This is a genomic window from Myroides sp. LJL116, from assembly GCF_054871685.1.
In genome coordinates, this window is sequence record NZ_JBTXLR010000010.1 from 1 (window position 1) to 57,181 (window position 57,181).

Sequence of the window (57,181 nt, forward strand, 5' to 3'; positions counted from 1 at the left end):
TGACAACCGATTTAGGGTGGTTATTGCAGCGGGGCTCACCTCTTCCCATTTCGAACAGAGAAGTTAAGCCCGCTTGCGCAGATGGTACTGCTAACCAGTGGGAGAGTATGACACCGCCCTTCTTTTAAAATCCTCAACATGTTTATGTTGGGGATTTTTTTTTGGAGTAAACTCAAGTAAACCTACTCCATAGTATTGTAAAAATAGCTCTATTACTAGCTTTAGAAACGATGTGTATTTTGTTTTTTGTAGTGTAAAATGTATATAATTCTTTTTTAGTATTATATTTCCGAATTATATTCTTTTTCATTACCTTTGCACTCTGAAATTAAGGTATGGAATATAATTTAGATGAAATCGACTTGAAGATCCTTCGCATGATGCAGGATAATGCCAAAATAAATAACTCAGAGTTAGCTCGTGAAGTTGGTATGGCCCCTTCGGCTGTATTAGAACGAGTAAAGAAGTTAGAGCAAAAGGAAATTATTCTAGAATATAATGCTAAGATTAATCCTAAAGCAATTGATCAAAAAATGCTGTCTTTTATATTTATAAAAGTAGATGAGATTATTGGTGATGAGGAAACGGGTAAATTGCTTGCTCAAATTCCAGAGGTATTAGAAGTGCATGATATTGCGGGAGATGATGGATATATGATAAAGGTGCGTACAAGTGATTCTTTAGCTTTAGTATATTTAATGAGAAACTCATTATCTAAGATACAAGGGATTATTTCTACACGTACTATTATTGTACTACAAACAGTTAAAGAGGACAATAAGCTTATTATACCAACGAATAAATTTTAAATCGTTTTTATTTTACAATAACTATTTTATGAAAACTATCGCTAATAAGACCAATAATAGTACTGTTTTATTTGCCTACATGGTAGTATACTTTGTATGGGGGTCAACTTTCTTTTTTATACATAAAGCACTAAGTGACTTTACGCCTTTTGTCTTGGGGTCGTTGCGTTTCGCTGCGGCTAGTAGTCTTTTATTTTTATTTTGTAAGTTAAAAGGGTTTAAGCTTTTTAATAAACGCGTGGTAATGCAAGCTTGTATTACAGGTTTTTTACTATTGTTCTTAGACATGGGAGCATTAATATGGGCCGAACAATATGTATCTAGTGGGATTGCTGCTATTATGGCTGCTGCTGCTGCTTTATGGTTTATTATCTTAGATAAACCTCAATGGAGAAATAACTTTGGTAGTCGCCCAATTGTAATAGGTTTATTATTAGGGTTTGTTGGGGTTATTATGTTATTTATAGAGCAAATTACTATTGCTGAAGATCAAGATCAAAAATGGTTGAATATCTTTTGTATGGTCCTATTGATTTTAGGCTCTATTGCTTGGACGGCTGGGTCTTTATATTCTAAGTATTCAAAGAATGATAATGCAAGGCAAGGACAAGACTTACACGTAATGGTAAAGACAGCTTGGCAAATGCTTACAGCTGGAGTTTTATTTACCTTTGTAGCTAGTGTAAATGGAGAGATGAGTGATTTTACTCCAAGTACTGTTAGTATAGATGGTTGGTTTTCTCTTGGGTATTTAATTACATTTGGATCTATATTAGCCTTTGGTTCTTATATATGGTTAATTCAGAATCGTCCAATTACAGAAGTGAGTACTTATGCTTATGTTAATCCAGTTGTAGCAGTAGCGCTGAGTTACTTTTTTACTGACGATATAATTACAAGTTTACAAATTGGTGGTTTATTTATAGTGTTACTAAGTGTTGCTATGATGAATTGGAACCTATATAGCCAGAGCAAATGGTTTAGGCGCACTTTCTTAAAGCGCAAAGCTAGAAAGAGATTGTCTAGAGTTTTGCATGCATCGAATTAAATTTTCTTTTTAAATATTATTATTACTTCCCTCAGCTTAGGCTGGGGGTTTCTTTTTTGTAACAATTTTGTAGATAAAGAGTTAAGTAAAAAAAAGTGAAATAAATGTATTGTATGTTTGGAAAATAGTTGTAATTTTGCCAAACTTTTAGATCAAGTCCGTCCCCTAAGAGTATATTTTATTTTACGTAAAATCCTTCTGTTACTTTATAATTGAATATTAGGGACTTATACTTATAACAGAATACAAATTTTTATCAGCTATGTCTGAAAATATTAAAACACAAGAAGAGTTCTTAAACGCTTTTGACTGGGATAACTATGAAAATGGTATCGATGCAGTAGATGATGTACAATTAAAAGAGTTTGAAAACTTAGTAGAAAAAACATTTATCTCTACAGATGACGAAGAAGTTGTAGAAGGAGTTGTTGTAAGAATTACTGACAGAGATGCAATTGTTGATATCAATGCTAAGTCTGAAGGTGTTATTTCATTAAACGAATTCCGTTACAATCCAAACTTACAAGTTGGTGATAAAGTTGAAGTATTAATCGACGTAAGAGAAGATAAATATGGACAATTAGTTTTATCTCACAGAAAAGCTCGTACAATCAAAGCTTGGGATAGAGTTATTGCTGCTCATGAAACTGGTGAAATCGTTAATGGTTTCGTTAAATGTAGAACTAAAGGTGGAATGATCGTTGACGTATTCGGAATCGAAGCATTCTTACCAGGATCTCAAATTGACGTTAAACCTATCCGTGATTACGATCAGTATGTGAACAAAACAATGGAATTCAAAGTAGTTAAAATTAACCACGAATTCAAAAACGTTGTAGTTTCTCATAAAGCTCTTATTGAAGCAGATATTGAAATCCAGAAAAAAGAAATCATCGGTCAATTACAAAAAGGACAAGTGTTAGAAGGTGTTGTTAAAAACATTACTTCTTACGGTGTGTTCATTGACTTAGGTGGAGTTGACGGATTAATCCATATCACTGACTTATCTTGGTCAAGAATTAATCACCCAAGTGAGGTATTAGAATTAGATCAAAAATTGAACGTTGTAATCTTAGACTTTGATGATGAGAAAACAAGAATTCAATTAGGTTTAAAACAACTTTACGCTCACCCATGGGATGCTTTAGACGGAAACTTAAATGTAGGTGATAAAGTTAAAGGTAAAGTAGTTGTTTTAGCTGACTACGGTGCATTTATCGAAGTTGCTGAAGGAGTTGAAGGTTTAATCCACGTTTCTGAAATGTCTTGGTCTACTCACTTAAGATCAGCTCAAGATTTCGTGAAAGTAGGGGATGAAGTAGAGGCAGTTATCTTAACTCTTGATAGAGAAGAAAGAAAAATGTCTTTAGGTATCAAACAATTATCTCAAGACCCTTGGACTGACATCACATCTAAATATCCTGTAGGATCTAAACATGTTGGTATCGTTCGTAACTTTACAAACTTTGGTGTTTTCGTAGAATTAGAAGAAGGAATTGATGGATTAATTTACATCTCTGACTTATCTTGGACTAAGAAAATCAAACACCCATCTGAGTTTGTAAACGTAGGAGACAAATTAGATGTTGTTGTATTAGAATTAGACGTAGAAGGTCGTAAATTATCTTTAGGACACAAACAAACTACTGCTAATCCTTGGGATAAATACGAAGATGCTTACGCTGTTGGAACTGTTCACGCTGGAGAAATCTCTGAATTAGTTGACAAAGGAGCTACTGTATTATTCGAAGATGACGTAATTGCGTTTATTCCAACTCGTCACTTAGAGAAAGAAGATGGTAAGAAATTGAAAAAAGGCGAATCAGCTGATTTCAAAATCATTGAATTCAACAAAGAATTCAAAAGAGTAGTTGCATCTCACACTGCTATTTTCCGTGAGGAAGAAGAAAAAATCGTTAAAACTCAAGAAGCTAGCTCTAACGCTGCTGAGAAAACGACTTTAGGAGATATCGACGCTCTTGCAGAATTAAAAGAAAGAATGGAAAAAGGTAAATAATCTTTATCTATTTTGAATATATTAAAGCCCTGATGTAAATCAGGGCTTTTTTTTTATACCTACTTGCCAGTTTTTTCAATATCTTTAGGACGTAATTTATAGTGATTTTATATGGGATGGTTTACGCATGAGTCTAAAGGATGGGAGATAAAAAATGCCTTAGTTCTTCTTGGTGTAGTAGGGGTAACAAGTATATTATCTTTAGGTGTATTAACCCCTTTAGCAATTCATATTTTTGGTTCTATTGTTCATATGACCCGTTGGACAAAACAGTCTTTATATATAGCTTTATTTTATTTTTTATTTTTATTTGTAGCACTTTTTATTCTTTTGGCTAACCAGGAAGCTTCCTATGTTATTCTATTTAGTATAGTGAGTTTTTATGTTTATACTTTATTTATCTCTTTACATTTAGGGGAGTATCTTCAGCGTTTAGATTTAAAGAAGTATATGAATCTACAAAAGAATCACTCTTATAGCTATGAAGTAACTTATGAGCAAGTTCATCCAACAAAGGAGTTGAAATCTTCAAAGGCTTTATTCAACGAAGCATTAGAAATCTATAAAGCTCAGATAAACAAACAAAGTATTAAGCAAGATATTAGTGAACTTCAAAGACTCGCTTCTTTAATATTACAGGAAGACTCTAGGGAGTCAGAACTATTTTTCGCCAGACATAATTCTGCTATTTTAAATATCCTACAGCAGTATGTAGAATTAGAACAGAGCTATTTGAAAAATTTGGATAATTTAGAGTTAAGTGAGAAGTTAGAAATAGTAATTAGTAAAGCTAAAAGTGCCTTTGAGAATGAATTGTCTAGTATGATTCAAAGAGAGGTATTACAAGTGGATGCAGAGTCAGAGGTTTATATATCGTTATTAAAAGCAAAAGGATTATTATAATGGGATGGTTTACAAAAAGAACTACCAAATGGGAGTTACAGCAAAGTTGGTTATGTATTTTGGCAGTGGTCTTTCCAATCGGAATTCCTTTCATCGCTATGCTATATATGGGCTTTAAGGCTAAAATTAAGACTTTACTACCTAGTAGTTTACTTTACTTAGTTATAGTATCCCTTTTAGCAGTTAAAGTTTTTTTTCAAGGCTTGAGTAGTATGTTCGATGTGGTAAGTATTGTTTTGTGGATTGGTGTACTTTTAACTGGACCTGTTGTTATTAGCATGTATTTACAGAGTTTTCTTCAAAGAGTAGATTTAAAGAGTATAATTAGATTACAGTGGTCTCAATCTTATGATTATGTGGATTTTATGAGACGAAACCAAATTTCTAAAGTTTTGTCCGTATCTTCGTTTGTAGACAGTTTACAGAACTGGCAGCAAATCATTGAAAACAAACAAGTGCAAGGGAATATTTCCGACATGATTGCCTTGACTAAGGAAATTACCAATAATAATAAACACATAAGTGACTTATTTATAGAAAGGCATGCTTATTCGATTGAGAATATTTTAGAGCAATATAGCCAAGTGGAGCGCTCCAAGATTAACAATGAAATCATTGCACAAGCTGAAAGTAAGCTAAAAGAAACTTTGGCTCTTGCCGTTATAGCTTTCAAGGAGGAATTGAGTAATCAAAGAAACTTCCGAAATATGGACATTGAAGTAGATGCCCAGATTTATTTACAAGATTTAAAAAATAAAGGAATATTATAGCAGTACGTTATGGAAAAAGACATTCAAATTACTCAAGATCAGCAAGTGTTGGAACCTCAAATTCAGGTGGATTTTACAACTAGTGAATTACAACAAATTGAATCGTATAAAAATAGTATTAATCTTGATGATACTGCTCAAGTGATTCAATTCGGAGCAGCTAGTCAGGTAAAGGCTAGTGCTTTTGCTTCAGAAATCTTAAAACACGTTCAAACTAAAGATTTGGGAGAAACTACCGATGTTCTAATGGGCTTAAAGGAAGACGTAAAGTCATTTGAATCCATTGCAAACAAAAAGAGTTTATTTCCATTTTTTGATACTTTAAAGAAGAAAATATCTAGGTTGCAAACCCAGTACTCTAAAGTAGAGGACAACATCAATGCAGTGGAGTTACAACTTGAGCGTCATTATAAATTAATGATGAAAGATGTGGCTATGTTTGATAAGCTTTTTGAAGAAAATAAAAACTATTTCAAAGAATTGTCTTTGTATATAGAAGCTGGTGATCAAAAGCTAAAAGAACTAAGAGAAGTTACTCTTCCTGCAATGTTTAAAGAAGTGGAGCATTCTAATGATCAATCCAAAATCCAAGAGTATAAAGATTTCGAACAAAAAGTAGTTCGTTTTGAGAGAAAAGTACATGATTTGAAATTAACCAGAATGGTTATTTTACAGTCTTCTCCTCAAATTAGAATGGTGCAAAACAATAGCTTAATGCTGATGGAGAAATTGCAAAGTAGTATTGTTAATACCTTGCCACTTTGGAAGAATCAAATGGTCCTTACTTTAGGGCTTGCTAGATCATCTCAGGCTCTTGGAGCTCAGCAAGCAGTTAATGATGCTACCAATCAATTGCTTTCTAAGAACAGTGAGATTTTAAAGAATTCTACTATTCAAATTGCCAAGGAGACAGAGCGTGGAATTGTAGATATTGAAACTATTAGAAAAGTAAATACCGATATTATTTCTACTATTGAAGAGATAGTGAAAATTCAACAAGAAGGTAAAGAAAAAAGACATGCGGTTGAAATTGAACTAAAAGATGCTGAACAAGATTTGAAAAAGCACTTATTAGCCAATGCAAAACAAATTAATGCATAAAAAAACACCCCAAAAAGTAATTCTAAACTTTTTGGGGTATTTTTTTATAGTGGTAATAAACCTATTTAAAGTCTTTTCTTTGAGCAGTTAATTCTGCAATCTTCACAATCACTTGGGTTGCTTTAATCATACTCTCTACAGGTACATATTCATACTTTCCATGGAAGTTATGTCCACCAGCGAAAATATTAGGACATGGTAAGCCCATGTAAGATAACTGAGAACCATCTGTTCCACCTCTAATTGCTTTAATTAGTGGTTTGATATCTAATTGCTTCATAGCTTCTTCGGCTATATCTACAATAAATTTAACTGGTTCTACTTTTTGGCGCATATTGAAATATTGGTCTCCCATTTCTAGAGATACAATAGGGCCTGAAAATTTTTGAGCGTATTTCTTATTGAATTTTTTCACTAATTTTTCAATAGATTTTTTTCTCTTTTTATATAGTTTTAAATCGTGGTCTCTAATAATTAATTGAACTACAGATTCTTCTATACTTCCACTTACATTATGCACATGGAAGAAACCTTCATATCCAGTTGTTTTTTCAGGTACTTCCTTTTTAGGTAATTTGCTGATGAATTTATTAGCTAGTAAAATGGAGTTAATCATTTTTCCTTTTGCATAACCAGGGTGTACACTTTTTCCATTAAAAGTAATCTTGGCATATCCTGCATTGAAGTTCTCATATTCTAACTCACCAATTTGGCTACCATCCATTGTGTAAGCCCATTTTGCTCCAAACTTCTCTACATCAAATTTATGAGCTCCTCTTCCAATTTCTTCATCTGGTGTGAATCCTATTCTAATCTCTCCATGTTTAATGTGTGGATTTTGAATAAGGTATTCCATTGCAGTTACTATTTCAGTAATTCCAGCTTTATCATCTGCTCCTAATAAAGTAGTACCATCTGTAGTAATTAAAGTTTGTCCTTTGTATTGTAAAAGGTCTTTAAAGTACGAAGGAGAAAGAATGATGTTTTGTTCTTTATTTAAAACAATATCTCCACCATCATAATTCTTTATAATTTGTGGCTTAACATTAGCTCCACTGAAATCTGGCGAAGTGTCAAAGTGTGCGACAAAACCAATAGTTGGAACTTCATGATCTACATTGCTTGGTAGAGTAGCCATTATATACGCATTCTGGTCAATGGTTACATCTTGTAGGCCAATTTGTTTTAGTTCTTCTACTAATTGATTAGCTAAGTCCCATTGCTTTTCTGTACTAGGACAAGTGGAAGAATTTGGATCTGATTCCGTATCTACAGTTACATAACTGATAAAACGATCAATAATATGTTGCATAAAATAATAGTTTTTGTATCAGACAAAAATAGGAATTAATTGTGTTAATTTTCTATTATTAACACCAGAACTTATTTAGGTGTTCCACTGGGTACTTTTGTTGGTTTTTATATCTTTTTTTATACTTTTAAAGTAAGGGGAAGTCTATAAAATAATTATCTTTAACTCTTTGTCTAAAATGCTAATAGGTTTTTTAAATAGAGAGACATGAGGATACTTTTGACTTTTTTCTTTTTTTTATATACGTTTATTTGCTTTGGTGTAGATCCGGATCGTAAATATATAGATCACCCAATGAATTCAAATATACAAGTAGAATCGGTAGAGATTACTACACCTGATAATTATGTACTCAAATCATGGATCTGCTTTCCAGATGAAAAAGTTAATCAAAATAGAGTTTTGGTTTTAGCTTATGGAGATACTGGTAATATGTCTTATTGGATAAGACAAGTTTTGGAGATGGTAAACAAAGGTTATACAGTTGTTATGTTTGACTATCGCGGCTTTGGGGAAAGTAGCGATTTTGAAATGCAAGCCCAACAATTATATTATGATGAGTTTACAACTGATTTAGTGAGTGTCATTCAATATGCAAAAGAACGCTTTAAGCAACCTGTAGGGGTGTGGGCTTTGTCCATGGGAACCATTTCAGCAGTATTGGCCTACAATATAGAGAACTATCACTATTTGATAGCCGAAGGATTTGTAGCTAGCCCTATTGAAGTTGTAAAAGTAATTGATCAATATCTAGAAAAACAATACACTTTGCCTGAAAGTGCACAGAATTATGATAAGGCTCTTTCTAGGTTGAACCTACCAGTTTTATATTTTACAGGTAATAAAGATGGATTAACACCGCCTCAGGATAGTTACCGAGCAAAATATTTAAATCCTAGGAGCAATGTGGTTTTATTTAAAGGAGGACACCTTCAAGGTTTTCAAGCATTATCCCTAGATTATCATGGGCAAAGGTATATTGAGTACGTCAATAGCTTTTGCGATAATTTATATTAGTAAATATCTAAGGACTTTAAAAATGGTTAATTTTTCGAGTTTCTAAAGTGTTATAAGTACCTTTGTAAGTTATATTCAAATACGAGAATTTCTTTACTATGCATACAAAGCACCGTCACTTTATCCTATATAAGCCACATGGCTATATAAGTCAATTCATCTATGAGAAGAAGAGAAATAAAAAGAAATTGGGAGAGTTATATGATTTTCCCGCAGGTACGATGGCTATAGGGCGATTAGATGAAAATTCAGAAGGATTATTATTCTTAACTACCGACGGGCAAGTTAGTGAGCAAGTAAGAAGTAAAACGGTTGAAAAACAATACTATGTACAATTAGATGGTACTATTTCAAAGGAAGCTTTAGAGCAATTGCGAAAGGGAGTAGTAATTGGTATTAAGGGAGAGCATTACCTTACCAAAGAGTGTGAAGTAGAGTACATAGAGCAATTACCCTCTTGGATAAAAGAAGGTCGTAGAATTAGGGATCCAAGACACGGACCAACTAGTTGGATTAGTATTACCTTAACGGAAGGTAAATTTCGACAAGTACGAAAAATGACCGCTAAGGTTGGTTATCCTACTTTAAGACTCTTAAGAGTGAGAATAGGGGATATAACTATAGAAGACTTAGAGGTTGGTCAAGTTAAAGAAATAGAAACATTTTTATAATAGAATTTATGAGAGCAGTTGCTAGGGAAAATTATCAGTTTCAAAAACTGATAACTCTTGTAGGAGTAGTTTTATTGTTAATAAAAGGTTTAGCTTGGTATTTAACTAACTCTGTTGCTATTTTAACCGATGCTTTGGAGAGTATCGTAAATGTAGTTAGCGGTCTTATAGGGTTATATAGTTTATATCTTTCAGGATTGCCAGCAGATAGAAATCATCCTTATGGACATGGTAAAGTAGAATTAATATCTGCTACTATTGAAGGAGTATTAATTATTGTAGCAGGTTTAATTATTTTGCGTGAAGCAATATATAATTTCTTTGATCCACAGCCACTTGGTAAATTGGATTTTGGTATTTTTTTAATTGCATTTAGTGCCGTTGCTAATTATATTTTAGGAAGATATGCTATTAAAAAGGGACAAAAGAATAAATCTTTAGCCCTTGTTGCTAGTGGGAAACACTTACAATCTGATACTTATTCAACTATAGGTATTGTAATAGGTTTAATCTTAATTTATTTCACCAATTTAGTCTGGATTGACGCTGTGGTTGCCAGCCTTTTTTCTGTGATTATCTCTGTTACTGGTTATAAAATTATACGACAAGCAATTTCTGGTATAATGGATGAAACCGATGAGGCATTATTACAAGAAGTAGTTGATTTTCTACAGCAAAATAGACAACAGAACTGGATTGATATTCATAATTTTAGAATCATAAAATATGGAAGCGTCCTACATTTTGATTGTCATATGACAGTTCCATGGTATTTCAATATCGTAGAAGGACATAAAGAAGTAGAGGCTTTAGAGAGTGCAATTGAAAAACAATTTGGTTCTGATTTAGAACTATTTGTACACATGGATGATTGTAAAAGCTTTTCTTGTGAGATTTGTAGTAAAACAGATTGTCCAGTTAGACGAGCTCCTTTTGAAAGACAAGTTAACTGGAGTGTAGAGAATATATCTTTAAATAAAAGACATCAATTAACTACTAAAGATTAACTAAAAAGCGCTTGTGTTCTTTGTCGAATGCTATGGCTGGGTGATCAAAAAAGTCGTCAAATACATTTTGTTCTATTAAAGAGCAAATGCTATTTTGTGTATTGAAGTTTTCTTTCAATACAATGGCATTATCACTAAATTGTAGGGCCAACTCCATGTCATGAGAGGAGAACAAAATTGCTTTATTTTGTTTTTTGGCTAAGTCTTGTAACAAACTATACAAAGCTACTTTATGATGGAAGTCTAAATGATTGGATGGTTCATCTAGAATAATAATAGGGGTGTCTTGGGCTAGTGCCCTTGCAATTAAAACCCTTTGCATTTGACCGTCGCTCAAAGCGTAAATACTCTTATCTACAAGATGAGTAATTTGTGTCTGCTCAATGGCTCTGTCAATACATTGTTTATCTATTGGCTGTAAAGTAGTTTTCCAAGATAAATGAGGAGTTCTTCCTATTTTTACTAATTCGTATACACTTAGATCCTCTCCAACTATAGATTCGGTTAATACAATACTAATGAGTTTAGAAATTTCTTTTTGATCGTATTTTTCAATTGCTATACCATTAATAAGAATATTCCCTTTTAATTTAGTAAGGCTACCTGTAAGGGTTTTTATTAAAGTAGATTTTCCACTGCCATTAACCCCTAAAAGACTCGTTAGCTCTCCACTTTTAATACAGATATTTATGTTATCTTGAATAGGATTGGGGTTTGCCGATTTTATTTTTTTATATCCGATTGCTACATCTTGGCAAGTAAGTGAAAAAGGGTCCATGTAATTTAAATATAGTTTGAGAGGTAATATATTAAATGCAAATATAATAATAAAAGGATTTATGGATTTATTCGCATTTGAATCATTATTATTAAGCTAAATAAACCCTATATTTGTACAGTAAATAATTTATTATTAAAGATAATGAAACCAAACACACAACAATTAACTGAGTTAACAACCCAAGTAAGAAGGGATATTCTTAGAATGGTTCATGCAGTAAACTCTGGGCACCCTGGAGGATCACTAGGATGTGCGGAATTTTTAGTTGTATTATACCAAAATTTAATGCAAAGAAAACCAGAATTTAACATGGATGGTGATCAAGAAGACATTTTCTTTTTATCTAATGGTCATATTTCTCCTGTATTCTATAGCGTTTTGGCTCGTAGTGGATACTTTCCTGTAAGTGAATTAGCTACTTTTAGAAAAATTAATACACGTTTACAAGGACACCCTACTACGCATGACAACTTACCAGGAATTCGTATGGCTTCTGGTTCATTAGGACAAGGATTATCTGTTGCTCTTGGTGCTGCACAAGCTAAGAAATTAAATAAAGATAACCATTTAGTTTATGTTCTATTAGGTGATGGAGAATTACAAGAAGGACAAAACTGGGAAGCTATTATGTATGCATCTGCTAAAAAAGTAGATAATCTTATAGCTACTGTTGACTTGAATGGTAAACAAATTGATGGAACAACGGACAAAGTTTTAGATTTAGGTTCATTACAAGCTAAATTTGAAGCCTTTGGATGGGATGTAATCCATATTGAAAAAGGAAATGATATTGATTCAATTTTAAAAGGATATCAACAAGCGAAAGAAGCTACCGGAAAACAAAAACCAGTTTGTGTGTTATTGCATACTGAAATGGGTAACGGAGTTGACTTCATGATGGGTACACATGCTTGGCATGGTAAAGCACCTAATGATGCTCAATTGGAGGAAGCTTTAAATCAAAACCCAGAAACATCTTTCGGGGACTACTAATTCTTTATAATCGAATCACACATGAAAAAATATACAAATACAGGAAGTAAAGATACTCGTTCAGGGTTTGGAGCTGGTTTAGCTGAGCTTGGACGTACCAATGAAAATGTTGTTGCTTTATGCGCAGATTTAATTGGTTCATTAAAAATGGATGAATTCATCAAAGAAAATCCAGAGCGTTTTTTCCAAATAGGAATTGCTGAAGCAAACATGATTGGAATTGCAGCTGGTTTAACTATTGGTGGTAAAATTCCTTTTACTGGAACTTTTGCTAACTTCTCTACTGGTAGAGTGTATGATCAAATTCGTCAATCTGTAGCATATTCAGAGAAAAACGTAAAAATTTGTGCATCTCACGCTGGGCTTACTTTAGGAGAGGATGGAGCAACTCACCAAATTCTTGAAGATATTGGACTGATGAAAATGTTACCAGGAATGACAGTAATCAATACTTGTGACTATAACCAAACCAAAGCGGCAACTCTTGCAATTGCAGAATTTGACGGACCGGTTTACCTTCGTTTTGGTCGACCAGTAGTTCCTAACTTTACACCAGCGGATCAAAAATTCGAAATTGGAAAAGCGGTATTATTATCAGAAGGTACAGATGTAACTATTGTAGCAACTGGACATTTAGTTTGGGAGGCATTAGAAGCAGCACAAGAATTAGAACAAAAAGGAATTTCAGCTGAAGTAATCAATATACATACGATTAAACCTTTAGATGAAGAAGCTATCTTAAAATCTGTTGCTAAAACAGGATGTATCGTAACTGCTGAGGAGCATAACTTCCTTGGAGGATTAGGAGAAAGTGTTGCTAGAGTATTATCTTTAAACAACCCTCTACCTCAAGAATTTGTTGCTGTAGAAGATACTTTTGGTGAATCAGGTACTCCAGAGCAATTAATGGATAAATATGGCTTAAATGCAGAAGCAATCGTTTCTAAAGCAGTAAAAGCTGTTTCACGTAAATAATAAGTTTCGTTACTTCTTTATGTAGTAGTAACAAATAAAGGATATAAAAAAGGTTCTAGATTTATAATCTAGAACCTTTTTTTTGTCTTTTATTAAAGGAAATACAGTTTTATAATTAATGTTATATCTAATGTTAAGGCGTATAACACAGCATAAAAATAAGGCCAGTAAAGGCCAGAAATAAAAAAGCCCTAGAATTTTCTAGGGCTTTTAAAGTCTATAAGTCAAACGGGCTATCAGTGGCTTATTATTTTATTTAAACGAGGATTAGTTTCTTGGGTTATTAGGTTTCATATCTAATTTTTCCCAAACCCATAGTCCTTCTTCGTTAATATATGGTCTACATTCTTTATCTAAATAAGTAGGTTTATCACTACATAATATTAGATTTGGATCATCGTATTTATAGTATTTAGATAATCCATATTCATCATAGTAAATCAATTCTGTTCTAGTTGGTACTCCATCATCATCATCATCAAGGTTTAGAAAGTTTGGAGTGTCTTCATAACCAGATGTAGAATAAGAGAAATAGTCCTCCATGCTAAGTTTGGTTCCAATTTTGCTTGGTTCCACTTCATATTTAGAAAGGATTCCATCTAAGTCATGGTCTCTTTCTAAAGTATTTATTACAGTCATATCTACAATAGCAGATTCATATCCTTTTAACTTAGCACTGTTACTTTGGTTAAATAAGTATAATCCCGAAGGAATAAAAGCAATAATTCTACCAGCGGAACCTTCTTCATAGGTTAAACCATCATTTCCAATTTCTAAGTTTGTAGCTGTTTTAGTAAATTGTAATAATTGTCTCTCTCCTGGAGTTAATTGAGGAGTAGAAAACCCACTTTGGTACTCAACAATAGTCTCAGGGAAAGAAGTGAATCTTCCTCTTAGAGGTTGAGTTACTGATTCATTTTTTAAATTGAATACGTTGTTTCTTGTATAAACAGAATCAATTGGTTGTGGTTGAACTCCTTTTCCTTCATTTAAAACAAGGAAATACACCATGTATTTTGTTTTGTCTTTATTCTTAGTGTACTCTAATCTAGTTACCTTATTCTCATAAATACCATAATTTGGATTGAATACTTGAGAAGTAACTGTTTTAATAATGTACTTATCATTAGTAAGTTGAACACTATCTAAACGAGGATCATTTTTAATGGTTGGTTGTTGACGATAATTAGGACTTGTAATACTGTCAAAAGAAATTGTTCCGTCCTTGTTTTCGATCATATAGTTGTTTGCAAGATACTCTGCAATACTTGCCTTATTCTCTTTGTAAACTTCTTCAGGTTCTCGTATAATGACTTCCTCTCCTTTAGATCCTCCGTCATCGCTTTTGCAATTTGTAAGCAGTAAAGTTGTACAGATTAGACTTAAAGCTGCAAATATTCTATTCATTTTTGATTCAATTTAGTAGTGCAAGATACAATTTTACTTTATTTTTGTGTACTTTGTTTATAAAAAATAATATTAAATTATGCGTATTGATAAATTCTTGTGGTGTATTCGTTATTATAAGACCAGAAATATAGCTACAGAAGCTTGTAAGAAGGGGCATGTAACAGTCAATGGTCAGCAAGCTAAAGCTTCACGTGAAGTTTATGCATCGGATAAAATTACCTTACGTAAAGATCAAATTGTTTATCAATTGACTGTCTTGGATGTTCCACAAAATAGAGTAGGGGCTAAATTGGTGGATGTATATAGAAAAGATACTACTCCCGAGGAGGCATTCAAACACATTGAAATGCTAAATTTAGCTAAGAGTCATTATCGAGCAAATGGTACAGGAAGACCTACTAAGAAGGATCTTAGAGAGATTAATGATTTTTTAAATTACGATGAAGAAACAGAAATAGAGGATGAGCAAGACAAACAATAATGCTACTTTATACTGGCAAAATCGCTATGAGCAAAATAATTCACCTTGGAACGCTCAAAAAATAACTACTCCAATCAAGGAGTATATTGATCAATTGCCCGATAAAAATATTAAAATTCTGATTCCAGGTGTTGGTCATGGACATGAATTGCACTACTTACACAAAAGTGGATTTAACCATATTCAAGGATTAGATTTAACCGGTATTGCAGCACAATCTACCTTTGAAGTACATAAAGATTTTCCAATAGACAAAGTAGTAATTGGAGATTTTTTTACTCATATAGGAAAGTATGACTTAATTTTGGAGCAAACTTTCTTTTGCGCTATTCCAAGGGAACAAAGGACCCAGTATGTAGAGAAGATGAAAGAATTACTTACAGACAATGGAAAATTGGTAGGAGTACTTTTTGATACGGAGTTTGACCAGCAAAGTCCACCTTTTGGAGGAGGGTACCAAGAGTATTTTGATTTGTTTGATTCCAAAATGAACATTAAAACCATGGAAAGAGCTTATAACTCCATTCCACCTAGAGCTAATAGAGAATTATTCATTATTATAGAAAATAAATAACATGACGAAAAATATTATTTTAACCAAAGAGCAAATTGATTTTAAAATCAAAAGAATTGCTTATCAAATATATGAGACTTTTGTAGATGAGCAGCAAATTGTAATTGCAGGTATTGCAAATAGTGGATATACTCTAGCGGGTAAGATCGCTGAGCAACTTATTCAGATCTCTGATATTAAAGTAGAGTTATGTGAGGTGAAGATTGACAAACAAAATCCTATCCGTCCTATTGAAACCTCGTTAGAGAGTAAAGACTATCAGAATAAGGCAATTGTTTTAGTAGATGATGTTTTAAATTCTGGGGCAACATTAATTTATGGAGTACGTCACTTTTTAGATGTGCCTATTAAAAAGTTAAAGACAGCTGTACTAGTGGATAGAAACCATAAAAAATATCCCGTTAAAGCGGACTTTAAAGGGATATCTTTATCTACATCTTTATTTGAGCATATACAAGTTGTCTTTGAAGATGACCAGCAGTATGCTTATTTAAGTTAATAAGGCTAGTTCTGCGGCTTGTTCTACTACTTGGTCGATTGATTTATCATCTATGGATAGAACGTGCTTTGCTTTATAGTAGAAGTAGCTTCTATCAAATAAGTGTTTAGCAATATAAGTTTCAAGAGTATCGTCCATTTTTTGATTTAAAAGTGGACGATGCTCTTTTGCTTTTTCTAATCTAGATGCTAAAGTTGCTATAGATCCTTTTAGATAAATAGAAGTGACTTGATCTAGTTTAAGCGCTAAATGATTATTGGCATAACATGGAGTCCCGCCTCCTAGACTTAATACAAAAGGAGTTTTTTGCTCTAGTAAGCTATGAAGTATTTCATGTTCTTTCTTTCTAAAATAGATTTCACCGTGTTCTTTAAAGATATCTGATACGCTTTTTCCCAGCTGTTTTTCAATTTGTTGATCTAAATCGATAAAAGGCAAGTGAAGTTGTTGTGCTAGTTTTTGCCCGATAGTGGATTTACCGGAGCCCATATACCCAAGTAGGATAATTTTTTTCATAAAATAATGTCTTGTTATATAGTGAGTTAGATTATGTGTTGAAATTTATTGCAAAAATAAAACAAATTTGTCGTGGTTTTCTAAAAAAACGTCCTATATTTGCACCCGCAATTAGGAATTGAAATAAAGACTCGATAGCTCAGTTGGTAGAGCACAACACTTTTAATGTTGGGGTCCTGGGTTCGAGCCCCAGTCGGGTCACAAAATCCTTTTTTTAAATATAAGGTTATTCTTTTTAAAAAGAATAAGTTTGCACAAACAAACTTTAAAAAAATTGTAAAGACTCGATAGCTCAGTTGGTAGAGCACAACACTTTTAATGTTGGGGTCCTGGGTTCGAGCCCCAGTCGGGTCACAAAATCCTTTTTAAACAAAGGTTGTTCTTTTAAAGAATAAGTTTGCACAAACAAACTCTAAAAAAATTGTAAAGACTCGATAGCTCAGTTGGTAGAGCACAACACTTTTAATGTTGGGGTCCTGGGTTCGAGCCCCAGTCGGGTCACAAAATCCTTTTTAAACAAAGGTTGTTCTTTTAAAGAATAAGTTTGCACAAACAAACTCTAAAAAAATTGTAAAGACTCGATAGCTCAGTTGGTAGAGCACAACACTTTTAATGTTGGGGTCCTGGGTTCGAGCCCCAGTCGGGTCACAGTTTAGGACAAGTCTATAATTTTAGACTTGTCCTTTTTTTTTGCCTTGTAATTTATGGTTGTCCTAATTCATAAAGACATTGGAAATATCTATCTTCCTATTAGAGTATACTCTATCTAATCCATTGTTTTTCAGTAGAACACATTGTAAATAAATGATTCCTTCCCTTTATGGAGTATTTAAATATTGTTATATCTTTAGCAAATACCACTGTTTTATATGGAAGAAACCAGTTTTTTAGTAGCCTTAGGGATTGCCTTTTGCATAACGATTGCATATTTGTTATTAGTTTGGATATTAAAAAGGCCTTCGGTTTATGATATAGAAGTTTATTATATTTTTGTTCCTGCTTTGGTTTTTATAGGATCGATAATACTCTACTATGTATTTATGTATTTTAAAAAAGCAGAGATATTACCTTGGTTTTATGTATGTTTAGGTCTTCTAGTTATTATGCTCTTATATAAATCAGGATTTGGTCAGATAGATATCCATCTTAAGAATTTACTTAACTCATCTAAAGTACCCAAGTATGACAGTAGCTATCAGGATATTAATCAAGAGCCAGTTGTAGGCAATGGCAACTATCTCCTTACTATGCAATTTAGTAGTGATGAGCCCATCAAGACCTGGTATAACTCTAAAAACGAACTTATTGTTATCACTGAAAAGGTGAAAGGTAATTCTCATTCGGATATTTATCAGGGGAGTGTTTATTGTGCTAAGTTGGATTTGGATGGAAATTTAGCGGATAGTTTATCCTATGTGCGCAACCGTAAAGGGGGATGGGATAGAGATCCTTTTTTTGTTGGTTATCATATAAACTTGGGTGATTTGACTTATCATACATGGGCTTTAGATGGAGACACGAGTAAACGGGGTATTTCTGTGATCAATGAAAATTTGCAAATGACTTTAGAGCAGCAAGAAAAAGAATATATCAACATAGCTAAGAACTATCTGTTTTTCACTGTTTATGGTACAGGTAGAAATAAGTATAGTATACTTGTTTTTATTGATCAAGGGCAGTGTAAAGCTTTCTATTTTGATTTTTATCCCCAAGATGGTTGGTTACAAAGTCGTGGTAATGCAAATAACAATATATTCACTACTTTTTCTAGAGAGAAATTAGAATGGGTACCTATAGAATCTGCTAATGTGCAGTACAAATATTATTACAAAGAAAAGCGTATTGGAGGTACCTCAAACATAGGAGGGAATACTAGAAGTACTAAATGGGAATATTGGGACGGAATTCTTTATACGGACTTATTGGTAGGTAGGGATACCATAAAAATCAAAGAAAAGCTATGGATGAACGATGATGGTTTTATGGATAATGTAACTATAAAAGGGAAGACTTTAGGTCATGTGGTGTTCACACCTTATATTCTATTGCAAGGTCCACAGGTAAACTATCAATTGTTAAATCGTGGTGACATAAATATACATGTCATACAGCCCAAGGCATTAAAAAAATAGAACAGGATAAAGGTATGTTAACTAAAAACAAATTCTGCCGGGATTCTTTTTAATGAAAAATAATGTTGAAGTTCATCCTTACTCTGCCAGTTAGGGTAGTTATAATTTAAAATAAAACTATCTTGTAGATATAAGAAAGGACAGTTTTTTTCATAACAAAAAAGAGTCTTCTAAAAAAAATAGAAGACTCTTTTTTATTATTATCCGTTAGAATAAATATCCAATTGGCTGTGACTGCGATCAGATTCGAACTGACACGTCTTGCGACACCACCCCCTCAAGATGGCGAGTCTACCAATTCCTCCACGCAGCCTTGTTGTTAGCTTTCCAATACATTATTGTTTTACTAATACAAAGGCAAAAGTAATAGAATAAATTTACTATGCAAGTCTGCAAGGTATTTTTTATAAACAGGATAGTGTTCTTTTTTCTAATTATATATATACTACTTTTTAGGTGCTCTCTTTTTCTTCGATTTGTTTATCGGAAGAATCATGAGATATATTATTTTGTTTATCAGATGTTTTACCGCTAGATATAAACAAGATAAGTGCTACCACTAATAATACACAAACGATTACGAATATAAGAATCATTAAAGCGCCATTACTAAAATTGTATAAGGGAATGTTGTTAAGAGCCATAGTATAAATTTTTAAATGAACTCTTACTAAATTAACTAATATTTTTAATATAAATTATGATAATTGTCATTATTATAGGTGATTTTTACATATCGAGACTTTTTTTTTGATATACTATGTGTTTGTGCGTTGTAAAAAAACAACATTATACTTGAAAATAGGGCGTTTTTTCTTTTTTTTATATTTAAATCCTAATTTAGTTTGTATATCAGTTCAAATAGTATAAATTTGCACTATAATAATCCGAAAGGAATTTTGGTAAAGACTCGATAGCTCAGTTGGTAGAGCACAACACTTTTAATGTTGGGGTCCTGGGTTCGAGCCCCAGTCGGGTCACAAAGCAAAGCTTCACAGTTAATGTGGAGCTTTTTTTATTTCTTTATATTGGGTAATACCACAATACAATATCATGAATAGTTTTCATTAGGTATAAATCCATATTTTTCAATCTATTTCCCAACGGCTTCTTGTGCATTCTATAATCGTATTTTATAAGTAAAGAAATCAAAGAAGTAATAGAAACTTAAAAAAACATCGACATAATACAAAATGGATAAAATAAATAAATATCAAACAGCAGTAATTTTAGTTGCCGTGGTTATTGGGCTTTTATTGGGACAAGTTTTTTTCATAGCTCATTATTCAGCAAAACTTATTGTACCACTTTTAATGGTTATGCTTTTTGGATTGTTTCTCACTATCAATATCAGTGAATTGAAAAGCTCGTTTTTAAACTTTAAATTTTCGCTGATAAGTATTGTTATCAATTTTGTTTGGACACCAATTTTTGCCTATCTGCTAGGATATCTTTTTCTTATTAACGATTTGCCAATATGGATAGGTTTTGTGATGCTTATGGTTACTCCCTGTACAGATTGGTATTTGGTATTTACTAGAGTTGCTAATGGGAATGTATCGTTATCAACTTCAATATTACCAGTAAACTTGATTTTGCAAGTTATCTTATTGCCAATATATCTGATGCTTTTTTTTAGAAAGTCAGGAAATGTAGAACTTACTTCCTTGGTAGAAAGTATTGCCTTGGTACTAGTTGTTCCTTTCTTCTTGGCATTTTTTGCCAAAAAAGTAGTTGGGAAGAACCGAAAAATGGATATAAGTCTGCTTGAGTTTTTTGAAAAGTCACAAGTACTTTTTTTAGCCTTGGCAATTGTAGCAATGTTTGCATCTGAGGGAAAAGACCTAATACATAATCCCGAATTAATCTTTAAATTAATTATTCCTGTATTATTGTTTTTTGCTGTCACTTTTATTTTAAGCCAAATAATCAGCCAAGTTTTTAAATTCAATTATGCCGATAAAGTAAGCCTTGTCTTAACTACAATGGCAAGAAACTCACCAATTTCATTAGCTATTGCAGTTTCTGCTTTTTCGGAAGAACCATTGATAGCATTATCATTGGTGATTGGGCCGTTAATAGAACTACCGATTTTGATTTTAGCATCACAAATTCTATTGAAAACAAAAAAGTAAATTCTATTTAGTTAAGGTTCAAAAGTAAGCTCTTCTGTTAAATGTATCCTTTTCAAAACTAAAGCATGTCTTTGTAAAGAATTATTGTTTTTTTAAAGTTTGGAAAAATCACATTTACAATAATCAACTACTCTATTTCGAAGTAGTTATATAAACAAAATTAATATGAATACAATTGCTAAGATTGAACCAAATTCAAAAAGCTAAATTATTGGAAGAATTGGAGGGAATATTTCTTATTGTTTGTAAGAGGACCCCAACCAATAAAGGACTAAAAGTTCTATGCTATATTTTTAAACCCTGAGAATTTATAATAATATTTTTCCATTTTTATTTCAAAGGCTTACGATACAATTTTTTCATGTAAATAGCGGTGAAGATTAAAATACGGACAAACTAACTGAAGTTTTATATTTAGTTATAGAGCTCTGTATTTGTATAAACATAATGAAATAGACAAAGTCATAGTTGGTTTTTGGCAGTATTCTTAAAGGTTGTACTATTATTTTAAGTCCGTTTTACATGTTGCGCTCCAGGACAAGCTTCACTATTACCAATAAGGCCTTAAGAGTTTATTACTAAGTTAAAAGCTACAACTAACCCTTTTTTAGGTATATTATTTTAATGACTGATATTATTGATAGTCGAAAGGAAGATCAGATTGTAATAATTACAGAATTAAATCTTTGATCGGTAAATCCATTTTTTGAATTAAGGTAGAAATATCACTATTGTTTAATTTGCCTTGTATAACAAAAATAATATGTTCTTTGTTAGGCAAGGTTGACTCACTAAATAATAGATAGTCGGAAAATTGTTTATCATTTCCATCTTGGTTTAGGTAAATCGTGATGATTGCCTGTTCACTTTTTTTACTGCTGTGTAGTTTTAGATTTTGTTTTGAAACATATTGATTGACAGCATCTTTCATTTGAGATTTTACAACACTGTCTTTGGTGGAATATACTCTTAGATTGTTGAGGTTTTTAACAACATCATAATAGGCCTTTTCTTTAGTATTAGAAGGGTCAATTTGAACATTCGACATCATATCTAACATTTTTTTGTTTACCAGGTAGCTATTGACTTGCTTACTATTATCGAATTTAGTAAAACTATCTTGAGCCCAACTATCTTGGATAAACAATAAAATAACCAGTAGATTTATATATGTTATAATTTTCTTCATATTTATTTATATAAATGGTTTAAAATGCTTCCTGTGTTTTTTCTTTATGTAATTAGAATCTAACTTATGCTAGTTGACCTTGCACAAGGAATTATTTATATAATGATTTAATACTACTAAATAAGGTACAATACCTTATTTAGTAAAGTAAAAGTAATAAGTTTTTTTTAGATAAGCTATTAATTAACATAGTGGTAGGGTAGAGCCAAGGAGTAAGGATTTTAGTGGAGTATTTGTAAATAAAGGTTATTTTTGTTTTTTATTTAATTCGACCTTATGAAATTTTTACACTATACGCTTGTTGTAAGTGCTCTTGCGTTATTTTTTGTTTCTTGTGAAAAGAAAATTACTGTGCCAACACAGGATAACCATAGCCATGAACAGTTTGAAAACCAAGTACTTTATGCTAAGGGCTTTTCATTGCGTAATTATCCAGAGTTTTCTATTTTAAATGTATCTCAACCATGGCAAGGTGCGAACCAAGATTTTACCTATGTTCTATATAAAGATATAACCAAGATACCAGACTCACTAAAGTCATATACAGGTATTCAAATTCCTATTAAAAATATTGTAGCTACCTCGACTACTCATTTACCAGGTATTGAACTTTTAGGTCAAAGTTCTTCTTTAGTGGGATTTCCAGGATTAGATTATATCTCTTCTGAGAATTTCAGGACCTTAATAGATAACAATAAAATAAAGGAGTTAGGGGCTAATGAAAGTTTAAATACAGAATTGGTTTTAGATTTAAACCCAGATGTTTTAGTAGCCTTTACTATGGACTCAGGTAATAAAGTTTTACAAACAATAAAGCAAAGTGGTATTCCTGTATTATATAATGGGGATTGGGTAGAACAACAAGCCTTAGGTAAAGCAGAATGGATAAAAGTATTTGGTGCCTTATATGATCAACAAGATAAGGCTAGTAGATTATTTAATCAAATAGAAGCTGATTACAAAGAGGTGTTATCCACTTTAAAGGAGGTATCTTCTTATCCAACTGTATTAAGTGGCGCAATGTATCAAGATGTATGGTATTTGCCACAAGGGCAAAGTTGGGCTGCTGAGTTTTTTAAGGATGCTAAGGCAGATTATTTATGGAAAGACTCTGTAGGTAGTGGTAGTTTAGCTTTGGGCTTTGAAGCAGTATTAGATAAAGGTAAGGATGCTGAATTTTGGATTAATCCAGGTGCTTTTGAGACATTAAAGCAAATGCAAGAGGCAAATGGGCATTATGCTAATTTTGCAGCATTTAAAAACGCAAAAGTATATTCTTTTGCTTTAACTAAAGGTAAAAATGGTGGAACCGTTTTTTATGAATTAGGACCAGCTCGTCCAGATTTAGTTCTAAAAGATCTAGCTGCGATTTTCCATCCTGAGTTGTTCCCTGATTATACTCCTATTTTTTATAAACAGCTTCCTTATGAGTAGAAAGAGCGCAAGCATATTATTGGCCTTATTTGTAGTGCTAATACTATGCTTTATTGTAAATATTTCTATTGGTGGAGTGAATATTCCCTTTAAAAGTATTCTTCAAGTTTTTGTAGGAGACCATGATGTGAAGTCTACCTGGAAATATATTATTTTAAATTACCGCTTACCAAAGGCATTTGCAGCAATACTAGTTGGAGTAGCTCTATCTATTAGTGGACTTTTAATGCAAACTTTGTTTCGCAATCCCGTTGCAGAGCCCTATATCTTAGGGGTAAGTTCTGGAGCAAGCTTAGGAGTAGCTTTTTTATTTTTAGGAGCATCCTTTTTGCCAAGTGGTTTACTTGCAATTTTTACCTCTAGTTATGGGGTAGCTTTTATAAGTATACTGGGAAGCTTTTTACTTTTATTATTGGTTCTAATGGTGAGTGCTAAAGTAAAAAATACTGTTACTATCTTAATTGTAGGTTTGATGTTTGGTAGCTTTACAAATGCAATAATAAGCATACTTAGTTATTTCAGTAATGCAGAGGATTTAAAGCGCTTTAGCTTTTGGTCTATGGGAAGCTTAGGAAATCTATCCTATAGTGTGCTGGGTATTTTTTTTGCTGTTGTTTGCATAGGCTTTTTTAGTGCTTTTGGGCTTATTCGAAGTTTAGATGCAATTTTACTTGGCGATAATTATGCAAGTTCCATGGGAATACCCGTTAAAAAACTAAGAAATAGCATTATAATAATCACTGCACTTTTAGCTGGGGCATCTACTGCTTTTGTAGGACCGATTGCCTTTATTGGATTAGCAGTGCCTCATATGGGAAGATTAATTTTTAAGACAAGTAGTCATAAGGTTTTACTATTATCTTGTCTTTTGTTAGGACCTGTTATCTTATTGATTTGTGATAGCCTTACTCAAATTAATAGCGATCGTTTTTCTTTACCTATAAATGCTATTACTTCTTTATTTGGAGCTCCAATTGTAGTTTGGCTTTTATTAGGTAAATCATCTAGAAGATTTTAATAAAGTAGTTTAAAACAATAAAATAAAATAAAAAACTTATGCATCGATAGTTTTGCTTTATCTTTGCTGGTTGTAAATAGTTAATATGAAGTTCGATTTATTACATACCGATGCACAATCTAATGCACGTGCCGGTAAAATTACCTTAGATCATGGTGTAATTGAAACACCTATTTTTATGCCCGTTGGTACGGTAGCTACTGTAAAAGGGGTTCATCAAAAAGAATTAAAAGAAGAAGTAAATCCTGATATTATTTTAGGTAATACCTACCACTTGTATTTACGTCCAAAAATGGAAATTTTAAAACAAGCTGGAGGATTACATAAATTCATGAACTGGGATAGAAATATTCTAACAGATAGTGGAGGCTTCCAAGTGTACTCTCTATCAGCTAATCGTAAGATTAAAGAAGAAGGGGTGAAGTTCAAATCTCATATTGATGGATCTTACCATTTCTTTTCTCCAGAGAGTGTAATGGAAGTGCAAAGAACCATTGGTGCTGATATTATTATGGCATTCGATGAGTGTACACCATATCCATGTGACTATCATTACGCAAGAAGATCGATGCATCGTACTCACCGTTGGTTAGATAGATGTATTAATCATTTAGAGAAAGTGCCAGAGCACTACGGTTATTCTCAGACTTTTTTCCCAATTGTTCAGGGAAGTACTTATAAAGATTTAAGAAAACAATCGGCTGAATATATTGCAAATGCAGGAGCATTAGGAAATGCTATTGGAGGTTTATCTGTAGGGGAACCTGCAGAGGAAATGTACGCAATGACAGAAATTGTTTGTGATATATTACCAAAAGAAAAACCTAGATACTTAATGGGAGTAGGTACTCCTATAAATATCTTAGAAAACATCGCCTTAGGTGTAGATATGTTTGACTGTGTAATGCCAACTCGTAACGCAAGAAACGGAATGCTTTTCACTGCAGAGGGAACAATCAATATTAAAAACAGAAAATGGGCGGATGATTTTTCTCCTATTGATGCTAATGGTTATACTTGGGTAGATACAGAATATTCTAAAGCATATTTACGTCACTTATTTTCTGCGGATGAATCTTTAGGTAAACAAATCGCAACTATCCATAATTTAGGATTCTACATGTGGTTAGTTAGAGAAGCACGTCGCCAGATCATCGCTGGAACTTTCACTATGTGGAAAAATGCAATGGTTCAAAAAATGGGTAGACGTTTATAATAAAAAAAAGAAGATCAAAAGAGTAAGTTATGAAGATTATCGATTGGTATATTCTTAAACGATACTTGGTAAACTTTACAGTAATGCTAATGCTATTTGTGCCCATCGGAATTGTGGTGGATGTCTCAGATAGGATTAATAAAATAATCAACAATAACGTACCTCTTGAGGCGGTATTGTTGTATTATTTAAACTTTACTATCTATTTTGCCAATATGTTATTTCCAATTTTCTTATTTATTTCCATTATTTGGTTTACATCCAAGTTGGCGAATAATTATGAGATTATTGCTATTTTGAGTTCGGGGATATCGTTTAATCGTTTTTTACGCCCTTACTTTATTGGGGCAACCATTGTATCTGTATTTGCTTTAATCATGTCGATTTTTATCGTACCAAGGGCAAGTGCGGGTTATAATGACTTTCGCTATAAATATCTTACTCGAAGTGAGGTAAGGGAATCTCAAAATGTCTACAGGCAAATTAGTGAGAATGAGATTATCTATGTGAGTAGTTTCTCTTTCGCAAGTAAAACAGGCTATGATTTTCTTTTAGAAGAAATGGATGGCAATACTTTAAAGAGTAAAGTTACCGCTAGTAGAATTGTATGGGACCCTGAAACGGGTAGTTATATTCTACATGATTACTTCAAAAGAACGGTAGGTAGTGGTAACCAAGACGATATTTTAGAAAAAGCTCATAAAAAGGAAATTGCTTTAGATTTTGACTTAGATGACTTAACTCCTGTTGTATATGCAGCAGAGACGATGTCTTTAAAGAATTTAAAGGCCTTTATAAAAAAGGAACAATTAAGAGGATCTTCTAACATCAATACTTATTTGATTGTTTTATATAAAAAATACAGCATTCCGGTATCGGCTTTTATTTTAACCATTATTGCTGTTTCTGTTTCCTCTATGCAAAGAAGAGGAGGTATGGGAGCAAATTTAGCAATTGGTATAGCCTTAGCCTTTATCTATGTCTTTTTTGACAAAGTATTTAGTGTACTTGGAGAGGCTTCTAGTATTCCGCCATTATTGGCAGTTTGGATTCCAAATATAGTATTTGGACTTTTGGGTATTTATCTATTAAACAATGCGCGCAGATAAGATTAAAAGTTATATGTATCTCCATATAATCGTTTTTATATGGGGATTTACAGCTATTTTAGGCCACTTAATCAGTTTAAGTGCTTTGCCTTTGGTTTGGTATAGAATTGCTATTGCTATTATCACCCTAGTACTGGTTTTTGTTTTAGGTAAGCGTAGTTTTCTATTACCTAAAAAACGCCTATTACAAATTTTAGCTGCTGGTGGGGTTATTGCACTACACTGGCTGACTTTCTTCTGGGCCATTAAAGTATCTAATATTTCCGTAACTTTAGCCTGTTTATCTACAGGGGCTTTTTTTGCCTCTATCCTTGAACCCATATTTTATAAACGAAAGATAGTTTATTATGAGGTTTTTTTAGGACTTGTAGTTATGGCAGCCCTAGGGCTTATATTTAGCGTTAGTGGACATTTCGTAGAGGGAATAGTATTAGCATTATTTGCTGCTTTTCTTTCTGCATTATTTTCAATTATTAATGCGAAACTAGTAGAACATAGCCCTGCCTATTTAATAACCTTTTATGAAATGGTGGGTGGATTTATTATTTTATCCTTAGTTTTACTTTTTAGCGGAGGTTTTACTTTAGAGTTTTTTGATGTGAGTTACCAAGATTGGTTTTGGTTATTTATATTAGGAGTCTTTTGTACAGCTTTTGCATTTTTGGGATCTGTTTATATATTGAAGGACTTAAGTCCATATACAGTAATGTTAACTATAAACTTAGAACCAATTTATGGTATTTTATTAGCGCTGATTTTATTTAAGGATTCTGAGTCGATGAACTCCACTTTTTATCTTGGAGCGGCTTTAATTCTTAGTACTGTTATAGCTAATGGAATTTTAAAAAATAGAAAAAAGAGAAAACTTGCTGTTAAATAGCTTATCTATTAGCGGAAACTTTTATCTTTGTAAATTGTAATTGAAACTAAAACCTATTCGTAAATGGAATATTTAGATTTTGAACTTCCTATTAAAGAACTTGAGGAGCAGTTAAAAAAATGTACGTTGATTGGTGAAGAGTCTGATGTTGATGTAACAACGACTTGTAAACAAATCGAAACAAAACTTGAAGAAACAAAAAAGAGCATATACAAAAACTTAAGCGCTTGGCAGCGTGTTCAATTGTCTAGACATCCTAATAGACCTTACACAATTGATTATATTAAAGCTTTATGTGGAAATACTTTTTTAGAGTTATTCGGGGATAGAAACGTAAAAGACGATAAAGCAATGATTGGTGGTCTTGGTAAGATCGGAGATCAAAGTTTTATGTTTATTGGACAACAAAAAGGATATAATACCAAAACAAGACAATATCGTAATTTTGGTATGGCTAATCCAGAAGGTTATAGAAAAGCATTGCGTTTAATGCAAATGGCTGAAAAATATAATGTGCCAATTGTTACTTTAATAGATACTCCTGGAGCTTACCCTGGTTTAGAAGCAGAAGAAAGAGGACAAGGAGAAGCTATTGCTCGTAATATCTATGAGATGTTCCGTATTAAAGTGCCTATCATCTGTATTATTATCGGAGAAGGTGCCTCAGGTGGAGCATTGGGAATTGGTGTAGGAGATAGAGTTACTATGTTAGAAAATACTTGGTATTCTGTAATTTCTCCGGAGTCATGTTCTTCTATTTTATGGAGAAGCTGGGAATACAAAGAAACAGCAGCAGACGCTTTAAAACTAACTTCTTATGATATGAAGAAAAACAAGTTAGTAGATGCTATTATTGCTGAGCCTCTTGGAGGAGCACATTCAGATAGAGAAGCAACATTCTTAGCTGTTAAAAATTATATAGTAGACACATATGCTGACCTTAAGAAGTTACCTACAGAAAAGCTTTTAGATAAGCGTATGGAGAAATACTTCGATATGGGAGAATATAAAGAATAAGTATTTATTCTTACTAATGAATAAGAATCCGAGATCTAATCTCGGATTTTTTTTGCTCTAAGTATTTTTATTTTTTACAGTGAATAAAATTAAAAAAAGGCTTATTTTCGCATTATGGAACACGCAAATGAAATACGCCCAATGAAGTCTTTTTCAAAAGAAGTTATTTCTTTTGAAAAAGGAAAACTACCACCTCAAGTTATTGATTTAGAGGAGGCAGTGCTGGGTGCAATGATGATTGATAAAAAAGGAATTGATGAGGTAATAGATATCTTACAACCTGAGGCTTTCTATAAAGAATCTCATAAATATATTTTTGAAGCTATAGATCAGTTATTTGTTGGTAACCAACCAATTGATCTTTTAACAGTATCTTCTCAATTACGTACCAACGGTAAATTAGAGGCTGTAGGAGGGGAGTATTATTTAGTAGGGTTGACACAAAAGATAACCTCTTCTGCTCATATTGAATTCCACTCCCGTATTATTTTACAGAAATTTATTCAACGTAGTTTAATTAGAATTTCTAATGAAATAATTGAAGAAGCATACGATGAGACTAGCGATGTTTTTAATCTTTTAGATAAAGCAGAAGCTAAGTTATATGAAGTTACTCAAGGAAATATTAAGAAGAGTTCAGAAACAGCTCAATCCTTAGTAGCTCAAGCAAAAAAGCGTATTGAAGAAATTAGTACCAAAGAAGGGTTGAGTGGTCTTCCTACAGGATTCCATAAGTTAGATGAATTAACCTCGGGATGGCAGCCAAGTGATTTAATTATTATCGCTGCACGTCCAGGTATGGGTAAGACAGCTTTTGTTTTATCAATGGCTAGAAATATTGCCATTGATGCTGGGCAAGGTGTAGCAGTGTTCTCTTTAGAGATGTCCTCTGTACAGTTAATTACCCGTTTAATATCTTCTGAAACAGGGCTTAGCTCTGAAAAATTACGTACCGGTAAATTAGAGAAACACGAATGGGAGCAACTTAACGTTAAGGTAAAAGACTTAGAACGCGCTCCTTTGTATATTGACGATACGCCATCTTTATCCATTTTTGATTTACGTGCTAAAGCAAGACGTTTAGCTTCTCAACATGGTATTAAACTTATTGTTATTGACTACTTGCAATTAATGACAGCTGGTGGAAATCAAAAAGGAGGAGGGAATCGTGAGCAAGAAATTTCCACTATTTCACGTAACCTTAAAGCATTAGCTAAGGAATTAAATATCCCTGTTATTGCCTTATCTCAGTTATCTCGTGCAGTGGAGACTCGTGGTACTTCTAAAAGGCCATTATTATCGGATTTAAGGGAGTCTGGAGCAATTGAGCAAGATGCGGATATCGTTTCCTTTATCTATCGTCCAGAGTACTATAAAATTGATGAATGGGATGATGAAGAACGCACTCCAACTCAAGGTCAAGCAGAGTTTATTATTGCTAAGCACAGAAACGGTGGATTGGATAATATTCGTTTAAAATTCTTAGGTCAATTTGGTAAGTTCGACAACTTGGAAGATGATATGTTATCCGATGGAGGAATGTATTTTTCTGCAATGAATGAAGAGTCAAGGACTCAAGGAGGCTACAATAATCTTGCAAATAATTTACCGCCAGCAAATCAGGTATTTAATAATGCAAATGACGATGATGTTCCTTTTTAAAAAGAACATAATAAAATAAAGTAAAAAAAAATAAGCTAATGAGAAATCATTAGCTTATTTTTTTATGTATTGTAAGTTGGCATATTGCCAATTTAAATGTTTTAAACATTTTTCTATATATGCTTTACTATCATTAGGGTAGGTCGGCATATAAGCATGTTCCCATAGGTCTATTCCTAAGAGTATTTTTGCTCCACCTATAGTACTAAGTGGGTTTTCATTATTAGGGGTCCAAAGGATCTCTAAAGCGTTATTAGGTCTTTTAATTAACCAAACCCAACCAGAACCTATTTGAGAAAGAGCTGTTTGTTTAAATTGAATATTAAACTGATCAATAGAACCAAAATTGTCGTTTATGGCCATTAGAATCTCTTCTTTAGGAGTAGTTTGATGTATAGGATCAATACTTAACCAGTAGATGTTATGATTGTAATAGGCCCCGCTTAGATTTTTAACTTCGGGGTTATCCTGTTTCACTTTTTTTAGAATATCCACAATACTATCTTTTTCATAAATAGTATTGTGAATAGCTGTATTTAACGCATTTGCATATGCTAAATGATAGTTCTGATAATGAGTAAAGGCAGTCTTTGGATCTACAATCCTAAACTCCTCGAAGTCATAGCTTAGTCCAGGCATATCAAAGGGACCTTGATTGGTTTTGATATTTGCAGGGTCTGTGAATTCAGATTTCTTAATAACAAAGGATTCTCTTTCAGGGATTTCAATCTCTGTTGAGGTTTCTTTGGTATCACAGTTTATTGCAAGCCCACTTAATAATAATAAAACAAAAAAATGTTTTCTATTCATTACTTTGGTTTGGATCTAAGATTTGTTTTGCTAGTTTAATATATTCCTCTTTAGCCTGAGTTGTTGTTAAATGACTTACTTGAGTCCAAGCATTGAATTTAAAAGCTTTTTTCAGATTTCCTGACATATCTTCAAAATCTCTATGACTTAAACCGTTTGTAGCTTGTTTATAAAAAGCATAAATTCTTAACATTACATCTGGAGCAAGATTTACTGCTTCGTTAGAAATGCGAATATATGCTTCATGGAATTCTTTATCTAAAGTGTTCATCACTTATTTATGTACTATTTGTGTTATATTACCAATTGCCTTTTGATTCAATACGACTTCTACATTAGTACCTAAAGGTAAATATAGATCGACTCTTGATCCAAATTTAATAAAACCTGCATCTTGGCCTTGTTCAACTTGTTGTCCTACTTTTGCATAGTTTACAATCCTTCTTGCTAATGCTCCTGCTATTTGACGGTACATTACTTCTCCAAATACAGGGTTATCTATTACAACGGTAGTTCTTTCATTTTCTTCACTTGCTTTTGGATGCCAAGCTACTAAGTATTTACCTGGATGGTATTTACTATATTTTACCTCTCCGCTTAAAGCGTATCTAGTAACGTGAACGTTAATAGGAGACATAAAAATAGAAACCATTAATCGCTTATCCTTAAAGTACTCTGGTTCGAAAACTTCTTCAATAACTACTACCTTTCCATCTACAGGAGCTAATATAGTATTGTTATTAGGTTGTATGGATCTGTTTGGATTTCTAAAAAACTGTAAGACTAAGCATAAGAATACTAATACTATGGATTGAATAGTCATTCTTAGCCAAGGCATATTTATTAAAAAATCTGCTGCAATTATCAATACAACTGCTACTACTAAAGAGTAAAAAATAATTTTAGTTCCTTCTTTGTGAAACATGATTATAATATTTGAAAAATTATATACAAAAATGGGGCTACAAATATAACACTATCTAGACGATCTAAAATACCTCCGTGACCTGGCATAATGTTACCACTGTCCTTTACTTTAGCCATCCTTTTAAAGTGCGATTCCACTAAGTCTCCAATTGTGCCAAAAATTCCCACAAAAATAGCACTACTTATCCATATTGTAATAGAAAAAAAGCTAAAAAATTGACTAAGTATAATTGCGGCTATAATACTGAAGAAAATACCACCTAAAAAGCCCTCAATTGTCTTTTTAGGAGAAATTCTTTCTAGTAGTTTTCTTTTTCCAAAATTCTTACCTACGATATATGCAAAAGTATCATTTGTCCAAATTAGGATAAAGATGCCTATAATGACCTGTGGGGTATAACCCTCTTGGGTAAAAGGTAGGAAAAGTAAACAAAGAAAAGGAGCTATAATATAGCCCAGAAAAATAATAAGTTTAATAGGAAAAGTTCTATTAGGAGTAGCCTTTGAAAATAACTCAGCTACTAAAGCTAGCAGTATTAAGATAGAAACACTTGCTATGGCAAATATGGGTAAAATGGTTTTATCAAAAAAGTAAAGCCCAAGGCTCGCTAGAGTTAGTCCCAGGGAAATAACTTTAGAAAAATGTATTAGTTTTGAAAATTCATATGCTGCTACTAGCATAAAAAAACTAAAAAGTATTTCAAAAGAAATACTTGAAAATAAAGTGGCCCCAATAAGTAATGCTATATAGATAACACCTGATATGGCCCGTGTAAGAGTTTCTGACATTTTATAAATCTTCTAATAGTAATAAGTATAGATTTTTTGGAGTTCTACCGTAACTTAAAAAATCACTCTCTACAGCTGAAGGTTTAAAGCAATTAAAAGCGGTTATATTGCTAGGTAAGCAACTTCCATACTTCTTTTTAATTTCTCTTAAACCATCGCTTTTTGATCTAGTGATTTGACTTGTTTTTGCAATGACCACAATATTGCTAGGTAAGTGATTTGCTTTATTATCTTTTAACTGTCTATCGGAAAATAGAATTGCCCCATCATCTGCGATTAAGCTTTCACAGGAAGCAATAAAAAAGATAGGTTGATTAACATCTTGGAAATTAATATTGTTTTCCTTTAGTAAGGAAAAAATATTATTCTCATAAGTTAATGCCTCTTTTTCAAACCAGTCGTTTTCTACAAGAATGTTAATAAAAGTTTCCTCCAATTCATCGTTGGAGTCACAATACAAAAATTTTCCACCATTACTTTTGAAGTTAATAGTGAAGAGTTCGTCTACAGGTGTTTCTTTCGGAGGGAGGTATTGGCCTCTTTTCTCTTTTTCTGGTTCTGTATCAGATGGTGTATTTTGAAAAACTTTTAATAGCTTCTTAAAAAAACTCATACGAATATGATAGAGATATTTAAATAAAATTCATTTGGTAGTCAAAGATAAAAAAAAACTTAACTTAAAGCATTGTTTTAAGTTAAGTTTTTTCGTTTATCGATTAGTGCATGAATGTTTATTCCTGCACTGGAGTATCGCCTTGAGGTGTAATAGGTTTATCTGTTGGATTTTGTATTACTTCCTGTTCTTGATTCTGAGTTTGTTCAACCTGTTCTTGGTGAACAATGTCTTGAACATTACTAATTTCTTGTTCTACTTCTTTATCAAAAGGTCTTTTTCCAAATATACTTTCTAAATCTTTTTGAAAGATTACTTCTTTTTCACAAAGTAAATCAGCAAGCTGAATTAACTTATCGCGATGCGTAGTTAAGATTTCTTGTGCTCTTTGGTATTGACCTTCAATTAATTTAGAAATCTCTTGATCAATTAATAAAGCAGTATTTTCAGAATATGGTTTTGCAAAATTATATTCACTCTGACCAGAAGAATCATAATAAGTAATATTACCTAACTTTTCATTCAAACCATAAATGGTAACCATTGCCTTGGCTTGTTTAGTTACTTTTTCTAAATCGCTTAAGGCACCAGTTGAAATTTTGTCAAAGACAATTTTTTCTGCTGCACGACCTCCCATAGTTGCACACATTTCGTCCAACATTTGTTCTGTACGTACAATTTGACGTTCTGCAGGTAAATACCAAGCAGCCCCTAAACTTTGTCCTCTAGGCACAATGGTAACCTTTACTAAAGGTGCCGCATGTTCACACATCCAGCTCACTGTAGCATGTCCAGCTTCATGAATAGCAATTGCATACTTTTCCTCTGGAGTAATGATTTTGTTTTTCTTCTCTAAACCTCCGATAATTCTATCTACAGCGTCTAAGAAGTCTTGCATATCTACTTGTGTCTTGTTCTTTCTAGCTGCTGTTAAAGCTGCTTCGTTACAAACGTTAGCAATATCTGCTCCGGAGAATCCTGGAGTTTGTTTAGCTAAAAAGTCAATATCAAGGTTATCTACTTTTTTAATCTTTCTTAAGTGAACATTAAAAATAGCTTCTCTTTCTTTAACATCTGGTAAGTCCACATAGATTTGACGGTCGAATCTTCCAGCACGTAAAAGGGCTTTATCTAGAATTTCAGCTCTATTGGTTGCAGCAAGTACGATAACGTTAGTGTGAGAACCAAAACCATCCATTTCTGTTAATAGTTGGTTTAATGTATTCTCTCTTTCGTCATTCGAACCAGAGAAGTTACTCTTACCTCTTGCTCTACCAACAGCATCAATTTCATCAATGAAAATAATAGCAGGTGATTTTTCCTTAGCTTGTTTAAATAAGTCTCTTACTCTTGAAGCTCCAACCCCTACAAACATTTCTACGAAGTCTGATCCTGATAATGAAAAGAAAGGAACTTTAGCTTCTCCAGCAACTGCTTTAGCTAATAAAGTTTTACCTGTTCCCGGAGGTCCAACTAAAAGTGCTCCTTTAGGAATCTTTCCTCCAATGTTTGTATATTTTTCCGGGTTTTTTAAGAATTCAACGATTTCAACGATTTCTTCTTTTGCACCTTCTAATCCAGCTACATCTTTAAAAGTAACTTTTACATCATTTTTTTCATCGAAAAGTTTAGCTTTAGATTTTCCAATAGAGAAAATCTGACCACCTCCGCCACCGGCACCTCCTCCAGACATACGTCTCATCATAAATAGCCAGAAACCAATTAAGATTACAATTGGTAGGAAGCTAAATAGGATGTCACCCCAATTACTTTCAGGTTCAGAGTTAAATTCTGCCAGTTTGTCATCATTAACCGCTTGGTCTAGCTTTTCTTGTAGGATTTTTGGATCTCCAATGTCAGTAATGAATTGAGGACCATTATTATCTCTACCTAGCATAGATTTCTTTTGAAGTTTTTCAAATTCAGGTAATTGTAAAGCTTCTTTGTTTACATATACCTTAGCTACACTTCTATTAAAGTCTACTTTTTCTATATACCCTTTTTCAAGGTATTCATATAATTTAGACAAGCTTAATTGACGTGAATCGCCTAAGCCACTGCCGTTCGTTAAAAGTTGTATAACCAAAATAATCACAATTACACTTCCGTATAATACCCAAGGATTAAATTTTGACTTATTTGGTTTTGGTTTCATATTTCCTGCCATGAAAAATAGTTTTAATTAGTATTGGCTATCAATTCTGGTGATTTTAGCATCTCCCCATAAGTTTTCTATTTGGTAATAATCACGAATATGTTTTTGGAAAATATGAACAACTACATTCACATAGTCCATCAGTACCCATTCAGAGGTTACCTCTCCTTCAACATGCCATGGTTTATCATGTAATTCTTTCGAAACTACTCTTTGGATAGAATTAGAAATAGAATTTACTTGTGTACTAGAGTTACCTTCACAGATAATAAAATAATCGCAAGGGGTATTATCAATATCTTTTAAATCAATAATTGTAATATTCTCTCCTTTTACTGCTTCAATACCTTTTATAATATTAGCAATTAATTCGTCGTTGTTGATTTGTTTGTCTGCCATCTATTTTTTTCTGCGATTTTACGCGATTAATTATATTTGTTGTCTAATTTTGGCCTCAAATATAGTGAATCGCTTTAGATTTGTCTATAATAATTTTATATGAATATAATCAAACTCGATGCCATAGGTTCAACAAATACTTATTTGAAAGAACTTTTGATGGTCAGTAATTTATCGAATCTCACCGTAGTGACAGCCCAGAGGCAGCTAGAAGGCCGTGGTCAAAGAGGAACAAAATGGGTTTCGCAAGAGGGTAGTAGTCTAAGCTTTAGTGTATTAGTGAAAGATTCATTAAGCGATGTTAGTCAAATATTTGACCTAAATATTCTAGTAGCATTAAGTGTTTTACAAGGTATAAAGAAATGCTGTAATTTATCTTTAGCTATTAAATGGCCTAACGACATTTTGGCAGATAATAAGAAAATAGCTGGTATTTTAATAGAAAATAGTATAAAATCCTCTACAGAAATAGTTAGTATTGTAGGAATTGGTATAAATGTTAATCAGCAAAACTTTGATGATTTACCTCAGGCTAGTTCTTTGAAACTACTTTGTGGAAATCCTTTTGATAAAGAAATAGTGTTGCAAAGTGTATTAGAATGCTTAAGTGAGAATTTAGAGCAGCTAAAAAGTGGTAATGCTGCAGATTTATGGAAGTTATACCATGATTTTTTATATCAAAAGGACAAATTAGCCTATTTTGAGCTACCGGATAAAACCTTGATTCAAGGTTATATTCAAGGTGTTAGTCCAAATGGGTTATTGATAGTGGAATTGCCCCAAGGGAACATAGAGTACTTTGGATTAAAGGAAATAAAAATGATCTATTAAAAAAAAGGCTATATAAGAATTTTCTTATATAGCCTTTTTTTTATTTTTCACTTGGTTGAAATTTTAAAGAAACAGAGTTCATACAATATCTATTACCTGTTGTTTCTATAGGTCCATCTTCAAAGACATGTCCTAAGTGTCCTTTGCAATTAGCGCAAATTACCTCTACACGATTCATACCATGACTGAAGTCTTCTATATACTCTACAGAACCCTCTATGGCTTTATCAAAGGATGGCCAACCACAATGTGCGTCAAATTTAGTTTCAGAGTCAAAAAGTAGTGCATTACATCCTGCACAATGATAAGTACCTTTTTCATATAAATTATTATACTCTCCTGAAAAAGGTGGTTCTGTTCCTTTTTGTCTTAATACGTAAAATTGCTCTGGTGAGAGATCTTTCTTCCATTGCTCTTCTGAAGTGTTTTTATCTTTTTTCATTTGCTGTGAATTTTGAGTAGTACCTTTTTGTTGACATGCTAAACAAGATAGTCCAATTAACAGAAATAGTAAAAGTATTTTGCCTGTATGACTATTCATCTTTTATAAAATCCATTATTTTTTCAATCACTTTTCTGTCCCCAAGTATTTTGCGGTGACCAAGGCCTTCTGTGATTAAAAGTTTAGCGTCTGGTTTTTGTTTCTTAATTTGGTAAGCAGCCTTTACTGGAACATCATAATCATCTGTATCATGAACGATAAGTAAAGGGATGTCGATTTCTTTGGCTTTTAAGTGTACACAATAATCTTGCATTTTTTGATTGAATTGTTTTTCGAACTTATCTTTGATCAATTGTGCAATTTGTGGCTTTAATTCTACTTGTTTGACAAAGTCATCTATTACATCTTCTACTACATCTCCACTTCCAATGATAACTGCTTTTTTGGCTTTTAAGCCTCTTGCTAATGCATTAACTGTTGTCATTCCTCCTAAAGAATGCCCTACTACTAAATCAAAAGGTCCGAATTGTTCTTGAACCTCTAAAGCACTAGCGATAAATTCTGCTAGATTCGTTTTGGTATTAGGACTTTTTCCGTGACCAGGTGCATCGAAAGCTATAACGTCATAGCCTTGTTTGGTTAGCATATTAGCGATGGTAACCATTTGAGTTGCTCGGCCATTCCACCCATGTATAAGTAATGCTTTTTTATTCGCCTTTACATTACTACCATATTGGTAAACATATATATCTTTAGCTATTTCTAATACACTAATACGAGAAATGATACTTTTCTCAAGCATTTCTTTTTCTCTTTTTGGTGCTTTGAATTTAATAGGGGTAATAAAAAGATTTTGCGCAAATTTTGACGCTAACTTTTTAGAGAAAAACTGTATGATCTTTCCTGTCACTATTATGGTCTTAGGAACTTCTAAAGATTGCTTTGGTTTTTGGTTATTCATTAGTTAATTGATGTTTGATGTAAAATTACAAAATTTTATTGCGATGTAGCATTTAATTTTGTTAATGGGGCTTTTAAGTACTGTAAATGCTGAGTTGAGACCTATTTTTTAGAGTTGGTTATAGAGGTTAGTAGGTAGGGGAAAGCTAAGTTAAATGCAAAGGTGCATTTGAAATATAAAATATAAACTCTTTTTACTCATGGCTAAAAAAAGCAGATATGGGTAGTATTTGAACACCAAAGTAAGGGGATAATAGGCAGTCGAAAAATAGCAACTACTAAAGAGAGAAAACAATAAAAAAATGTTATAATTTTGAAAAAAAAGACACAATGAAGAAAATAAGTATTTTACTAGGTAGTATGTTTTTACTAATAGGATGTGCAACTAATCCATTTACAGGGAAGAAGACCATGGCTTTGACGCCGAATTCTTCTTTATTTCCAATGTCTTTCCAACAATACGACGACTTTTTAAAGGAACATAAAACTATAAGCGGTACTAAAGATGCTCAAAGAGTAGAGGAGGTCGGAAAGCGACTAAGTCAAGCAGCAGCTTTGTGGTTAGATGCAAACGGGTATAAAGATTACTTAAAGGACTATCGTTGGGAGTATAAATTAGTACAAGATGATCAAATTAATGCTTGGTGTATGCCAGGAGGAAAAATAGTATTTTTTACTGGTATTTTACCAGTTTGCCAAGATGATGCAGGTATTGCTACTGTTATGGGCCATGAGATTGCCCACGCACTAGCCAATCATGGGCAACAAAGGATGAGTGCGGCAATGCTTCAGCAAGGAGGTGCAGCTGCAGTTGGTTTGTTAACGCAAAACTCTAGTCCTTTGGCTCAACAAGTTTGGTCTACTGTATATGGAACAGGCACACAAGTTGGAGCAATGCTACCTTTTTCAAGAGCAAACGAGACTCAAGCAGATGAAATTGGTCTAACTCTAATGGCTATAGCAGGATATAATCCAAGTGAAGCAGTAGATTTTTGGGCTAGAATGGCAGAAAAAACGGGAGGAGATTCAGGTAGTTCATTTATGAGTACTCACCCAGGGAATCAACAAAGAATAGAAAACTTAAAGCGTCTTGTGCCAAAAGCAAAAGAACAAGCAGCTAAATTTGGAGTGTTTTATACTAAGTAGTCCTCTACCTTAAGTCTTAAAAATGTTTTTATGAAATCGAACTTTGTCAAAGGGGATAAGCGTTTATTGAAAGCTTGGGCTTTTTATGATTGGGCAAATTCTGTTTATTCTTTAGTTATTTCGTCCTCTATTTTTCCCTTGTTTTATGGAGTTTTGTTCAGAGAAATAAACCAAGATAGCCTAACTATATTGGGATATAGTATCAAAAGTGAGTCTGTAATAGGATATACAACTGCTTTGGGGTTTTTAATCATTGCAATATTATCTCCTATACTATCGGGAATTGCCGACTACTTAGGTACAAAGAAATTCTTTATGAAATTCTTTTGCTACTTAGGAAGCATAAGTTGTATGTCTTTGTACTTTTTCAATTTAAGTGATGCTCTACTAAGTCTTTTAGTTTACCTATTAGGATTAGTAGGTTTTTGGGGGAGTTTAGTTTTTTATAACTCCTATTTACCAGAAATAGCCTTTAAAAAACAGCAAGATAGTGTAAGTGCACTTGGGTTTGCTTATGGGTATATTGGAAGTGTTGTTTTACTGCTAATAAATTTGGCGTTAATAATGAACTCAGATGCTTTAGGTATTTCAAGTCCTACCCAAGCAATGCGATATAGTTTTGTATTAACTGGACTTTGGTGGCTGGGCTTTAGTTTTTATACTTTTAGGGTTTTACCTGATTTTAAAAACAATAATAAGCTTTCTTCTAAGATTGTTTTTAATGGTATTTCTGAACTGAAAAATGTTTGGAGACAGTTCTCTAATCAAATTGCGATAAAGAGATTCTTAGTGGCTTTTTTCGTTTATAGTATGGCAGTGCAGACTGTGATGATTATAGCAGCTTATTTTGGAGAAAAGGAAATTGCATGGCAAAGTGAATCCCAAAGAACAAGTGGTTTAATTATAAGTATTTTAGTTATTCAACTTGTGGCTATTGCTGGGGCATTTGTAACTAGTAAAATTTCAACGAAAATTGGCAATATATATACGCTTTGTATTTTAAATGCGTTATGGATAATAGTATGTGGCTATGCTTATACAATAAAGACACCTGATCAGTTTTATATTGCAGCGGCAAGTGTTGGATTAATTATGGGTGGTATTCAAGCCTTATCTAGGTCTACTTATTCAAAATTGCTTCCAACCACTAGTGATACTACTTCTTATTTTAGTTTTTACGATGTAACTGAAAAAATAGGTATTGTAATAGGTATGTTAATGTTTGCACTGATTAGTGACTTGACTGGAAAGATGCAAAATGCTATCCTTTTTTTAATTCTGTTTTTCGCCTTAGGACTTGTTCTACTGTGGAGGGTTCCGGGTAAATCTAAGATAATTTAAAAGGAAATAATTAGTAAATTATAATAATAAAAGATAACTTTAATAAAGTTTAGTAAACAAAAAATATGAACAAAATATATTCCATAGCTAAAGTATTTGTCTTTGCTCTTGTAGCATTAGGGATGAATGCTTGTCAAGATGAACCTGTAGATCCTTATTTAAAAGATAGTGATGTAGTAGGTAAGCCTGTTGTTAAAGTAGTTATAGAAGATACTGAGGAGATATTTCGCGAGGATATATTTGCTACAGTAAATAAAAAAGGAGAGTTTAAGTTAATCGTAAATGATTTAATGCAAAGACAAGATTCTTTACAACTATTTACAAGACTTTTTCAAGTTGGAATCTTTCCTGGAGCAAGTAACCCGTCGCTTTATTGGAACCAAGAATTGGACTTAACTTATAGTTCGGTTGATCCTAAACGTCCTGGTTATGTTACTGGATTTGTCAAAATGGAGTACATCAATAAACGCGCTCATGTAGTTAATGGAGATTTTGATTTAACGATGATTCCAATGGGTAATGAAAATGATTCTATTAATGGTGGAGTAAACCCTTCTATACAAAGTTTCAAAATATCTGGAAGCTTTGTAGATCTACCTTATAAAAGGGCTGAGCCTTATTATTTAGAAGCAGAAATTAATGAGGAGATTTTCAGAAATAACAATGCCAATCTAACTTTGAGCGAAAATAGCTTTATAATAAAAGCTATTGGAGTGGATAATCCAGAGATGGAAATCGAGATTACCCTTCCTTCGGACCAGATTAAACAAGGCCAAGTATATGATTTTTCCCAACCAGGTTTTTCTGCGGTGTATTTCTCTGAAAATGGAGTTGGATATGATTTAGGAAAGACCAATGGTACATTTACTGCTAACTCAAGGATTAGTATTGATTTATTGGAAAATACCCAAGAGGGTAATGGATTCTTAATGGAAGGTAAATTTACTTTAGAACTTCACCCTATAGAACAAGGTAAGGATCCTTTGTTAATAGAGTTTGGAAGATTTAAATTAAGTACACAAGAACAATAGTTTCTTATATGTATTGCATTATAGAAAATCCCTAAAGAAATTATAGGGATTTTTTTGTGGCATAAAGATTGACTTATTACTAAGTGAATAAGAACGGAATAAATGTATAATATTGTCTTTCAGTGTTTTGTGTAAGAATAATGTAAGAGTTATTGCGATAACACAAAGCAAGACTGACAAAATGACGCTAAAATAATTATGGGGAATCAAAAAATAATAACATTGGACAATTTGTCGTTGCAAGATATGGTTGAGGGAGATTCTGAATTTATTCCTCTTTTAAGCCATGAAGATGAACAGGAGATGAGTATGGAGAAATTACCAAAAGAGTTACCTATTTTACCTTTGAGAAACATGGTTTTGTTTCCTGGGGTTGTTATACCTATTACTGCTGGTAGAGATAAATCTATTGAATTGTTACATGCTGCCAATAAAGGAGATAAAACTATTGGGGTTGTAGCTCAAAAGAATGAAGATACAGAAGACCCTTCGATGGATGATATTTATCACGAAGGTACTGTTGCAAAGATATTAAAGCTATTAAAATTACCTGATGGAAACATTACAGTAATCTTACAAGGTAAAAAGAGGTTTAACTTAGAGCAATTAGTTCAAGAAGAACCTTATTTAAAAGCAACAGTTTCTGAGCGAACAGAAGTTAGACCAGAAAAAGAGGAAAAGGAATTTTTAGCTATAGTTGATTCTATTAAAGAAGTAGCTATTGAAATTATCAAGGAAAATCCAAATCTTCCTTCTGAGGCTAGCTTTGCAATCAAAAATATAGAGAGTAATTCTTTTTTAATCAATTTTGTTTCTTCTAATATGAACTTAACGGTAGAGGAAAAACAAAATTTATTGAGAATTAATGACTTGAAGCAACGTGCTTATGAGACTTTAAAACTAATGAATTTAGAGCTTCAAAAGCTAGAGTTAAAAAATACAATCCAAAATAAGGTACGTTTTGATTTAGACCAACAGCAAAAAGAATATTTTCTTCATCAACAAATGAGAACCATTCAAGAAGAATTAGGTGGATTCTCTAATGAAGAGGAGTTCGAAGAAATGAAGGCTAAGGCTAAGAAAAAGAAGTGGAACAAGCAAGTACAGGAAAGATTTGACAAGGAGATGTTGAAGTTCCAACGTATGAATCCACAAGTAGCTGAGTTTGGTATTCAACGTAATTATTTAGAATTAATGTTGGAGCTTCCTTGGGGAGAATATTCTAAGGATAACTTTGATTTAAAGCATGCTCAAAAGATTCTTGATAAGGAGCACTATGGGATAGAAGATGTGAAAAAACGTGTTCTAGAACATATGGCTGTTCTAAAATTAAGAAACGATTTAAAATCGCCTATTTTATGTTTATATGGACCTCCGGGGGTTGGTAAAACTTCTATTGGAAAATCCATTGCAAATGCTTTAGGAAGAGAATATGTTAGAATCTCTTTAGGAGGATTAAGAGACGAGGCGGAAATTAGAGGACATAGAAAAACTTATATTGGGGCAATGCCAGGGCGTATTATCCAAAGTATAAAGAAGGCAAAAACTTCTAATCCAGTTTTCTTATTAGATGAAATCGATAAGTTATCTACAAGTCATAATGGCGATCCTTCTTCTGCTTTATTAGAAGTATTAGATCCAGAACAAAATTCAGATTTCTATGATAACTTCTTAGAAATGGGATATGACTTATCTAAAGTTATGTTCATAGCCACTTCTAATAGTTTATCTACTATACAGCCTGCATTAAGAGACCGTATGGAGATTATTGAGATGAATGGGTATACTATAGAGGAAAAAGTAGAAATTGGTAAACAGCATTTGCTTCCAAAACAAATTGGCTTACATGGTTTAACTACTAAAGAGCTACAAGTTGGAAAAAAACAAATGGAGTTTATTATCAGTAATTATACTAGAGAATCTGGGGTACGTGGTTTAGATAAGCAATTGGCACATGTTGCTAGAGGTATTGCAAAACGTATTGTTATGGAAGAACCTTATAATGTTAAGGTAACCGAGCAAGACATCATTGATATTTTAGGTACTCCTCGTTTTGATCGTGATAAATACGAAAATAACGATGTAGCCGGTGTGGTAACTGGACTTGCTTGGACAAGTGTAGGAGGAGATATTTTATATATTGAATCTCTTGTAAGTAAAGGTAAGAGTGGATTATCCATTACAGGTAACTTAGGTAATGTGATGAAAGAGTCAGCTACTATTGCTTTAGAGTACATCAAAGCACATGCAAAGGAGTTGAATATTTCTCAAGATGTCTTAGATAATTATAAGATCCACATTCACGTTCCTGAAGGAGCAACACCTAAAGATGGACCTAGCGCAGGAATTACTATGTTAACCTCAATGGTTTCTTCTTTTACTCAACGAAAAGTTAGAAAGAACCTTGCAATGACAGGGGAGATTACTTTAAGAGGAAAGGTTTTACCTGTGGGTGGAATAAAAGAGAAGATACTTGCAGCTAAGAGAGCTAATATAAAAGAGATTATTCTTTGCAAGGACAATAAAAAAGATATCGATGAAATCAAAGAAGACTATTTAAAAGGACTTACTTTTCACTTTGTTGAAAAGATGCAAGAAGTTTTAGATATTGCATTATTGGATCAGAAAGTGAAAAATGCAATTGTTTTCGATATACCTAAGAAAGAATCGAATACCAAAAAAAATTAAAACCAAGGTTTTTATAAATAACATTAAACAAGGGATTGTCAGAAATTGACAGTCCCTTTTTTTAATTTACTACTTTTAAAGTAGAAAACCACATCCAAATTTAGTTTTGAGCTATTTTTAGCCGAAATAAGTATAATGGTTTCTTTTTTTAAGTACATATTAGTCTAAAAGTATTCTTAAAAAAGCTTTTTTTATTTGTAAATTCAACCTCTAAATAATTAGTAAATAAGTAGTTAGTTAAAAGTGTATATTAGTTGATTTAATTTTGTAGCAAAAGAATTAGAAAATGTACCTTTGCTAGGTTGTAGAGTTTATAGTGAAAAGTGGTTATAGTGAGAGATATCTTGTTTTGTAATGGGCTTACAAAAAAGGCGCAGGCTTTTTTTTTAAGCAATCAACAAGATTGAAATTCTAAATTACTACAAAATAGAAATCGTTTTTTAAAAAGATTAATTTCACTTGGCTTATCCTCTACAAGGAACAATTTTCTTTCTTTAATTGGAAAGAGAATTATTTTTAACTTTTTAAAATCAATTAGTTTTGAAAAAGATTACAATAGCAATTGATGGATTTTCATCTACTGGAAAAAGTACTCTAGCTAAGTCCCTTGCTAAAACATTAGGGTATGTATATATTGATACAGGTGCCATGTATAGAGCGGTAACTTTATTTGCCATGCGAAAAGGCTTTATTGATGCAAATGGATTTGACCAAAGTAAATTAATAGATGCTTTAGATCAAGTAGAACTTCATTTTGAATACAATCCTGAAAAAGGTTTTGCTGAAATCTATTTAAATAACCAAAACGTAGAGCAAATAATTCGTTCATTAGAAGTATCTGGCTTTGTAAGTCAAATTGCTGCAGTTAGTCAGGTTAGAAAAAAACTAGTAGAACAACAACAGAATTTCGGTACTTCAAAAGGAGTAGTGATGGATGGAAGAGATATAGGAACAGTTGTGTTTCCAGATGCTGAGCTTAAGATATTCATGACTGCCTCACCGGAGATTCGCGCCAAACGTCGCTTTGATGAGTTGATTGAAAAAGACCCTTCTATTACTTATGAACAAGTTTACAATAATGTAGTACAAAGGGACCAAATTGATACAAGTAGAGAGGATTCTCCTTTAGTAAAAGCTAAGGATGCTATTGAAGTAGATAACTCTAATTTGAGTATAGAAGAACAGTTTAACTTAATACTAGATCTTGTAGCTAAATGCCAACAAGATTAAAAAATAACTTTTAAAATTTTATAAACGATATAGTGTAGAAATTTATGGGATCAAGTAAAAATGTAAAAACCAGATTAACTATCATGAGCTTTATGCAGTTTTTTGTATGGGGCGCCTGGTTGATAACAATAGCAAACTATTGGTTCAATACTAAAGGATGGAGTGGAAGCCAGTTTGGATTAATCTTTGCTACTATGGGGATTGCCTCTGTGTTTATGCCTACTATCGCAGGAATTATTGCCGATAAGTGGATTAATACAGAACGATTATATGGAATATTACACATTCTTTATGGTTGTAGTTTATTTTATTTAAGTAGTGTTACTACTCCTGATCAGTTTTTCTGGGTAATGCTTTTTGCAATGTTTTGTTATATGCCTACTATTGCTTTGAGTAACTCTATTTCCTATGATATTTTAAAAAGTAACAATTATGATGTTGTAAAAGATTTCCCTCCAATTAGAGTTTTTGGAACTATTGGTTTTATTGTAGCTATGATTGTTACCAATTTAAGTGGTAATAAAGCAACTGATATTCAGTTTCTTATTGCAGGAGTTGGGGCTATTTTATTAGGAATTTATTCCTTTACTATGCCTGCCTGTAAACCAAAAGGAGAAAGAAAAGGAAATACTTGGTTAGAAATACTTGGACTAGATGCTTTTAAGCTTTTTGCTAATTACAAAATGGCTTTGTTTTTTGGTTTCTCTATGTGTCTTGGTGCAGCTTTACAATTAACTAATGCATATGGAGATGTATTTTTAGATGAGTTTAAATTCTTTCCTAAATATGCGGATTCTTTAATAGTAAAATACTCTACTATTATCCTTGCAGTTTCTCAAGTTTCTGAAACATTATTTATCCTAGCTATTCCTTATTTCTTGAAGCGTTTTGGGATAAAGACTGTAATGCTTATTTCTATGCTTGCATGGGTACTTCGTTTTGCTTTCTTAGGACTAGGTGACCCTGGAACCGGACTTTGGATGATCATCGTTTCTTGTATTGTATACGGTATGGCTTTTGATTTCTTTAATGTCTCTGGATCCTTATTTGTGGAAACTTCCACAGAACCTTCTATGCGTTCTTCTGCCCAAGGATTGTTTATGATGATGACAAATGGTTTTGGAGCAATTTTAGGTAATCTAATCGCAGGTAATCTAATTGATGTATATTTTACCAAGAGCTTTACAAAAATAGGGGATTTAGCCACTTATTTAGATACTACGGCGGATAATCCTACTTTACTTGGGATGATCAGTAGTAAAGGATCTGAATTGCTTGACAATGGTGTTTTAAGTATTCCTATTAATATAAAAGAATGGAATTTTATATGGATGACATTCGCAGGGTATGCTTTAGTGGTAGCAATTTTATTTGCAATTTTCTTTAAGCATAAGCACAAACCAGGTGATGATATTAATTTATAAGATATAATAAATGAAAAATGGGTTTCAATTAATTGAATCCCATTTTTTATTATTCCAACACTACCATAGGATGGCGGTTGTAAGCAAAAAGGCCTTAGGAGTTATCCTAAGGCCTTTTTGTATGTGTTATCTTTCTCCTCTACGCTTTGCAGCTCTTTTTGCTTCTACTGCTCTGTTACGAGGTTTATTCTTACGAGGTGTTCTCTTTCCAGGACCTCCTAAGTTAACTTTTTTGTTTTTATCTTTTTTCTCGTGGAATGCTTCTCCTTTTTCGATTGGCTTTTTAACCTTGGTAAGTTGTTTTGACTTAAGTTTTGACTTCTCAAACTCCATCAATGATTCAGAGATTACTACCTCTGAAGGTATGTCAATCACTCTTAGTTCTTTTTCCATTAAAGTCTCCGCATTAAGAAGTAGTTCTTCTTCTTTAGGGTCAATTAAAGAGATAGCTATACCTTCTTTATCTTGGCGCCCTGTACGTCCAATACGGTGGATATACTGCTCTGGCTCTTCTGTGAATTGTAAGTTGATTACGTGAGAAATATCCGAGATATCTAATCCTCTTGCCATAATATCCGTGGTAAGTAACCCTCTTAATTCACTTGCTTGGAATTCAGCCATAGATCTCATACGGAAGTTTTGGGATTTATTAGAGTGAATAACAGTAAATTCATCTGGGAATTCTTTCTCTAATTTTTCCATTACTACATCAGCTAAACGCTTACTGTTAATGAAAACAAGTACTCTGTTGAAAGTCTCTTTATCCTTTAATAAATGCATTAGAACATTCATTTTAGTATTAAAGTTCGGCACGTGATATACTTGCTGATCAATTTTCTCTAAAGGTGTACCTGAGTTAGCTAAAGAAACTTCTTCAGGAAAATCAAAGTATTCATCTAGAACTTCATCTACTTCTTCGGTCATGGTAGCACTAAACAAAATATTTTGTTTTTTGTTTTTCATCATGGCTAAGATAGAAGTAAGCTGGGTTCTAAATCCAAGATTTAGAATTTCATCAAATTCATCAATGACTAACTTCTGTAGATTATCAAAACGCAATACTCCGTCTAAAGCAAGGTCCATCATTCTTCCAGGAGTCCCTACAAGAATATCTACCCCTTGGTAAACAGCTTTACGTTGTGTATTAATATTTGTACCTCCATATACACCTAAAGTACGAATAGACATATATTGGGTTAATTTCTCTACTTCTTCTACAACTTGCACTACAAGTTCTCTAGTTGGTACAATAATTACCACTCTAGGAGTTTCTGTATTTGCAAATTTCCATTGTTTTAAAATAGGTAGTAAGTAAGCATAGGTTTTACCAGTTCCTGTTTGAGCAATTCCCATTACGTCTCTTCCGGATAAAATCACTGGAAAAGATTTAACTTGAATTGGAGTAGGAGTAGTAATATTTAGCTCATTAAGGGCTTTATCTAAAGCTTTCGGTAGATTAAATTGCTCGAAAGTATTCATAGTATCTAGATTTTGTTCAAATATACGTTTTTATTTTTTTGCTTTTAAATAATGGAGGTAACGATTGTTAAAAAACTCTATATTTATGAAAAATAAGTGTATTTTTTTACTAGTTAGTAAATTTTAAACAATTTTCTTTATAACTCTTAATTTGTGGGTATGTCGACCAGTATCTATGTTATAAATACCGAATTGGTCTAAACGGTCTATCCTAACTTTACCATGGGCATGAATAATATAGTTGTTATCCATAATGATTCCTACATGGGTAATATGACCTTCTTCGTTGTCAAAAAAAGCTAAATCGCCCACTTCACTTTCTTCTATAAAACTAAGAACTTCTCCAACGGTTGCTTGAACAGATGCATCTCTTGGTATTTGGTGTCCATTTATGCGGTAGACCATTTGGGTAAATCCTGAGCAGTCTATCCCAAAAGGTGTCTTTCCTCCCCAAAGATAAGGGGCGTTTAAGTACATAAAAGCAGTCTTTAAGAAAAGGGATTTATCAAATGTGCCTGTTATACAATTGCCCTTATAGCTGAAATTCTCTGTATTAATAGAAGCTATAGAAAGTCCTGTTAAACAACTACCAATAGGAATACTCATTAAATGTTTAGCATCATTGGTAATGAAGTCTACTAATTCACCAGAATAGATAGTAGATTTTGTTTCCAGTAAATTATAATCTGCTTGGGAAATAATTTGAAATTGCTTGTTATCTACCCAACCTTGGTATTTGTCAAGAGCCAATTCTACTTTAGACCATTTTGGGGTTTGTTCTAAAATTGTGAAGTGTTCTCCAAATAGGATTTGTGTTACCATTTCGCTTCTATCGCTTGGTTCAAAACGAACAGGAACTATGGGAAGATTGCAGTATGCAAACATAATGATGATTTGAATTAGGATGCAAAAATAAAGGATGAGTTTGAACTTATCAAACCCATCCTTATAAATATTTATAATTTAGCTAAATTAAGCCTTTTCTATCACTATTGCAGAAGCTCCTCCACCTCCGTTACAAATAGCTGCTGCTCCGATTTTAGAATTTGTCTGTTCTAGTACATTTAATAATGTTACTATAATTCTAGCTCCAGAACAACCAAGAGGGTGACCTAAAGCTACAGCACCTCCATTGATATTAACTTTTTCAGGATCTATTTGAAGAAGTTTAGTATTTGCAATACCAACTACAGAGAAAGCCTCATTGAATTCAAAACAATCTACTTGGTCTAAAGCGATATTTGCTTTTTTAAGTGCTTTTGGAAGCGCTTTAGCAGGAGCTGTAGTAAACCATTCTGGCTCTTGTGCAGCATCTGCATAACCTGCAATATAAGCTAGAGGTTTAATCCCTAATTCTAATGCTTTTTCTTCACTCATTAAAACTAGCGCTGCAGCTCCGTCATTAATAGTAGAAGCATTTGCAGCAGTTACACTACCTTCTTTTGTGAATGCTGGACGTAGAGAAGGAATTCTATCTAGAGAAACATTTGTGAACTCTTGGTCTTTATCTACTATAATAGGATCTCCTTTTCGTTGAGGTACACTTACTGGAACGATTTCATTGTTGAATTTTCCTTCTTCCCAAGCTTTAGCTACTTTAGCATAAGAGTTGATAGCGAAAGCATCTTGCTCTTCTCTAGATATATTATGAGTTGTAGCACATAAGTCCGCTGCTACTCCCATTGCATTATTATCGTATGCATCTACAAGTCCATCTTTTTGCAGTCCATCGATTAAGGTAGCTGGTCCGAACTTAGTTCCTTCGCGCATATAAACATAGTGTGGAATCTGGCTCATGTTCTCCATTCCTCCAGCAACTACAATTTGAGCATCTCCAGCAAGGATAGCTTGTGCACCGAACATTACTGTTTTCATTCCTGAAGCACATACTTTATTAACTGTTGTACAAGGAACTTCTTTAGATAAACCTGCTTTTAATGCAGCTTGTCTAGCAGGAGCTTGTCCTTCGCCAGCTTGAACTACATTCCCCATATATACTTCATCTACTAAATTTGGGTCTAAATTTATCTTTTCAAGAGCACCTTTAATTGCTGTTGCTCCTAATGTTGTTGCAGGTACGCTTGATAATGCTCCTAAGAAGCTTCCGATAGGTGTTCTTGCCGCTGAGACAATAACTACTTTTTTATTCATAATTGTAACTTTAATTAATTTTGTGGTTGATTTAGTAAGATGATTGTTTTTTTAAATAACCTTACCGATGGGGAAATTACATAAAAAATCTTGATTTTACCAAAGTTAAAAATAGGATTGAAAAAAAGTTTAAAATATTATTAATACTAGGGTATTGATAATTAAGTAGTTCCTATTTTTTACGCTTTTTTTTTATTTTTTTTGTTGTAAAAGCTTGCATAGTCTCAAAAGTAGTGCTAAGTTTGCATCGCAATACAGGGGAAATCCCTAAGCAAAAGGAGAGGTGCCGGAGTGGTAACGGAGCAGATTGCTAATCTGTCATCGGGTAACCGATGCCAGGGTTCGAGTCCCTGTCTCTCCGCAACTCGGGGTGTAGCGTAGCCCGGTCATCGCGCCTGGTTTGGGACCAGGAGGTCGCAGGTTCGAATCCTGCCACCCCGACAAAAAAGACCAAAAGTTTTTTCAGGTTAGGTCCAATAGCTCAGCTGGATAGAGCAACTGCCTTCTAAGCAGTAGGTCTCAGGTTCGAATCCTGATTGGATCACAAAAGCTTCAACATTATGTTGAAGCTTTTTTGTTTTATATAACTTTCTAGTGTTGGATTACTTAGTAAAAGCAGTGGTCATCTAAAAGTTAGAAAAAACTTTTCTTTTATTAAAGAGAAAGCTTAAGGAGGATTTGCTCATAAAGTTTTTCTGTTATGATGGGTAAAAAAGATTGAAAGTATAATAGCTACCAGGAAGCTAGTAGCTATCTAAAAAAAAAGACTACGTATAAACATAGTCTTTCTCTTGATTAATGTATGATTGGATATAATACTAAATTTTATAATCTAATAGCTAAAAGTTCTTCACCCAATTGATGAAGTCCTGTCTCTATTTCTTTTGCTCTTTTTTCAGAAATATATACTTCTCTTTTATCCGAAGTATAAGATCTAAATAATGAAGGATTTATATTTAATCTTTTTGCAACTGCAGATTTATTCAAAAACTCATATTTTTTAAATAAATCAGTTAGTTCTGTTTCAAATTCAAATTCAAAACCTTCTCTTAATTGATTGTACACTTGAATGCCTTCTTCATCAGCGATTTCAATAGTTTCTTCAATTGCTTGTGTTAAGTTCTTTTTGAGTTCATCTAAAGAACTACCTTCTGAAACGATTATACCAGGAATATTTATTGTACTTCCCCAGTAGGTGCCATCTTCGGAACGTTCTACTCTTACTCTCAACTTTTTCATCTAAATATTAAATAAGTTAATTGTATTCCCTGATCTACAATTAATGAATGTTATGTTACTTTATCTACTTGTCAATATTGTAATCTAATTAATTTTATTGTATTTATCAAATTTGTTTTTTAACAAAACAAATACATTCTTTATACAGGGTAAAGAATTTTATAATTATATAATGTATCACTTTTTAAAGAAGGGAGTTATAATACCCCGGCCTTCTTTAAAATGCTTTTCACAGTACCTTCTGGGAGATCTTTCTTTGGGGGAGGAACCGTTACAAGGTAATCAACTCCTTCCTTCTTAAATGTGAAATGACTTCCAGCGTTTTTTTTAGGTCTTAGAACCCAACCTTGGGACTCTAAGAATTTAATTAATTTAGTACTATTTCTAAGCTCAGATACATTAATCATTTTATTTGAACTTTAAATTAGTATTGCAAATATATAACAAATATGTTATATAACAAATATGTTATATGTTTTTTTGTATAAGTTTAAATTTTTGTTTTATAGTAGATTAGTATCCATTCTTATAATGTTGGTTGTAATAATTAGAATAGTGTAAGCTTATTTTATTAAAGATTTGCGTTTAGAATACCTCTTGTGAATTTTAGATGTATATTATTAGGTTTTAGCGTTCATATTAATATACTGATTCTAGATCAAATGAGAATTCACTGTTTTTGTGTCAGAAGACCGAATTGGACGTTTATATTATTTGGAATATGACAATACTTCAGTATGCGACACTATTCTGTAGTGTTTAAGTATTAGCTGTTTTATAGTTCTAAAAGAAATGTAGTAACAAGGCTGTATTAAATTATGGTTTTGAATTTTGTTTCCCTAATATTGTTTTTAAATGTAGAAGTATGTTAGATATAATAGAGGATAAGGTTCTTGTTGAAAATCAACAAGTGTATTATAAGCTTTTTAAACCATCAAAAGCCCTTAAAGGGGCTGAAACTATTGTTTTACTACATGATTCGTTAGGCTGTACAGCTCTGTGGAGGGATTTGCCTAAGGAATTAGCTCTAGAGTTAGAATGTAATGTTCTTGTCTATGATAGAATTGGGTATGGTCAATCTCAAGGCTTACAAAGTAGTGTTCGAACAAAGGCTTATTTACAGAATGAAGCTGTTTTTTTAAAACATCTTCTAGAGCAATTAACTATTGATAAAGTCAGTTTAGTAGGTTATAGTGACGGAGGTTCAATAGCTTTGTTATTTGGTGCGTTATTCCAAGAAAATTGCGAATCACTTGTGTGTATTGCAGGGCATATTTATGTAGAAGAGATTACCTTAGAGGGGATTGAAAAAATGAAGCAATACTTTTATAATAGTACTTTGAGTGAGCGCTTAGAAAAATACCATGGAGATAAAGTAGAAACTTTGTTTAAGGCTTGGGTAGATACTTGGACTAGCCCAGGGTATAGAGATTGGAGTATTGAGCACTTGATGCAAGATATAGTTTGTCCAGTTCTGTTTATGCAAGGAGATAAAGACGAGTATGGGTCTCTTGAGCAATTAACTAGAACTTTGGATAAAGTAAAAGGAATTAGTCAATCAAAAATACTAAAAGGAGCGTCTCACGCAGTTTTCAAGGAAGAACCGGAACTAGCAAAAGAAAATATTGTTTCTTTTTTACAAAAATACAAGCATTAGAATAGCTATTAAAGCTGTATTAATTGCTCTATTTTATCTTTGAATAAAGTGTTTAATCTTGGGTCTTTAGTAGATAAGTATGCTTTTTCTAAGCTTCTTAGATATAGTTCTAAATCCGTTACAGTACTACCTTGATCAAGAGAGAAGGGAACTTGTAAGTTTTTATTTTTTATTTGTTCTATTGCGTTAGATATAAATAGTTGTTTTTCCATAAAAGCCAGACTTTATTTAGGTTTATTATTGAGTGAATAGTAACACAGGTGAGTTTACTAAAGCAAACTCACCTGTGTTAGTATATTATACAGGGATATTTATTTGATAGGTTTTCCCATTAGGTTTGAACGATGTGTTTACAAGCCAAGGGTTGTAAAGTTTTAATAATTTATAATTAATACCTTGTTGTTTTGCCCAGTAAGCAAGGTCGTCAATTGGATAATCTACCTCTATTTGTTTTAGTTTTACAGGTTGATATTTAGAGCTATAAGGGATGGTAAAACCATATTTATCTGTGTTGCTCATAATTTCTTTTAACGCTAGAATTCTAAATACATATCTAGATGTTTCTTGATTTAAGAAAAGATCGTAATAATTATCTACTTGTTGGGCATCCATTGCTCTAGTAATTCCTGCCATTCCACGATTATAAGCTGCTGCTACAAGAGTCCATGAACCAAACTTAGCTTTAGCATCTTTAAAATATTCACAGGCCTTGTGGGTTGCTTTTTCTAAATCATAACGCTCATCTACAGTATCATCAACCACTAAGCCATAATCTTTAGCTGTACCTTTCATAAATTGCCAAAAACCACTTGCTCCAGCTGATGAAACAGCGTTGCTTAAGCTACTTTCAATTACACAAAGGTATTTGAAGTCATCTGGTATACCATGCTGCTTTAATATAGGCTCAATCACTGGGAAATAGCGCTCGGCTCTTTTTATTATTAAAATAGTTGAACCATGTAAGTTGGTATTGGAAATCATTTCTCTGTCAAACCTTTCCTTTACATCTAAAATATCTAAAGGTACCTCTTCTTTTGCAAAATTAGCTGAAGTGGGTGTTGGGTGGAAGTGAGGACTCTGTTGTATTTTTAAATTCTCTAGTAATTCCGTGTCTGGATCATTGTGTAAAGGTGTACTACTTGAATAGATTAAAGTAGAAGAAATAGCTACTATAGCAATAATAGAAAGCAGGGTTTTAATATTTTGTTTCATCTTTTTTATTTGAGATTAAAAGGGGGATGTTTTTATTGAACCATTTGTGTTTGGTTAAAATCATTGCATGTGTCCCACCTGGTAAAATTATAGCATTTTTTATATTTTTGATAGGGAACAGCTCGTCTTTTTCACCGTGAATATGAATTATATTTTCTAAAGTTTGTATTTGTTGCCAATTGATGATTTTATCAATGGACCAATCTAAATACAAAGGATCTAAGATGGTTAAGTATCTTTCATATAGAACTTTTCTTTTTGCGTTTTTATTGCCTAACCAACGAGTATATGCTCCAAGTATTTTACTAGCTAGTGAAGTAGGTAGTAGTTTATATAGTTTGGTTTGTCTGGCAAACTTATATAAATACGGATATTCTAAAGTATTCTTAACACTAGATATAATAATAGTGGTTTCTACTTTTATTTTTTTTGCTAGTTCTTGCGCAATTATTCCACCAAAAGAAACACCTATTAATACAGGAGTAGATTTGTTTATTTGTTTTTCGAATAAATCCACATATTTATCCAAAGACATTGTTTTGTCCACTTGTGGCCATGTTAAAAAATGAGATTCATACTTAGTAGGGTCTAATTTTATATGCTCAAAAATTAGAGGGTTCGATGCCATGCCTGGAATGAAATAAACTGGTATTTTACTCATTACAAATAAATTAACTAATAAAATGATGGGGTTTTGAAAAAAAATCACGAACTTTGCTAAAGTTAGTTCTTTTCATGAGAAACTAAAATAATACTACGTTAAAGTTTAATTAATGTAAACCAAAGGTCAAAAACTCCCTTGATCAAGTAAAAATATACCTAAACCAACAACTAAAATAAGAATAATGGAAATTAAAGACAATGAACTACTTCGTCAGTTTGAAATAGAGACGGACAAAGGACTTCTAAGCGTGGAGTATTCTTTACAAGAAAGAAGAATTTTTTTAACGCGTTTAAACAATGAACAAGAAATCACCCAAATTGACAGTAATGATTTTATAAAAGGGATCTTAGAAATGGTTCGCGAAAGAAAATTAAGAGTCGTACCTACTCATCCTAAGATTGTTTCTTTTTTTAGAAAAAACCCTAGTTACAAAGAGATGTTGCCTCCGGGGATTCGCATCTAATTGTAAAGAGCTTTACAACATTAATTAGTTTAAAATGTAGGTGGAATTTATTCTATTGTACATTATAAAGCTGCAAAAAAAAACAACGCTTGTAAATAGATTTTAAAATCTTTTACAAGCGTTGTTTTTTTATAGACTTACTTTGTAAGTCCTTTTATCTTCTAGGCTTTATTTTATAAGAAATTAAAGCGAACTATACCATCTTGGTCAATAGTGGTTAATTCTACCTTGTGTAGTGTATTGACAAGTTCTGGGTTCCAAGGTGTTTTTACTTTAACGTAGTTTTCAGTAAATCCATGAATATACCCTTGTTTGTTTTCACTTTCAAATAAAACAGTTTTTACTTTACCAAGCTGACTTTCGTAAAAGGCTCTACGTTTTTTCACTGAAAGACCTCTTAGCATTTTACTTCTTTTATTTCTAACCTCTGGAGCAACTACCATGGGCATATCTACTGCTTCTGTATTGTCTCTTTCTGAATAAGTGAAAACATGTAAATAAGAGATGTCCATTTGGCTTAAAAAGTTATATGTTTCTAAGAACGTTTCATCGGTCTCTCCTGGGAATCCAACAATTACATCTACTCCAATACAACAATCAGGCATGATTGACTTAATCTTACTTACTCTCTCTGTATAAAGATCCGTTAAGTAACGACGTTTCATTTTCTTTAAAATGTCATCGCTTCCCGATTGTAGAGGAATGTGAAAGTGAGGAACAAAAGTTCTACTTTGTGCCACAAAATCAATAGTTTCATTTTTAAGTAAGTTAGGCTCAATAGAGGAAATTCGAAGTCTTTCAATACCTGGAACTTCATCTAAAGCTTTTACTAACTCTAAAAAAGTATGTTCGTG

Annotated in this window: 55 protein-coding genes, 9 tRNA genes and 1 rRNA gene (1 of these 65 cut by a window edge); 41 read left to right on the forward strand and 24 right to left on the reverse strand. The window is 32.7% G+C overall.

Annotated elements, in window-relative coordinates:
* Positions 1-12 precede the first annotated feature (12 nt).
* The 7 genes from rrf to ACYSNM_RS08710 all read left to right on the forward strand — a co-directional run bounded on the left by rrf (position 13) and on the right by ACYSNM_RS08710 (position 6,648).
* A 5S ribosomal RNA gene (gene rrf / locus ACYSNM_RS08680) occupies positions 13-122 on the forward strand.
* 213 nt (positions 123-335) lie between these two features.
* Positions 336-809: an Lrp/AsnC family transcriptional regulator gene (locus ACYSNM_RS08685; RefSeq protein ID WP_461755043.1), complete on the forward strand. Its 474-nt coding sequence runs from the start codon at positions 336-338 to the stop codon at positions 807-809.
* A 28-nt stretch (positions 810-837) separates the two neighbouring features.
* Positions 838-1,857: an EamA family transporter gene (locus tag ACYSNM_RS08690; RefSeq protein ID WP_461756541.1), complete on the forward strand. Its 1,020-nt coding sequence runs from the start codon at positions 838-840 to the stop codon at positions 1,855-1,857.
* A gap of 262 nt (positions 1,858-2,119) precedes the next feature.
* On the forward strand, positions 2,120-3,874 hold the full coding sequence (gene rpsA, locus ACYSNM_RS08695) for a 30S ribosomal protein S1 (protein WP_461756542.1): 1,755 nt from the start codon (positions 2,120-2,122) through the stop codon (positions 3,872-3,874).
* Between the two features lie 111 nt (positions 3,875-3,985).
* Positions 3,986-4,777, forward strand: a complete 792-nt coding sequence (locus ACYSNM_RS08700; RefSeq protein ID WP_461756543.1) for a hypothetical protein — start codon at positions 3,986-3,988, stop codon at positions 4,775-4,777.
* Positions 4,777-5,547, forward strand: a complete 771-nt coding sequence (locus ACYSNM_RS08705) for a hypothetical protein (RefSeq protein WP_461756544.1) — start codon at positions 4,777-4,779, stop codon at positions 5,545-5,547. Before ACYSNM_RS08700 ends, ACYSNM_RS08705 begins: the two co-directional genes overlap by 1 nt.
* Positions 5,548-5,556: 9 nt before the next feature.
* A complete protein-coding gene (locus tag ACYSNM_RS08710; RefSeq protein WP_461755038.1) occupies positions 5,557-6,648 on the forward strand; it encodes a toxic anion resistance protein in 1,092 nt (363 codons plus the stop codon).
* 61 nt (positions 6,649-6,709) lie between these two features.
* Here the strand turns inward: ACYSNM_RS08710 and pepT are convergent, their stop codons facing one another.
* Positions 6,710-7,960, reverse strand: a complete 1,251-nt coding sequence (gene pepT, locus ACYSNM_RS08715) for a peptidase T (protein WP_461756545.1) — start codon at positions 7,958-7,960, stop codon at positions 6,710-6,712.
* Positions 7,961-8,254: 294 nt separating this feature from the next.
* Between pepT and ACYSNM_RS08720 the strand changes: the two genes are divergently transcribed.
* From ACYSNM_RS08720 to ACYSNM_RS08730, 3 genes are all read left to right on the forward strand, one after another.
* The gene (locus tag ACYSNM_RS08720; protein WP_461756546.1) at positions 8,255-8,977 is read left to right on the forward strand and encodes an alpha/beta hydrolase family protein; all 723 of its coding nucleotides are present in this window, start codon (positions 8,255-8,257) and stop codon (positions 8,975-8,977) included.
* Between the two features lie 98 nt (positions 8,978-9,075).
* Complete coding sequence (locus ACYSNM_RS08725) at positions 9,076-9,648, forward strand: pseudouridine synthase (protein WP_461756547.1); 573 nt, start codon at positions 9,076-9,078, stop codon at positions 9,646-9,648.
* 8 nt (positions 9,649-9,656) lie between these two features.
* Positions 9,657-10,655 (forward strand): cation diffusion facilitator family transporter, encoded by a 999-nt coding sequence (locus tag ACYSNM_RS08730; RefSeq protein ID WP_461756548.1) that lies wholly within the window; start codon positions 9,657-9,659, stop codon positions 10,653-10,655.
* Here the strand turns inward: ACYSNM_RS08730 and ACYSNM_RS08735 are convergent.
* On the reverse strand, positions 10,645-11,433 hold the full coding sequence (locus ACYSNM_RS08735) for an ABC transporter ATP-binding protein (RefSeq protein ID WP_461756549.1): 789 nt from the start codon (positions 11,431-11,433) through the stop codon (positions 10,645-10,647). The genes ACYSNM_RS08730 and ACYSNM_RS08735 overlap by 11 nt on opposite strands.
* 144 nt (positions 11,434-11,577) lie before the next feature.
* On the opposite strand from ACYSNM_RS08735, the gene ACYSNM_RS08740 reads away from it, so the two are divergent.
* On the forward strand, positions 11,578-12,429 hold the full coding sequence (locus tag ACYSNM_RS08740; protein WP_461756550.1) for a transketolase: 852 nt from the start codon (positions 11,578-11,580) through the stop codon (positions 12,427-12,429).
* Positions 12,430-12,450: 21 nt separating this feature from the next.
* A complete protein-coding gene (locus ACYSNM_RS08745) occupies positions 12,451-13,404 on the forward strand; it encodes a transketolase family protein (RefSeq protein ID WP_461754967.1) in 954 nt (317 codons plus the stop codon).
* A gap of 267 nt (positions 13,405-13,671) precedes the next feature.
* On the opposite strand, the gene ACYSNM_RS08750 is transcribed toward ACYSNM_RS08745, so the two are convergent.
* On the reverse strand, positions 13,672-14,811 hold the full coding sequence (locus ACYSNM_RS08750; RefSeq protein WP_461756551.1) for a hypothetical protein: 1,140 nt from the start codon (positions 14,809-14,811) through the stop codon (positions 13,672-13,674).
* Between the two features lie 79 nt (positions 14,812-14,890).
* Here ACYSNM_RS08750 and ACYSNM_RS08755 point away from each other — a divergent pair, with 79 nt between their 5' ends.
* Genes ACYSNM_RS08755 through ACYSNM_RS08765 form a run of 3 tightly spaced genes read left to right on the forward strand, consistent with a single transcriptional unit; the run spans position 14,891 to position 16,368 of the window.
* Positions 14,891-15,295: an RNA-binding S4 domain-containing protein gene (locus tag ACYSNM_RS08755; RefSeq protein WP_461756552.1), complete on the forward strand. Its 405-nt coding sequence runs from the start codon at positions 14,891-14,893 to the stop codon at positions 15,293-15,295.
* A complete protein-coding gene (locus ACYSNM_RS08760) occupies positions 15,276-15,869 on the forward strand; it encodes a class I SAM-dependent methyltransferase (RefSeq protein WP_461756553.1) in 594 nt (197 codons plus the stop codon). The genes ACYSNM_RS08755 and ACYSNM_RS08760 overlap by 20 nt, the downstream gene beginning before the upstream one ends.
* 1 nt (position 15,870) lies before the next feature.
* Positions 15,871-16,368 carry a phosphoribosyltransferase family protein gene (locus tag ACYSNM_RS08765; RefSeq protein ID WP_461756554.1) on the forward strand — a complete coding sequence of 166 codons (498 nt, stop codon included), beginning with the start codon at positions 15,871-15,873 and terminating at the stop codon, positions 16,366-16,368.
* Here the strand turns inward: ACYSNM_RS08765 and ACYSNM_RS08770 are convergent.
* Positions 16,360-16,884 carry a shikimate kinase gene (locus ACYSNM_RS08770; protein WP_461756555.1) on the reverse strand — a complete coding sequence of 175 codons (525 nt, stop codon included), beginning with the start codon at positions 16,882-16,884 and terminating at the stop codon, positions 16,360-16,362. The genes ACYSNM_RS08765 and ACYSNM_RS08770 overlap by 9 nt on opposite strands.
* Positions 16,885-17,012: 128 nt before the next feature.
* Between ACYSNM_RS08770 and ACYSNM_RS08775 the strand changes: the two genes are divergently transcribed.
* The 5 genes from ACYSNM_RS08775 to ACYSNM_RS08795 all read left to right on the forward strand — a co-directional run bounded on the left by ACYSNM_RS08775 (position 17,013) and on the right by ACYSNM_RS08795 (position 19,016).
* Positions 17,013-17,085: transfer RNA gene (locus ACYSNM_RS08775), tRNA-Lys, on the forward strand.
* 80 nt (positions 17,086-17,165) lie between these two features.
* Positions 17,166-17,238 (forward strand) — tRNA-Lys (locus tag ACYSNM_RS08780).
* A gap of 74 nt (positions 17,239-17,312) precedes the next feature.
* A tRNA-Lys gene (locus ACYSNM_RS08785) sits at positions 17,313-17,385 on the forward strand.
* A 74-nt stretch (positions 17,386-17,459) separates the two neighbouring features.
* Positions 17,460-17,532 (forward strand) — tRNA-Lys (locus ACYSNM_RS08790).
* Positions 17,533-17,753: 221 nt separating this feature from the next.
* Positions 17,754-19,016 (forward strand): hypothetical protein, encoded by a 1,263-nt coding sequence (locus tag ACYSNM_RS08795; protein ID WP_461756556.1) that lies wholly within the window; start codon positions 17,754-17,756, stop codon positions 19,014-19,016.
* A gap of 231 nt (positions 19,017-19,247) precedes the next feature.
* Here the strand turns inward: ACYSNM_RS08795 and ACYSNM_RS08800 are convergent.
* A tRNA-Leu gene (locus ACYSNM_RS08800) sits at positions 19,248-19,329 on the reverse strand.
* 594 nt (positions 19,330-19,923) lie between these two features.
* Between ACYSNM_RS08800 and ACYSNM_RS08805 the strand changes: the two genes are divergently transcribed.
* Both ACYSNM_RS08805 and ACYSNM_RS08810 read left to right on the forward strand, forming a co-directional pair.
* Positions 19,924-19,996, forward strand: a tRNA-Lys gene (locus ACYSNM_RS08805).
* A gap of 213 nt (positions 19,997-20,209) precedes the next feature.
* Entirely contained in the window at positions 20,210-21,151 is a 942-nt protein-coding gene (locus ACYSNM_RS08810; protein ID WP_461756557.1) for an arsenic resistance protein, read from the forward strand.
* 670 nt (positions 21,152-21,821) lie between these two features.
* On the opposite strand, the gene ACYSNM_RS08815 is transcribed toward ACYSNM_RS08810, so the two are convergent.
* Complete coding sequence (locus ACYSNM_RS08815) at positions 21,822-22,340, reverse strand: DUF4252 domain-containing protein (RefSeq protein WP_461756558.1); 519 nt, start codon at positions 22,338-22,340, stop codon at positions 21,822-21,824.
* A 276-nt stretch (positions 22,341-22,616) separates the two neighbouring features.
* Between ACYSNM_RS08815 and ACYSNM_RS08820 the strand changes: the two genes are divergently transcribed.
* The 7 genes from ACYSNM_RS08820 (at position 22,617) to dnaB (ending at position 30,676) form a co-directional block, all read left to right on the forward strand.
* Positions 22,617-23,774 (forward strand): ABC transporter substrate-binding protein, encoded by a 1,158-nt coding sequence (locus tag ACYSNM_RS08820; protein WP_461756559.1) that lies wholly within the window; start codon positions 22,617-22,619, stop codon positions 23,772-23,774.
* On the forward strand, positions 23,767-24,792 hold the full coding sequence (locus tag ACYSNM_RS08825) for an iron chelate uptake ABC transporter family permease subunit (RefSeq protein WP_461756560.1): 1,026 nt from the start codon (positions 23,767-23,769) through the stop codon (positions 24,790-24,792). Before ACYSNM_RS08820 ends, ACYSNM_RS08825 begins: the two co-directional genes overlap by 8 nt.
* 85 nt (positions 24,793-24,877) lie before the next feature.
* Positions 24,878-26,008, forward strand: coding sequence for a tRNA guanosine(34) transglycosylase Tgt (gene tgt, locus ACYSNM_RS08830; protein WP_461756561.1), 1,131 nt, complete (start codon positions 24,878-24,880; stop codon positions 26,006-26,008).
* Between the two features lie 29 nt (positions 26,009-26,037).
* Complete coding sequence (locus tag ACYSNM_RS08835) at positions 26,038-27,117, forward strand: LptF/LptG family permease (protein ID WP_461756562.1); 1,080 nt, start codon at positions 26,038-26,040, stop codon at positions 27,115-27,117.
* Positions 27,104-27,997 carry a DMT family transporter gene (locus ACYSNM_RS08840; RefSeq protein ID WP_461756563.1) on the forward strand — a complete coding sequence of 298 codons (894 nt, stop codon included), beginning with the start codon at positions 27,104-27,106 and terminating at the stop codon, positions 27,995-27,997. Before ACYSNM_RS08835 ends, ACYSNM_RS08840 begins: the two co-directional genes overlap by 14 nt.
* Positions 27,998-28,060: 63 nt before the next feature.
* Positions 28,061-29,014 (forward strand): acetyl-CoA carboxylase carboxyltransferase subunit alpha, encoded by a 954-nt coding sequence (locus ACYSNM_RS08845; RefSeq protein ID WP_461753111.1) that lies wholly within the window; start codon positions 28,061-28,063, stop codon positions 29,012-29,014.
* A 114-nt stretch (positions 29,015-29,128) separates the two neighbouring features.
* Entirely contained in the window at positions 29,129-30,676 is a 1,548-nt protein-coding gene (gene dnaB, locus ACYSNM_RS08850) for a replicative DNA helicase (RefSeq protein WP_461756564.1), read from the forward strand.
* 54 nt (positions 30,677-30,730) lie between these two features.
* Here the strand turns inward: dnaB and ACYSNM_RS08855 are convergent, their stop codons facing one another.
* The 7 genes from ACYSNM_RS08855 to rsfS all read right to left on the reverse strand — a co-directional run bounded on the left by ACYSNM_RS08855 (position 30,731) and on the right by rsfS (position 36,369).
* Positions 30,731-31,486, reverse strand: coding sequence for a superoxide dismutase (locus ACYSNM_RS08855; RefSeq protein ID WP_461756565.1), 756 nt, complete (start codon positions 31,484-31,486; stop codon positions 30,731-30,733).
* Positions 31,479-31,757, reverse strand: a complete 279-nt coding sequence (locus ACYSNM_RS08860; RefSeq protein ID WP_461756650.1) for an acyl-CoA-binding protein — start codon at positions 31,755-31,757, stop codon at positions 31,479-31,481. The genes ACYSNM_RS08855 and ACYSNM_RS08860 overlap by 8 nt, the downstream gene beginning before the upstream one ends.
* Before the next feature lie 3 nt (positions 31,758-31,760).
* Positions 31,761-32,411 carry a phosphatidylserine decarboxylase family protein gene (locus tag ACYSNM_RS08865; RefSeq protein WP_461756566.1) on the reverse strand — a complete coding sequence of 217 codons (651 nt, stop codon included), beginning with the start codon at positions 32,409-32,411 and terminating at the stop codon, positions 31,761-31,763.
* A 2-nt stretch (positions 32,412-32,413) separates the two neighbouring features.
* Positions 32,414-33,202, reverse strand: coding sequence for a phosphatidate cytidylyltransferase (locus ACYSNM_RS08870; RefSeq protein WP_461756567.1), 789 nt, complete (start codon positions 33,200-33,202; stop codon positions 32,414-32,416).
* Between the two features lies 1 nt (position 33,203).
* Positions 33,204-33,815, reverse strand: a complete 612-nt coding sequence (locus tag ACYSNM_RS08875) for an LUD domain-containing protein (protein WP_461756568.1) — start codon at positions 33,813-33,815, stop codon at positions 33,204-33,206.
* Positions 33,816-33,933: 118 nt separating this feature from the next.
* Positions 33,934-35,982, reverse strand: a complete 2,049-nt coding sequence (gene ftsH / locus ACYSNM_RS08880; protein WP_461756569.1) for an ATP-dependent zinc metalloprotease FtsH — start codon at positions 35,980-35,982, stop codon at positions 33,934-33,936.
* Between the two features lie 15 nt (positions 35,983-35,997).
* On the reverse strand, positions 35,998-36,369 hold the full coding sequence (gene rsfS, locus ACYSNM_RS08885; RefSeq protein WP_461756570.1) for a ribosome silencing factor: 372 nt from the start codon (positions 36,367-36,369) through the stop codon (positions 35,998-36,000).
* Between the two features lie 99 nt (positions 36,370-36,468).
* Here rsfS and ACYSNM_RS08890 point away from each other — a divergent pair, with 99 nt between their 5' ends.
* Positions 36,469-37,200: a biotin--[acetyl-CoA-carboxylase] ligase gene (locus ACYSNM_RS08890; protein WP_461756571.1), complete on the forward strand. Its 732-nt coding sequence runs from the start codon at positions 36,469-36,471 to the stop codon at positions 37,198-37,200.
* Positions 37,201-37,240: 40 nt separating this feature from the next.
* Here ACYSNM_RS08890 and msrB read toward each other — a convergent pair whose 3' ends face one another.
* Together msrB and ACYSNM_RS08900 are read right to left on the reverse strand one after the other, a co-directional pair.
* The gene (gene msrB / locus ACYSNM_RS08895; RefSeq protein WP_461756572.1) at positions 37,241-37,741 is read right to left on the reverse strand and encodes a peptide-methionine (R)-S-oxide reductase MsrB; all 501 of its coding nucleotides are present in this window, start codon (positions 37,739-37,741) and stop codon (positions 37,241-37,243) included.
* Positions 37,734-38,603 carry an alpha/beta hydrolase gene (locus tag ACYSNM_RS08900; RefSeq protein ID WP_461756573.1) on the reverse strand — a complete coding sequence of 290 codons (870 nt, stop codon included), beginning with the start codon at positions 38,601-38,603 and terminating at the stop codon, positions 37,734-37,736. Before ACYSNM_RS08900 ends, msrB begins: the two co-directional genes overlap by 8 nt.
* 329 nt (positions 38,604-38,932) lie before the next feature.
* On the opposite strand from ACYSNM_RS08900, the gene ACYSNM_RS08905 reads away from it, so the two are divergent.
* From ACYSNM_RS08905 to ACYSNM_RS08930, 6 genes are all read left to right on the forward strand, one after another.
* The gene (locus ACYSNM_RS08905; protein ID WP_461756574.1) at positions 38,933-39,748 is read left to right on the forward strand and encodes a M48 family metallopeptidase; all 816 of its coding nucleotides are present in this window, start codon (positions 38,933-38,935) and stop codon (positions 39,746-39,748) included.
* Positions 39,749-39,778: 30 nt separating this feature from the next.
* Entirely contained in the window at positions 39,779-41,089 is a 1,311-nt protein-coding gene (locus tag ACYSNM_RS08910) for an MFS transporter (protein WP_461756575.1), read from the forward strand.
* Positions 41,090-41,154: 65 nt separating this feature from the next.
* Positions 41,155-42,120 carry a hypothetical protein gene (locus tag ACYSNM_RS08915; protein WP_461756576.1) on the forward strand — a complete coding sequence of 322 codons (966 nt, stop codon included), beginning with the start codon at positions 41,155-41,157 and terminating at the stop codon, positions 42,118-42,120.
* 198 nt (positions 42,121-42,318) lie between these two features.
* A complete protein-coding gene (lon, locus tag ACYSNM_RS08920; RefSeq protein ID WP_461756577.1) occupies positions 42,319-44,808 on the forward strand; it encodes an endopeptidase La in 2,490 nt (829 codons plus the stop codon).
* Between the two features lie 540 nt (positions 44,809-45,348).
* Positions 45,349-46,038, forward strand: coding sequence for a (d)CMP kinase (gene cmk, locus ACYSNM_RS08925; RefSeq protein ID WP_461756578.1), 690 nt, complete (start codon positions 45,349-45,351; stop codon positions 46,036-46,038).
* A gap of 44 nt (positions 46,039-46,082) precedes the next feature.
* Positions 46,083-47,462 (forward strand): nucleoside permease, encoded by a 1,380-nt coding sequence (locus tag ACYSNM_RS08930; RefSeq protein WP_461753094.1) that lies wholly within the window; start codon positions 46,083-46,085, stop codon positions 47,460-47,462.
* 126 nt (positions 47,463-47,588) lie between these two features.
* On the opposite strand, the gene ACYSNM_RS08935 is transcribed toward ACYSNM_RS08930, so the two are convergent.
* The 3 genes from ACYSNM_RS08935 to ACYSNM_RS08945 all read right to left on the reverse strand — a co-directional run bounded on the left by ACYSNM_RS08935 (position 47,589) and on the right by ACYSNM_RS08945 (position 51,092).
* Positions 47,589-48,941, reverse strand: a complete 1,353-nt coding sequence (locus tag ACYSNM_RS08935) for a DEAD/DEAH box helicase (protein ID WP_461756579.1) — start codon at positions 48,939-48,941, stop codon at positions 47,589-47,591.
* A gap of 123 nt (positions 48,942-49,064) precedes the next feature.
* Positions 49,065-49,826, reverse strand: a complete 762-nt coding sequence (locus ACYSNM_RS08940) for a C40 family peptidase (RefSeq protein ID WP_461756580.1) — start codon at positions 49,824-49,826, stop codon at positions 49,065-49,067.
* Between the two features lie 87 nt (positions 49,827-49,913).
* A complete protein-coding gene (locus ACYSNM_RS08945) occupies positions 49,914-51,092 on the reverse strand; it encodes an acetyl-CoA C-acyltransferase (RefSeq protein WP_461756581.1) in 1,179 nt (392 codons plus the stop codon).
* A 277-nt stretch (positions 51,093-51,369) separates the two neighbouring features.
* On the opposite strand from ACYSNM_RS08945, the gene ACYSNM_RS08950 reads away from it, so the two are divergent.
* From ACYSNM_RS08950 to ACYSNM_RS08960, 3 genes are all read left to right on the forward strand, one after another.
* Positions 51,370-51,453: transfer RNA gene (locus tag ACYSNM_RS08950), tRNA-Ser, on the forward strand.
* 5 nt (positions 51,454-51,458) lie between these two features.
* Positions 51,459-51,533, forward strand: a tRNA-Pro gene (locus ACYSNM_RS08955).
* A gap of 29 nt (positions 51,534-51,562) precedes the next feature.
* Positions 51,563-51,636: transfer RNA gene (locus tag ACYSNM_RS08960), tRNA-Arg, on the forward strand.
* A 281-nt stretch (positions 51,637-51,917) separates the two neighbouring features.
* On the opposite strand, the gene ACYSNM_RS08965 is transcribed toward ACYSNM_RS08960, so the two are convergent.
* Positions 51,918-52,331 carry a type II toxin-antitoxin system HicB family antitoxin gene (locus tag ACYSNM_RS08965; RefSeq protein WP_461756582.1) on the reverse strand — a complete coding sequence of 138 codons (414 nt, stop codon included), beginning with the start codon at positions 52,329-52,331 and terminating at the stop codon, positions 51,918-51,920.
* 197 nt (positions 52,332-52,528) lie between these two features.
* Positions 52,529-52,738, reverse strand: coding sequence for a type II toxin-antitoxin system HicA family toxin (locus ACYSNM_RS08970; RefSeq protein WP_461756583.1), 210 nt, complete (start codon positions 52,736-52,738; stop codon positions 52,529-52,531).
* 458 nt (positions 52,739-53,196) lie between these two features.
* On the opposite strand from ACYSNM_RS08970, the gene ACYSNM_RS08975 reads away from it, so the two are divergent.
* Entirely contained in the window at positions 53,197-53,988 is a 792-nt protein-coding gene (locus tag ACYSNM_RS08975) for an alpha/beta fold hydrolase (RefSeq protein ID WP_461756584.1), read from the forward strand.
* An 8-nt stretch (positions 53,989-53,996) separates the two neighbouring features.
* On the opposite strand, the gene ACYSNM_RS08980 is transcribed toward ACYSNM_RS08975, so the two are convergent.
* The 3 genes from ACYSNM_RS08980 to ACYSNM_RS08990 all read right to left on the reverse strand — a co-directional run bounded on the left by ACYSNM_RS08980 (position 53,997) and on the right by ACYSNM_RS08990 (position 55,861).
* Entirely contained in the window at positions 53,997-54,200 is a 204-nt protein-coding gene (locus tag ACYSNM_RS08980; protein WP_461753089.1) for a hypothetical protein, read from the reverse strand.
* A gap of 85 nt (positions 54,201-54,285) precedes the next feature.
* Positions 54,286-55,200, reverse strand: coding sequence for a lytic transglycosylase domain-containing protein (locus tag ACYSNM_RS08985; RefSeq protein ID WP_461753088.1), 915 nt, complete (start codon positions 55,198-55,200; stop codon positions 54,286-54,288).
* On the reverse strand, positions 55,184-55,861 hold the full coding sequence (locus tag ACYSNM_RS08990) for an alpha/beta hydrolase family protein (protein WP_461756585.1): 678 nt from the start codon (positions 55,859-55,861) through the stop codon (positions 55,184-55,186). The genes ACYSNM_RS08985 and ACYSNM_RS08990 overlap by 17 nt, the downstream gene beginning before the upstream one ends.
* Before the next feature lie 184 nt (positions 55,862-56,045).
* Here ACYSNM_RS08990 and ACYSNM_RS08995 point away from each other — a divergent pair, with 184 nt between their 5' ends.
* Entirely contained in the window at positions 56,046-56,327 is a 282-nt protein-coding gene (locus tag ACYSNM_RS08995; RefSeq protein ID WP_461756586.1) for a GNAT family N-acetyltransferase, read from the forward strand.
* Positions 56,328-56,500: 173 nt separating this feature from the next.
* Here the strand turns inward: ACYSNM_RS08995 and mtaB are convergent, their stop codons facing one another.
* Positions 56,501-57,181, reverse strand: partial view of a tRNA (N(6)-L-threonylcarbamoyladenosine(37)-C(2))-methylthiotransferase MtaB gene (gene mtaB, locus ACYSNM_RS09000; protein WP_461756587.1) — the 3' portion only. 636 nt of this gene lie beyond the right edge of the window; only the last 681 of its 1,317 coding nucleotides appear in the window; the start codon falls outside the window, past its right edge; the stop codon is at positions 56,501-56,503.

Coding starts and splice junctions, on each gene's coding strand:
- ftsH (WP_461756569.1), bottom strand. CDS start 35,982: ATGGCAGGAAATATGAAACCAAAACCAAATAAGTCAAAATTTAATCCT.
- ACYSNM_RS08730 (WP_461756548.1), top strand. CDS start 9,657: ATGAGAGCAGTTGCTAGGGAAAATTATCAGTTTCAAAAACTGATAACT.
- ACYSNM_RS08820 (WP_461756559.1), top strand. CDS start 22,617: ATGAAATTTTTACACTATACGCTTGTTGTAAGTGCTCTTGCGTTATTT.
- ACYSNM_RS08875 (WP_461756568.1), bottom strand. CDS start 33,815: ATGAGTTTTTTTAAGAAGCTATTAAAAGTTTTTCAAAATACACCATCT.
- ACYSNM_RS08685 (WP_461755043.1), top strand. CDS start 336: ATGGAATATAATTTAGATGAAATCGACTTGAAGATCCTTCGCATGATG.
- ACYSNM_RS08890 (WP_461756571.1), top strand. CDS start 36,469: ATGAATATAATCAAACTCGATGCCATAGGTTCAACAAATACTTATTTG.
- dnaB (WP_461756564.1), top strand. CDS start 29,129: ATGGAACACGCAAATGAAATACGCCCAATGAAGTCTTTTTCAAAAGAA.
- ACYSNM_RS08910 (WP_461756575.1), top strand. CDS start 39,779: ATGAAATCGAACTTTGTCAAAGGGGATAAGCGTTTATTGAAAGCTTGG.
- rsfS (WP_461756570.1), bottom strand. CDS start 36,369: ATGGCAGACAAACAAATCAACAACGACGAATTAATTGCTAATATTATA.
- ACYSNM_RS08840 (WP_461756563.1), top strand. CDS start 27,104: ATGCGCGCAGATAAGATTAAAAGTTATATGTATCTCCATATAATCGTT.
- ACYSNM_RS08980 (WP_461753089.1), bottom strand. CDS start 54,200: ATGGAAAAACAACTATTTATATCTAACGCAATAGAACAAATAAAAAAT.
- pepT (WP_461756545.1), bottom strand. CDS start 7,960: ATGCAACATATTATTGATCGTTTTATCAGTTATGTAACTGTAGATACG.
- tgt (WP_461756561.1), top strand. CDS start 24,878: ATGAAGTTCGATTTATTACATACCGATGCACAATCTAATGCACGTGCC.
- rpsA (WP_461756542.1), top strand. CDS start 2,120: ATGTCTGAAAATATTAAAACACAAGAAGAGTTCTTAAACGCTTTTGAC.
- ACYSNM_RS08930 (WP_461753094.1), top strand. CDS start 46,083: ATGGGATCAAGTAAAAATGTAAAAACCAGATTAACTATCATGAGCTTT.
- ACYSNM_RS08905 (WP_461756574.1), top strand. CDS start 38,933: ATGAAGAAAATAAGTATTTTACTAGGTAGTATGTTTTTACTAATAGGA.
- ACYSNM_RS08795 (WP_461756556.1), top strand. CDS start 17,754: ATGGAAGAAACCAGTTTTTTAGTAGCCTTAGGGATTGCCTTTTGCATA.
- ACYSNM_RS08705 (WP_461756544.1), top strand. CDS start 4,777: ATGGGATGGTTTACAAAAAGAACTACCAAATGGGAGTTACAGCAAAGT.
- ACYSNM_RS08710 (WP_461755038.1), top strand. CDS start 5,557: ATGGAAAAAGACATTCAAATTACTCAAGATCAGCAAGTGTTGGAACCT.
- ACYSNM_RS08700 (WP_461756543.1), top strand. CDS start 3,986: ATGGGATGGTTTACGCATGAGTCTAAAGGATGGGAGATAAAAAATGCC.
- ACYSNM_RS08740 (WP_461756550.1), top strand. CDS start 11,578: ATGAAACCAAACACACAACAATTAACTGAGTTAACAACCCAAGTAAGA.
- ACYSNM_RS08915 (WP_461756576.1), top strand. CDS start 41,155: ATGAACAAAATATATTCCATAGCTAAAGTATTTGTCTTTGCTCTTGTA.
- ACYSNM_RS08935 (WP_461756579.1), bottom strand. CDS start 48,941: ATGAATACTTTCGAGCAATTTAATCTACCGAAAGCTTTAGATAAAGCC.
- ACYSNM_RS08845 (WP_461753111.1), top strand. CDS start 28,061: ATGGAATATTTAGATTTTGAACTTCCTATTAAAGAACTTGAGGAGCAG.
- ACYSNM_RS08755 (WP_461756552.1), top strand. CDS start 14,891: ATGCGTATTGATAAATTCTTGTGGTGTATTCGTTATTATAAGACCAGA.
- ACYSNM_RS08945 (WP_461756581.1), bottom strand. CDS start 51,092: ATGAATAAAAAAGTAGTTATTGTCTCAGCGGCAAGAACACCTATCGGA.
- ACYSNM_RS08855 (WP_461756565.1), bottom strand. CDS start 31,486: ATGAATAGAAAACATTTTTTTGTTTTATTATTATTAAGTGGGCTTGCA.
- ACYSNM_RS08990 (WP_461756585.1), bottom strand. CDS start 55,861: ATGAGTAAAATACCAGTTTATTTCATTCCAGGCATGGCATCGAACCCT.
- ACYSNM_RS08765 (WP_461756554.1), top strand. CDS start 15,871: ATGACGAAAAATATTATTTTAACCAAAGAGCAAATTGATTTTAAAATC.
- ACYSNM_RS08745 (WP_461754967.1), top strand. CDS start 12,451: ATGAAAAAATATACAAATACAGGAAGTAAAGATACTCGTTCAGGGTTT.
- ACYSNM_RS08900 (WP_461756573.1), bottom strand. CDS start 38,603: ATGAATAACCAAAAACCAAAGCAATCTTTAGAAGTTCCTAAGACCATA.
- ACYSNM_RS08750 (WP_461756551.1), bottom strand. CDS start 14,811: ATGAATAGAATATTTGCAGCTTTAAGTCTAATCTGTACAACTTTACTG.
- ACYSNM_RS08975 (WP_461756584.1), top strand. CDS start 53,197: ATGTTAGATATAATAGAGGATAAGGTTCTTGTTGAAAATCAACAAGTG.
- ACYSNM_RS08970 (WP_461756583.1), bottom strand. CDS start 52,738: ATGATTAATGTATCTGAGCTTAGAAATAGTACTAAATTAATTAAATTC.
- ACYSNM_RS08985 (WP_461753088.1), bottom strand. CDS start 55,200: ATGAAACAAAATATTAAAACCCTGCTTTCTATTATTGCTATAGTAGCT.
- ACYSNM_RS08735 (WP_461756549.1), bottom strand. CDS start 11,433: ATGGACCCTTTTTCACTTACTTGCCAAGATGTAGCAATCGGATATAAA.
- ACYSNM_RS08770 (WP_461756555.1), bottom strand. CDS start 16,884: ATGAAAAAAATTATCCTACTTGGGTATATGGGCTCCGGTAAATCCACT.
- ACYSNM_RS08810 (WP_461756557.1), top strand. CDS start 20,210: ATGGATAAAATAAATAAATATCAAACAGCAGTAATTTTAGTTGCCGTG.
- ACYSNM_RS08825 (WP_461756560.1), top strand. CDS start 23,767: ATGAGTAGAAAGAGCGCAAGCATATTATTGGCCTTATTTGTAGTGCTA.
- ACYSNM_RS08865 (WP_461756566.1), bottom strand. CDS start 32,411: ATGTTTCACAAAGAAGGAACTAAAATTATTTTTTACTCTTTAGTAGTA.
- ACYSNM_RS08725 (WP_461756547.1), top strand. CDS start 9,076: ATGCATACAAAGCACCGTCACTTTATCCTATATAAGCCACATGGCTAT.
- ACYSNM_RS08690 (WP_461756541.1), top strand. CDS start 838: ATGAAAACTATCGCTAATAAGACCAATAATAGTACTGTTTTATTTGCC.
- ACYSNM_RS08870 (WP_461756567.1), bottom strand. CDS start 33,202: ATGTCAGAAACTCTTACACGGGCCATATCAGGTGTTATCTATATAGCA.
- ACYSNM_RS08995 (WP_461756586.1), top strand. CDS start 56,046: ATGGAAATTAAAGACAATGAACTACTTCGTCAGTTTGAAATAGAGACG.
- ACYSNM_RS08815 (WP_461756558.1), bottom strand. CDS start 22,340: ATGAAGAAAATTATAACATATATAAATCTACTGGTTATTTTATTGTTT.
- ACYSNM_RS08860 (WP_461756650.1), bottom strand. CDS start 31,757: ATGAACACTTTAGATAAAGAATTCCATGAAGCATATATTCGCATTTCT.
- ACYSNM_RS08720 (WP_461756546.1), top strand. CDS start 8,255: ATGAATTCAAATATACAAGTAGAATCGGTAGAGATTACTACACCTGAT.
- ACYSNM_RS08835 (WP_461756562.1), top strand. CDS start 26,038: ATGAAGATTATCGATTGGTATATTCTTAAACGATACTTGGTAAACTTT.
- lon (WP_461756577.1), top strand. CDS start 42,319: ATGGGGAATCAAAAAATAATAACATTGGACAATTTGTCGTTGCAAGAT.
- ACYSNM_RS08760 (WP_461756553.1), top strand. CDS start 15,276: ATGAGCAAGACAAACAATAATGCTACTTTATACTGGCAAAATCGCTAT.
- ACYSNM_RS08940 (WP_461756580.1), bottom strand. CDS start 49,826: ATGTTTGCATACTGCAATCTTCCCATAGTTCCTGTTCGTTTTGAACCA.
- ACYSNM_RS08965 (WP_461756582.1), bottom strand. CDS start 52,331: ATGAAAAAGTTGAGAGTAAGAGTAGAACGTTCCGAAGATGGCACCTAC.
- msrB (WP_461756572.1), bottom strand. CDS start 37,741: ATGAATAGTCATACAGGCAAAATACTTTTACTATTTCTGTTAATTGGA.